Consider the following 54,546-nt stretch of genomic DNA (forward strand, 5'->3'; position numbering starts at 1 on the left):
CGCCATCTCGCTGTTGTATTTCATGTGCTTCTCGAACAGGTCGGCGACGACGTTGGCCTGCTTGGCCAGAACCGCACCGGCCAGGTCGCGGGCTTCGTCGTTGCGGTTGGCGGCTGAGGCGGCGATGACTTTCTCCATCTCGGCAAAATAGCTGCTCAGCGCCTGCTGCTCTGCCTCGAGCAGGCGGCGGTCCTCGTCGTCGCTGAGCAGTTTCTTGTAGTCGTCGAGGTGCTGCTGGATGTCGCGCCGGTATTCGGCGAGCTTTTCCTCGTGCTCGCGCATCTTGGCCGGGTCGGTGGTCAGGATGTGGTTGAGGACGCGGGTGCGCAGGCGCAGGAAGTTGCGGCTGGCTTCCTCGAGCGTGAGGATGCTGGGAATGGTGTTGTCGTTGACGGCGAGCAATTCTTCCTCGATCTTCTGCATCTGGCTGAAACCTGCTGCGGCGACGATCAGCAGCCCTGTGACGGCGATGGCGATGAGGATCATCAGGCGTTTGGCGATGGTCATTTTTCCCCCCGGATTTTGGCGTTGGCGAATCTGGCGTGCGGCTCGATTATTAGCCTTAGAATTAAAGCAGGCTGAATGCAATGGGTATTCTTGCATAAGCGGCAAAAACACCAAAAATATATTTGGAGTCACCGACATGTCGGATCACGCCCGGTTCGCCCACCGTCTTCACCACAACCGCCTGAGCCGCCGCGACGTGCTCTGGCTGTTCGGCGCCGCGGCGCTGTCCGGCTGCGCTCAGTCGCCGGTCGGCGGCCAGTCGATCCTGGTCGGCATGAGCGAGGCCGACGAAAAGGCCGTCGACCGGCAGGTCGCGCCGCAGCAGTTCTCGCAGGATCTCGGCCCGGTCCAGGATGCCTCGGTGAACGCCTACGTCAGCTCGGTCGGCGAGCGCCTCGACAAGCTGACGCACCGGCCGCAGATGCCGTATTCCTACCGCGTCCTCAACGCCAACTACGTCAACGCCTACACCTTCCCGGGCGGCGCCATGGGCGTCACCCGCGGCATCCTGGTCGATCTGCAGAACGAGGCCGAACTGGCGGCGCTGCTCGGCCACGAGATGGGCCACGTCAACGCCCGTCATGCGGCGCAGCGCCAGGGCCAGACGATGGTCGCGCAGATCGCCGCGGCCGGCGCCAGCATCGCCGCCTCGAGCAGCGAGTGGGGCGGGCTGGTGGCGATCGGCAGCCAGCTCGGCGCCAGCGCACTGCTCTCGAGCTACTCGCGCGACAACGAACGCGAGGCCGATGCGCTCGGCCAGGAATACATGGTCCGCGCCGGCTATCCGGCGAGCGGCATGACCGCGCTGCACCAGTTGCTGGTCGACCAGCAGAAGGAAACGCCGGGGCTGCTGCAGACGATGTTCTCCAGCCATCCGATGAACAGCGAGCGGCGCGATACCGCGCGCCGGCTGGCCGAGAGCAAGTACGCCGCCAGCCTGAAGCGCGATCCGGGCCGCGAGCGCTTCATGGACAGCACCGCCGCGCTGCGCCGGATCAAGCCGACGATCAGCGCCTGCCAGAAGGGCGAGGTGGCGATGGCCGGCAAGCAGTACGCCAGGGCCGAGGGCGAGTTCCGCAACGCGCTCCAGAAGACGTCGCGCGACTACGCCGCCAACCTGCTGATGGCGCAGTGCCTGCAGGCCCAGGACCGCGACCGCGAGGCGCTGGCCTACGCCGAGACGGCCAAGCAGATCTATCCGCAGGAAGCCCAGGCGCACAAGCTGGCCGGTGTCCTCGCGCTTGGCCTCAAGGACCCGGGCGCTGCCTACGCCGGGCTCGACCAGTACGACCGGCTGCTGCCCGGCGATGCCGGCGTCGGCTTCCTCAAGGGCGTCGCCCTCGAGGGCATGGGCCGGCGCCAGGAAGCGGCGCGCCAGTATTCGGCCTATCTCAATCGCAACCGCCAGGGCAAGGCTGCCGAATACGCCTACAGCCGGCTGCGCGGCTGGGGTTATGTGAAGTGATCCGGAATTTCACGGTCGACGGCCGTCGACCGTGAAATTTCAGTCGCCGAAACCGCGCAGGCCGTCGAGGTCGATGACGTGGATGCCGCCGTACTCGCTGCGCACCAGGCCGGCCTCCTCGAGCACCTTGAGCCCCTGGTTGGCGCGCTGCCGGGAAACCCCGGCGAGGTAGCCGAGCTCCTCCTGGGAAATCTGCAGCAGCCGGTTGGTCCCCGGGTAGAGCACCGGGTTGAACAGCGCCGCCAGGACACGGGCGATGCGCGTGTCGATGTCGAGCAGGCGCTCGTTCTCCATCATCCCGATGAACTGGCCGAGACGCTCGTTGAGCTGGGCGATCATGTAGCGGTTGAAGGGAATGCTGTGGTCGAGCAGCCACAGGAAGGTCGCCCGGTTCATGAAGGCGACGCGGGTGTCGCGGATCGCCATGACGTCGTAGCGCCGCGTCTCCTCCTTGAGCAGCGAGCCTTCACCGAACCAGCCGCCGCTGCTGATGCCGGTCAGCGAGGTGGTCTTGCCGGTGGTCCAGTGGCTGGCCATCTTGCCCAGGCCGTCGATGATGCCCATCCAGTGGGTCACCGGCTCCCCCTTCATGCAGATGAAGGCGCCCGCCGCAAAACTGCGCTCGACCGTGCCGGCCAGCGCCCGCTGCATCTCCTCCTCGCTCAGCGTCTGTCCCCATTGCGAGGTACGCAGCAGTTCCTCAGCGTTTTTCAATGCTTGTTTCCGTATGGTCTGCCGAGTCGCGATTATAGGCGGTGTGTATCGGAGGTGCCCGCAAAATTCTCATGTCGCTGGTTGCGGCGAGTGTGCATATTTGCAGAGTGTCGCTTGACTTCCTTGTGCGACCCGAATAGCATTTGTATGCAAATGTATGCGTTTTGTTATTGTTGTAATCGGAGGTGTGCGTGGCACAGATGCAAACCTTGTCAATCCGTATCCCGGATGAGGACTTTCAGTGGCTGCTGATGCAGTCTGACGGCAATGTGCGGACCCCGAGCGAGAAATTGCGCAGTTTGTTGCAGCAGGCTCGCGAGCAGCAGCAGGGGTTGAACGATCCTGAGCGCTGCGCAGCCAGAATGCGTCAACTGGTACAGCCCTTCATCGACGAGATGGGGGTTGTCGAGCGCGAACGGCAGATGCATTCCGATTTGCTGGCGGCCGTTGCCGAACAGTTGCCGGGGATCATGGCATTGCTCGTTGCCGGCCGTCCTGCGCAAGAGGGGGCGGCAGGTGCCACTGAGGCATTGGTCGCCCAGCGCTGCTTCCGGTTGTTTGCTTCGCTGCTCAAAGGGGCAATCGTCTCAAATCCTGCGGTTTATGCTTCTGGTGTATATGATCGGCATTTGCCGGATATCATCGAGCTTGCAGAGATCATTTCAAGTAGAAAAGGGAAGGAAACGAACCATGGCTGAAACAGTTGCATCGCGCGTTTCGCGCATCATCGTCGGTGGTACGCATGCCCTGCTCGACAAGGCCGAAAACCTGGCCCCGGAGGCCGTCATGAATCAGGCGATCCGCGAAATTGAGCAAGTCGCAGGTGAGGTCAGGACGGATCTCGGCAAGTGCGAAGCTGCCAAACATCTGGTGCTGGGGCGGATTGCAAGACTCAATGCAGAGCACGAGTCACTGGCTGAACAGGTCGATCTGGCGCTCAATTCAAACCGGGACGATCTTGCCAGTGCTGCGATTGCCCGTCAGGCGGACATTGAAGATCTACTGCCAGTGTTGAAAAAATCGCTGGATGAACAAAGCGAGCAAGGGCGTGAATACGAAAGCTATCTGGTTGCATTGCAAGCCAAGAAGCGTGAACTCGAGCAGACGCTCGAAGATTTCCGGCGCAGCCAGGAAAACCTCGACGCAGCGCCGGGCGCAATGCCAGGCAGCAGCAGGCAGAGTCGGGTAGAGGAAGCAGAAGCAAGCTTTGGCAAGATCGTTTCCCGCCATACGGGAGCTGCGGGGCTGATTGGCGGAAGCGCCGGAGATACGGCCAAGCTGCGTGAACTCGCTGAAATGCAACGCAACAACCGGGTTGCCGAGCGTTTGGCCGCGCTCAAGGCCGGGCGCAACGGAAAGATCGACTGAAGGGACTGTCGTGGAACTGCTGCTTGCTCAAGAATCGTGGCCATTCGCTGTTGCAGTTTTGCTCTTGCTGGCTATTGGCGTTATCGAAGGAGCCGGTCTGCTAGCCGGGGTCAGTCTATCTGCGTGGATGGAGCAGCAGTTGCCGGATACGCTGGACGCTGTTTCGGAAAGCTGGCTCGGCTGGCTGCACGTCGGCAAAGTGCCTTTACTGGTGCTGCTGGTCCTTTTCCTGACAGTGTTTTCCATCATTGGCCTAGCCTGTGAAGCTGTCGCGCATGGTTTGCTCGGGTTTTATCCATCGCCGTTGTTGAGTGTGCCGGTTGCCTTCCTTGGTGCTCTACCGGTGGTGCGTGCGACCGCTGCGACTGTCGCACGGTTTGTGCCGACAGATGAGACCAGTGCTGTTCCTCTGTCCAGTCTGGTCGGGCGCATCGCAATCGTTGTCAATGGCACCGCGAGTCTTGGCTATCCGGCTCAGGCACGGACGCGCAACGAGTCGGGGCAGACTTTTTACATACATGTTGAACCGGATAGCGAAGGGCTGAAATTCGTTAGCGGTGACGCTGTTCTGTTGATCAGCCAGATATCGGGCACGCGTTTTCACGCCATTCCGAACCCGCGTCCGGATCTGCTCTAACAATCAATCAGGGAGAATAAAACCACCATGGAACAACTGCTCGATATCGGACTTTTTGCGGGCATCCTGCTCGTTGGGCTGCTCGTTATTGGTCTTGTTTTTTCGCGTCTCTACAGGCGTTCGTCAAAAGAGCTTTCCTTCGTGCGCACCGGCCTCGGCGGCCAGAAAGTGGTGATGGACGGCGGCGCCATCGTGCTGCCGGTCTTCCACGAGTGCGTGAATATCAACATGAACACGCTCAAGCTGGAGGTGTCGCGCGCCGGCGCCGACAGCCTGATCACCCTCGACCGCCTGCGCGTCGATGCCGTCGCCGCCTTCTTCGTGCGTGTCATCCCCAGCGTCGAGGGCGTCGCCAACGCGGCGCAGACCCTCGGCCAGCGCACCATGCACCCGGATTCGCTGAAGGAACTGGTCGAAGACAAGTTCGTCGATGCCCTGCGTGCGGCGGCGGTGTCGATGAGCATGCACCAGTTGCTCGACAAGCGCGCCGACTTCATCCAGGCAGTGCAGAACGCCGTCTCGGAAGACCTGCTGAAGAACGGCCTGGAGCTTGAATCGGTCAGCCTGACCCGCCTCGACCAGACGCCGATCAGCTTCTTCAACGCCCAGAACGCCTTCGACGCCGAAGGTCTGACCAAGCTGACGCAGCAGACGCAACAGCGCGCCAGGGAGCGTAACGAAATCGAGCAGGACACGGCCGTGGCCATCGCCCAGAAGAATTTCGAGGCGACCCAGCTCAAGCTGACCATCGAGAAGGACCAGACCTTCGCCACCCTGCAGCAGCAACAGGAAGTTGCCACCCGCCAGGCACAGCAGACCGCCGAGGTGGCGAGCATCACCGCCCAGCGCGAACGCGAGGCGCAGCAGGCCAAGATCGACGCCGAACGGCAGGTGCAGGAAGCCGAGGTCGAAAAGAACCGCGCCATCCGCCAGCGCCAGATTGAAGCCGACCGCGAGGTGCAGGTGGCCAAGATCGACCAGGAAAAGCGCACCACCCTGGCCGACCAGGACAAGCTGATCTCCATTGCCGAGAAATCCAAGGCGCAGTCCGAGGCCGAGAAACAGGCCAATGAGGCTCGTGCTCTTGCCGCCCGTGCCGAGGAGCAGGTGAAGACCGCGCGCGAAGTGGCGATTGCCGAGCGTGAGAAGCAGATTGCCCTGGTTGAAGCTGAGCGAGAAGCGCAGCAGCAGGCGATCGGAATTCGTGTTTCGGCGGAAGCCGAGAAGGATGCTGCCGAGAATCTGGCAGAGGCTACCAAGATCAAGGCCGAGGCTCAGCAGGTTCAGTATCAGGTGGACGCCAACGGGATCGAGTTGCGTAATGCCGCCTTGAACACGCTGGCGACCGACCAGATCGCGATGCAAATCAAGATGAAGCTGCTCGAGGTCCTGCCGGGAATCATTGAAGCCTCGGTCAAGCCGATCGAGAAGATTGACGGCATCAAGATTGTCCAGGTCGACGGATTAAACCGAGGCAATGGAACCGGCACTGGTGCCCCGGCCGTTGGCGGCAACCTGGCCGAGCAAGCAGTGGCGGCGGCCCTGACTTATCGGGCTCAGCAGCCGATACTTGATGCCGTGCTTGGCGAGATTGGCATGAAGGGTGGCGATCTCAATGGCCTGGTTGATGTTGTTCGCCAGGAGATCGGCGCTAATCCAGCGGCCTGAGTTATCCGGCGGGGCCTCGCGGTTCCGCTGCTCCGCCGGCAGAAATATTTATCGAAGTTTTCTCCGACATTGTCTGCAGGATGACATTCCCTTTTGTTCAGGGAACATAGACTGCATCGCACCATCGGTCGTATCCCCGCTGCAAGCTTGGTGTAAGGCGGCAGGCGCCAAATGGTTCGAACGACATTCAGACCGCGAACAATGAGTCGCGGCGGAGGAGACAATTTATGCCCACGCAGGCGAAGTACGCCGCGCCGGATGGTTTGCATACCTTCCCGCGCCTGTTGATGCATCACGCCGCGATCCGCCCGGATGCGCCGGCGATGCGTGAGAAGTACCTCGGCATCTGGCAGACCTGGAGCTGGGCCGATGTCGCCGAGCGCGTCCGCGCGCTGGCTTGCGGTCTCGCTGCGCTCGGCTTCAAGCGCGGCGACAACCTGGCGATCATCGGCGACAACCGGCCGCACCTGTACATGATGATGACCGCCGCCCAGTGTCTCGGCGGCGTGCCGGTGCCGCTCTACCAGGACGCGGTGGCGGCCGAGATGCTGTTCGTGCTCCAGGATGCCGGCGTCCGCTTCGTCGTCGTCGAGGACCAGGAACAGGTTGACAAGATGCTCGAGGTGCGCGACCAGGTGAGCACCCTCGAGCACATCGTCTATGACGACCCGCGCGGCATGCGCCACTACAACCAGCCCTTCCTCCACGACATCCACGAGTTGATGGAAATGGGCCGCATCCACGACCGCAACCACCCGGATTTCCTCGACGCCGAGATCGCCCAGGGGCATTTCGACGACACCTCGGTGATGCTCTACACCTCGGGCACCACCGGCAAGCCCAAGGGCGTCTGCCAGACGCACGCCGCCTTCATCGCCGCCGCCCGCGGCGGCATCGAGGTGGATCGGATGAGCGCCGACGGCGACATCCTCTCCTACCTGCCGATGGCCTGGGTCGGCGATCACCTGTTTTCCTTCGCCCAGGCGATGGTCGCCGGCTTCACCATCAACTGCCCGGAATCCGGCGACACGGTGATGACCGACCTGCGCGAGATCGGGCCGACCTATTACTTCGCGCCGCCGCGCGTCTTCGAGAGCCTGCTGACTTCGGTGATGATCCGCATGGAAGACGCCGGCAAGCTCAAGCAGAAGATGTTCCACCACTTCATGGCGGTGGCCAAGCGTTGCGGCGCCGACATTCTGGACAAAAAACCGGTGTCGACCGTGGACCGCCTGCAGTACGCGCTCGGCAACCTGCTGGTCTACGGGCCGCTGCGCAACGTCCTCGGCCTCAGCCGGGTGCGCGTCGCCTACACCGCCGGCGCGGCGATCGGTCCCGAGCTGTTCAAGTTCTACCGCTCGATCGGCATCAACCTGAAGCAGTTCTACGGCCAGACCGAAACCTGCGCCTACGTCTGCCTGCAGCCCGACGGCGCGATCAAGTTCGACTCGGTCGGCCAGCCGGCGCCCGGCGTCGAGATCAAGATCGCCGACAACGGCGAAGTGCTGGTCAAGGGACCGATGCTGCTCAAGGAATACTACAAGCGCCCGGATGCCACCGCCGAGACGATCAACGCCGACGGCTGGTTCATGACCGGCGACGCCGGCTTCCTCGACGAGGACGGGCACCTGAAGATCATCGACCGGGCCAAGGATGTCGGCAAGCTGTCCAGCGGGGCGATGTTCGCGCCCAACTACATCGAGAACAAGCTGAAGTTCTTCCAGTACGTCAAGGAGGCCGTCTGCTTCGGCGCCAACCGCGACATGGTCACCGCCTTCATCAACATCGATGTCGGCGCCGTCGGCAACTGGGCCGAGCGCCGCGGCATCGCCTATTCCGGCTACACCGACCTGGCCGGCAAGGCCGAGGTCTATGAACTGATCAAGACCTGCCTGGAAGAGGTCAACGCGACGCTGGCCAGCGACACGATGATGGCCGATTCGCAGGTGCACCGCTTCCTGATCCTGCACAAGGAACTCGATCCCGACGACGACGAGCTGACGCGCACGCGCAAGGTCCGCCGCAACTTCGTCTCCGAGAAGTACAAGCTGCTGATCGACGCGCTCTACGGCGGCCTGTCGTCGCAATTCATCGAAACCGAGGTCAAGTTCGAGGACGGTCGTCGCGGCAAGGTGTCCGCCGACCTGCGCATCGTCGACTGCAAGACCTTCCCCATCGTCAGAAAGGCCGCCTGAACATGAGCAAGAAAATCGGCGACGTCATTCTCGACCTGCAGAACATCTCCCTGCGCTTCGGTGGCGTCAAGGCGCTCACCGACATCTCCTTCGACGTCCGCGAACACGAGATCCGCGCCATCATCGGCCCGAACGGCGCCGGCAAGAGCTCGATGCTCAACGTCATCAACGGCGTCTACCACCCGCAGGAAGGCAAGGTCTTCTGGCGCGGCAGCGAGCGCAAGAAGATGGAGCCGCACATGGCGGCCCAGCAGAACATCGCCCGCACCTTCCAGAACATCGCGCTGTTCAAGGGCATGAGCGTGCTCGACAACATCATGACCGGGCGCATCACCAAGATGAAATCGACCTTCCTCGAGCACGCGCTGTGGTTCGGCCGGGCCAAGAACGAGGAGCTGGAACACCGCAAGAAGGTCGAGGAGGTGATCGATTTCCTGGAAATTCAGCACATCCGCAAGACGCCGGTCGGCCGCCTGCCCTACGGCCTGCAGAAGCGCGTCGAACTCGGCCGGGCGCTCGCCGCCGAGCCGTCGATGCTGCTCCTCGACGAGCCGATGGCCGGCATGAACGTCGAGGAAAAGCAGGACATGTGCCGCTTCATCCTCGATGTGAACGATCAGTTCGGCACCACCATCGTCCTCATCGAGCACGACATGGGCGTCGTCATGGACATCTCCGACCGCGTCGTCGTCCTCGACTACGGCAAGAAGATCGGCGACGGCGTCCCCGACGAGGTCAAGAACAACGAAGACGTGATCAAGGCCTATCTCGGCGCCGGTCACTGAGGAGACACGCATGGAATTCGTATTCGCCGCGACATTGCTGTCGATCCTGCTCTGGGTCGCTGCCCGCTCGCACGCCGGCCGCCGCCGTCACACCGCCACGTTCCGGGGGTAAGCCATGGAATTTTTCTTCGAAGTCCTGATCGGCGGGTTGCTCTCGGGCGTCATGTACGCGCTGGTGGCGCTCGGCTTCGTGCTCATCTACAAGGCCTCGGGCGTCTTCAACTTCGCCCAGGGGGCGATGGTCTATCTCGCCGCACTGTCGGTGGTCGGCATCATGGAGTGGGGGGCGCCGCTGTGGCTGGCGGTGATCCTCGCCTTCGCGATCATGACCGCCTTCGGCATCGGCACCGAGAAGTTCGTGCTGCGCAAGCTGGTCAACCAGCCGCCAATCGCGCTGTTCATGGCCACCATCGGTCTGACCTTCTTCATCGAGGGCCTGGCGCCGATGATCTTCGGCTCCGACCCGCGCGCCCTCGACATCGGCATCGTCGACGAGCCGATTCCTTACATCCTCGACAACTGGAACATGGTCATCTCCAAGTTCGACCTGATCGCCGCCGGTGTCGCCGCCGTGCTGGTCACCGTGCTCGCGCTGTTCTTCCAGTACACCCGCATCGGCCGCGCCCTGCGCGCGGTTGCCGATGACCACCAGGCGGCGCTGTCGATCGGCATCCCGCTGCAGCACATCTGGGCCATTGTCTGGGGCGTCGCCGGTTTCGTCGCGCTGGTTGCCGGCATGATGTGGGGCGCCCGCAACGGCGTGCAGTTTGCGCTCACTTTCACGGCGCTCAAGGCACTGCCGGTGCTGATCCTCGGTGGCTTCACCTCGGTGCCGGGCGCCATCGTCGGCGGCCTGATCATCGGCGCCTCGGAAAAGCTTGCCGAAATCTACATCCCGCCGGTGATGCAGGACCTCTTCGGCGGCAACTTCGGCGGCATCGAAGGCTGGTTCCCCTATGTGCTCGCGCTGCTCTTCCTCCTCGTCAGGCCCGAGGGTCTGTTCGGCGAAAAGCATATTGACCGGGTTTGACGGTCGACCGATAAAAAAGAGGAAAAACCATGCTCTATCGTGAAGCCGGTCAGTTCAAGACCACCTACGCCGCCGACCAGCAGCTGTTCCCGATCCGCCAGGACCGCATCGGCCTGATCGCGCTGCTCGCCGTCGCCTTCCTCGGGGTGCCGATGTTCGCCAGCGAATACTGGTTCTCGGCGATCCTGATTCCCTTCCTGATCTTCTCGCTGGCTGCGCTCGGGCTCAACATCCTGACCGGCTACGCCGGCCAGCTGTCGCTCGGCACCGCCGCCTTTATGGCGGTCGGCGCCTACGCCGCCTACAACTTCCAGCTGCGCGTCGAAGGCATCCCGATCCTGGTTTCCTTCATCTGTGCCGGCCTCACCGCGGCCGGCGTCGGCATCCTGTTCGGCCTGCCCAGCCTGCGCATCAAGGGCTTCTACCTGGCGGTGGCGACGCTGGCGGCGCAGTTCTTCATCGTCTGGTGCCTGACCAAGTTCCCCTGGCTGTCGAACAACTCGTCGTCCGGGGTGATCTCGGCGCACAACATCGAGATCCTCGGCTACGCCTTCAACACGCCGCGCGACAAGTACCTGCTGGTCCTGGCGATCGTCGTCCTGCTTGCGCTGGCGGCCAAGAACATGGTCCGCTCGACCACCGGCCGGGCCTGGATGGCGGTGCGCGACATGGACGTCGCCGCCTCGGTGATCGGCATCCGCCTGATGCGCACCAAGCTGCTCGCCTTCGCCGTCAGCTCCTTCTACTGCGGCGTCGCCGGCGCGCTCTACGCCTACTGCTACCTCGGCTCGGTCGAACCGGACGGCTTCTCGCTCGACATGTCCTTCCGCATCCTGTTCATGGTCATCATCGGCGGTGTCGGCTCGATCCTCGGTTCCTTCCTCGGCGCCGCCTTCATCCTGCTGCTGCCGATCTTCCTCGACATCCTGCTGCCTTTCTTCGCCGGCCTGTTCGGCCTGCCCTTTTCCAGCGCCACCGTCTCGCACATCCAGATCATGGTGTTCGGTGCGCTGATCATGTTCTTCCTGATCGTCGAGCCGCACGGGTTGGCCCGTCTGTGGCAGATCGCCAAGGAGAAGCTGCGCCTGTGGCCGTTCCCGCACTGAGAACCGGCCGTTTTTCGTAACACTGGAGGAGACATACACATGAAAAAGGTTTTCAAGCCCGCTGTTGCCGCTGCCGCGGTTTCCCTGGCCCTGATCGCCCCGCAGACCTTCGCGGCCGACCAGTTCTTCCCGATCCCGAGCTACCGCGTCGGTGCCTACGGCGCCAACGGCCAGGCCTTCTACGGCGGCTTCATCGACTACCTGAACTACGTCAATCTGAAGGAGAAGGGCGTAAACGGCGTCAACCTGACCTGGGAAGAGTGCGAGACCGAGTACAACAATGCCAAGGGCGTCGAGTGCTACGAGCGCCTCAAGGGCAAGGCCAAGGAATCGGCCGGCCCGATCCACACGATGTCCACCGGCATTTCCTACGCGCTGATCGACAAGTCGGCGCAGGACAAGCTGCCGCTGGCGATGATGGGCTACGGCCGCACCGACGCGGTTGACGGCTCGGTCTTCCCCTACGCCTTCCCGCTGGTCACCACCTACCAGATGCAGGCCTCGGCCATCGTCAAGTTCATCAAGGACAAGAACGGCGGCAACCTGGCCGGCAAGAAGATCGTCTATCTCTACCATGACTCGGCCTACGGCAAGGAAGCGATCATCGCGATGGAAGCCGAGGCCTCGCTGAACAAGTTCACGCTGGTGCAGATCCCGGTCGCCCACCCGGGCAACGAGCAGAATGCCCAGTGGCTGAAGATCCGCCAGGAGAAGCCGGACTACGTCGTGTTCTGGGGCTGGGGCGTGATGAACCAGACGGCGCTGAAGGCGGCGCAGAAGGTCGGCTTCCCGCGCGACAAGATGATTGGCTCGTGGTGGACCGGTTCCGAGGAAGACGTGATCCCGGCCGGTGATGCCGCCAAGGGCTACATGGCCGCGACCTGGAACGTCGCCGGCAAGCAGGTGCCGGTGATCGCCGACATCGAGAAGGTGGTCTACGGCGCCGGCAAGGGCAACCTCCAGGACAAGGGCAAGATCGGCACGGTACTCTACAACCGCGGCGTTTCCGCCGCCGTGCTCTCGGTCGAGGCGATCCGCAAGGGCCAGGAGAAGTACGGCAAGGGCAAGCCGCTCAACGGCGAGCAGATGCGCTGGGCGCTGGAAAACCTGAACATCACCGAAGCCCGCCTGAAGCAGGTCGGCGCCACCGACCTGCTGCCGGAAATCAAGACCTCCTGCGACAACCACGAAGGTTCCGGCAAGGTGAAGATCCAGCAGTGGGACGGCGCCAAGTGGGTGCCGGTGTCCGGCTGGATCGAGGGCAACAAGGCGCTGATCCACCCGCTGTTCCAGGCGTCGGCCAAGCAGTACGCCAAGGAAAAGGGCATCACGCCGCGTGATTGCAGCAAGGAAAAATAAGGCGGGAGAGAGTGGCCGGGCGAGGGGGTTTCCCCCTTGCCCCGGGCCGCTCCGCCGGTGACGGGATACGACATGAATACACAAGCTGCGACCCTGGAAACAAACGCCGGCCCCGGCGTCGACCACTACCTGAGCATCAACAACATCGAGGTCATCTACGACCACGTGATCCTGGTCCTCAAGGGCGTGTCGCTGGCCGTCCCCAAGGGCAAGATCGTTGCCCTGCTGGGGGCCAACGGCGCCGGCAAGTCGACGACGCTGAAAGCCATCTCCAACCTGCTGCGTGCCGAGCGCGGCGACGTCACCAAGGGCTCGGTCGAGTACAAGGGCGAGCGCATCGACCAGCTCAGCCCGAACGAACTGGTCAAGCGTGGCGTCATCCAGGTCATGGAGGGGCGTCACTGCTTCGCCCACCTGAGCATCGAGGAAAACCTGCTGACCGGCGCCTACACGCGCAACATCTCGCGCGCCGAGTTGCGCGACAGCCTCGACAAGGTTTACCACTATTTCCCGCGCCTGAAGACCCGGCGCACCTCGCAGGCCGGCTACACCTCCGGCGGCGAGCAGCAGATGTGCGCGATCGGCCGGGCGCTGATGGCCAAGCCGGAGATGATCCTGCTCGACGAGCCGTCGATGGGCCTGGCACCGCAGATCGTCGAGGAAATCTTCGAGATCGTGAAGGACCTCAACGCTCGCGAACAGGTCAGCTTCCTGCTCGCCGAGCAGAACACCATGGTCGCGCTGCGCTACGCCGACTTCGGCTACATCCTCGAGAACGGCCGCGTGGTCATGGAAGGCGATGCCGAGGGCCTGCGCACCAACGAGGACGTCAAGGAGTTCTACCTCGGCCTCTCCTCGGCCGGGCGCAAGTCGTTCAAGGACGTCAAGCACTACCGCCGCCGCAAGCGCTGGCTGTCGTAACGGCAGTGCGTCGCACAGGGCGGCGCTGTCGTTCCGACATCCTTCCTCGATCGAACCCGATGTTGACGGTCGACCGCGAAAACCGGAGAAAAATGAAATGAGCTACTACGATCCGCTCGAGACCCGCGACCCGGCGGCGCGCGAGGCCGACCTGATGGACAAGCTGCGCAGCCAGCTGGCGCATGCCAAGCGGGCGAGCGCTTACTACGCGCAGGCGCTGGCCGACATCGATCCGGCCGCCTGCGGCTCGCGCCAGGCGCTGGCGGCGCTGCCGCTGACGCGCAAGCGCGACCTGATCGACCTGCAGAAGGCGACGCCGCCGTTCGGCGGCCTCAACGCGCTGGCCAAGGGCGAGGCCCGCCGGGTCTTCGCGTCGCCCGGGCCGATCTACGAACTGCAGGGCGGCGAGGCCGACCACTGGCGCATGGCGCGGGTTCTCTACGCTGCCGGCTTCCGCCGCGGCGAGCTGATCCACAACTGCTTCTCCTACCATTTCACGCCCGGCGCCTTCCTCATGGAAGGCGGCGCCCGCAAGCTCGGTTGCTCGGTCTTTCCCGGCGGCGTCGGGCAGACCGAGCAGCAGGTCCAGGCGATGGTCGACCTGCGGCCGGACGGCTACGTCGGCACCCCGTCCTTCCTCAAGATCATCGTCGACAAGGCCGAGGAAAGCGGCGCCGACATCTCCTCGCTGAAGAAGGCGCTGGTCTCCGGCGAGGCGTTGCCCGGCGTCACCCGCGCCTGGCTCGGCGAGCGCGGCATCGCCGTGCGCCAGTGTTACGCCACCGCCGACATCGGCGCCATCGCCTACGAAACCGAGGTCGATGCCGGCATGGTCGTCGAGGAAGACCTGCTGCTCGAGATCGTCCGCCCCGGCACCGGCGACCCGGTGCCGCCGGGCGAAGTCGGCGAGGTCGTCGTCACCACCTTCAACGGCGACTATCCGCTGATCCGCTTCGCCACCGGCGACCTCTCGGCGCTGTTGCCGGGGATCTCGCCCTGCGGCCGGACCAACGCGCGCTTGCGCGGCTGGCTCGGGCGCGCCGACCAGACCACCAAGATCAAGGGCATGTTCGTCCATCCCGAGCAGATCGCCGAGATCGCCCGCCGCCACCCCGAGGTCGCGCGCATGCGCCTGGTCGTCGACAACCCAGATGCCCAGGACCGGATGACCCTGCATTGCGAACTTGCCGGCGTTCCCGACGGGCTGCAGGCGCGGCTTGTGGACAGCCTGCGCGAAGGCACCAAATTGCGCGGCGAGGTGCAATTTGTTGCCCCGGGGGGCTTGCCGAATGATGGAAAGGTGATCGAAGATAAGCGGGTCTATTGATCCGGAATTTCTCGATGCGCGCTTTTGCTCTTGTCCTCGGCCTGCTGGTCCTGCCGGCGGTCGCCGATGAAGCCGTGCTGCGGCCGTCGGCCGGCCTGCTGTTCAAGTATCCGGAGCTGCTCAACCGCGGCACCTGTGTCGTCTACCGCGAGGGCGGCGCCGGCTGGATCATGGTCGAGCCGCTTTACTACCTGAAGGGCGAGGTCGTTGCCGCCGACATCAACCTGCGTCGCCTCAAGCAATGCCCGGCGGTGCCGGGCAAGACGATCGAGCAGTACAGCCGCGCCGAGTACGTCGAGTACGTGCGGGCAACGCCCTGCCTGGCGCCGGGCGAGGCGCCCCGCGACGAACAGGTCGGCAGCGTCCGCGTCCGCGTCGATGCCTGGGAAACGCCGCACCAGCGCAAGGCCGAGAATGCCGGCCGGCTCTATCGCGGCATGTTCCTCGACCAGCCGCTGCGGCGTGGTCTCGAGATCGAGCTCGAGGCCGACCTGCTCGGCCCATGCACGCCCTGAGCCGGCCTCAGCCGGCCGCCAGCGTCACCGCGCCGAGTCCGGCCAGGCGGTCGATTTCCTGATCCGACAAGCCGAGCGCGGCCAGTCGCTCGCGGCTGTGTTCGCCGAGCAGCGGCGGCGCTGATCCGATCGTCGCCGGGGTCCGCGACAGGCGCGGCGCCGGGGCCGGCTGGCGGACGCCGGCGACTTCGACGAAGGCCTGGCGGGCGACATTGTGCGGATGCGCCGGCGCTTCGCCGAGGCCGAGTACCGGCCAGACGCAGTCGTCGCTGTCGGCGAACAGGTTTTCCCAGTAAATCCGAGGTTGACCGTGAAAGAGTGTCGTCAGCCGCTGCTTCATCGCCGGCCAGCGGCGGCTGTCGTACTGGGCGCCGCTGAAGTCGGGGTCGGCGGCGAGGCCGAGGCGCTCGAGGAAGCTCGCGTAGAACTGCGGCTCGAGCGGGCAGACGCTGAGCCAGAGGCCGTCGGCGCACTGATAGACGTCGTAGAACGGGGCGCTCGAGTCGATCGCGCAACGTCCCTCCCATTCGCCCAGCGCCTGCAGGTTGAACAGGCCGTGGCCGAGCAGGGCGGCGCCTTCGCACATGGCCGCGTCGATCACCTGGCCGCGGCCGCTGCGCTGTGCCTCGAACAGCGCGCAGGCGATGCCCCAGGCGAGCAGCAGGCCGCCGCCGCCCATGTCGCCGAGCAGCGTCGGCGGCGCCCACGGTGCACCGCCGTGACGGCGACCGGCATTGAGCACGCCGGCGAGCGCGGCGTAGTTGGCATCGTGACCCGCGCGCGGCGCCAGCGGGCCGTCCTGGCCCCAGCCGGTCATGCGCCCGTAGATCAGGCGGGGATTCGCCGCCAGGCAGGCGTCCGGGCCGAAGCCCAGGCGTTCCATGACGCCGGGCCGGAAACCCTCGATCAGCACGTCGGATTCGGCGATCAACTGCATGACCAGCGGACCTGCGGCGGGGTTCTTCAGATCGATGCACAGGGATTTCTTGCCGCGGTTGGCCACCGCCTTGCGGCCGCCGCCGAACAGTTGCGAGGCGAAGGTGCCGCCGGCGCGCTCGAGCAGCGTCACCTCGGCGCCCATGTCGGCGAGCAGCATGCCGCAGAAGGGGCCGGGGCCGATGCCGGCAAACTCGACGACCTTGATGCCGGCGAGCGGGCCGCTGCGGCCGGCGGATGCGTTTGTCTCCATGGTTTTCTTCTTGAAATTGCGGTCGACCGCAGTATCGCATGCGTTTGCCCGGCGCATCGCGCTTCGGGCATGATCGCGGATTGACCGGAGGACACCGATGAAAAGCAGGATCGACGAGCTGCTCGAGCGCATTGCCGCCTTGCAGGAAGAACTCGACGGCGAATACCGCCAGGCGCGCGAGGACTGGGCGCGCAAGAAGGCCGAGCTGGCCGACGAATTCGCCCGCCAGCAGCGGCGCTACAAGACCGGCCTGTTCCGTTTCCTGATCCGCTCGCGGCTGCTGGTGATCCTCACCGCGCCGGTGATCTACGCCGGCTGGATTCCCTTCCTGCTGATGGACCTGTTCGTCACCGTCTACCAGCACATCTGTTTCCGCGTCTATCGCATTCCGCGGGTGCGCCGCGCCGACTACATCGTCTTCGACCGCGCCGACCTGCCCTACCTGAACCTGGTCGAGAAGTTCAACTGCTTCTATTGTTCCTACGGCAACGGCGTCGCCGCCTACACCCGCGAGATCGCCGCGCGGACCGAGCAGTACTGGTGTCCGATCAAGCATGCGCGGCGGATCCGGGCGGCGCACGACCGCTATCCGAAGTTCTTCGACTACGGCGATGCCGAGGCCTTCCAGCAGGGGCTGAACCGGCTGCGCCGCCAGTACGACGACGCCGAGGAAACGCGGGCGCCCGGGCGCCCCGCCGACGACTAGGCCTTGCGCCCGAACAGGCCGCGCACGGCTTCCTGGAGGTCGGCCGGCAGGATCACCAGCTTGGCGTTGTCCTTCTCGCCAAGGCGTTCCATCGCCGCGATGTATTTCTCGCCGAGCAGGTAGGCGGTCGGTCCGGTCTGCTCGCCGATCGCCGAACTGACCCGGCGGATCGCCTCGGCCGAGGCCTCGGCCAGCATCACCTGGGCGTTGGCGTCGCGCTTGGCCGATTCGAGGCGGGCTTCCGCTTCCAGGATCGCCGACTGCTTGGCGCCTTCCGACTTGGTCACCACCGCCTTGCGCTCGCGCTCGGCGGCGGCCTGCATTTCCATCGCCTTCTGCATCGATTGCGACGGCTTGATGTCCTGGATCTCGACCGACTTCACCGTCAGCCCCCAGTCGATCGCCTCGTCGGCGATGCTCTCGCGCAGCCGGGCCTTGATCTTGTCGCGCGACGACAGCGCCTCGTCGAGTTCCATCTCGCCGACGATCGAGCGCAGCGTGGTCATGATCAGGTTGCGGATCGCCTCGGAGAAGTCGGTGACGCCATAGACCGCCTTGACCGGGTCGGTGACCTTGACGAAGGCGATGGCGTTGGTCAGGATCACCGCGTTGTCGCGGGTGATCACTTCCTGCTCCTGGACGTCGAGGATGATGTCCTTGGTGATCAGCTGGTAGGCGATGCGGTCGATGTAGGGGATGACCACGTTGAGGCCCGGCTTGAGCGTGCCGTGGTACTTGCCCAGGCGCTCGACGATCCACTCCTCGCCCTGCGGCACGATGCGCACGCCCTTGGCGATGGTGACGACGACGAAGGCAAGCAGCGCGAGGGCGACGACGAATCCGGCTTCCATGGAAAACTCCCTTCAGTTTTTGACGACTTTCAGATAACTGCCCTCGACGGCGACGACGCGCACCCGCTCGCCGGCGGCAATCGCGCTGTCGGCCAGGCAGACCCACTCGTCGGCGCCGAGCAGCGGCCGCTGGAAACGCACGCGGCCTTTCTGGAATGGTTCGATGGCGCCGACCAGCAGGCCGATCTCGCCGATCGCCTCGCCGTCGGCGGTGCCGCTCCGGGTCGCCTGCTGCGCCTTGCGGAAGACGCGGAACCAGAGCACGGTCATCGCCAGCGAGGCGGCGATCCAGCACAGCAGCTGGGCGGTCACCGGCAGGCCGGGGGCGAGCAGCAGGAGCAGCCCGACGAGCAGCGCGCCGAGGCCGAACCAGATGACGTAGAAGGCCGGAACGGCCAATTCGGCGAGGACCAGGGCGAGACCGCCGACGATCCAGTGCCACCATTGAGGTTGCATGACGATGTCCATGCCGTCGAGTATTTCGGGTTTGTCGGCCGCGGTCAAGGCGGCCTTTGGTTTTTACGGATCAACGGCGGTCGACCGTCGGATTAGAATCGGCCGATGCATACCGTCCTCCTGCTCCTTCCCGATTTCGCGCTGATCCTGCTCGGCGCTGCCATCCGCCGCTGGATGCACCTCGGCGACCATTTCTGGAGCGGGGTCGAGAAGCTGGTCTATTTCATCCTCTTCCCGGCGCTGCTGGTCAACGCCATCATGCGCACCCGGCTCGACCTCGGCGCCGCCGTGCCGCTGCTCGTCACCGCCTTCGCCGCGATGGCCGCCGGCATGCTCCTCGGGCTCTTGCCCAGGCTGTGGCTGCGCATGCCCGAGCTGCGCTTCGCCTCGATGTTCCAGTGCGCCTACCGCTTCAATTCCTACATCGCGCTGGCGGTTGCCGGGATGCTCTTCGGCAGTCCGGGCATCGCCACCATGGGGCTGATCGTCGGTGCCGCGGTGCCTTTCGCCAACCTGGTCTCGGTGTGGATGCTGGCGCGCCACGGCGAGGTCGGCCTGTGGCGCGAAGTGGCGCGCAATCCGCTGATCTGGGCGACCGCCGGCGGTTTCCTGCTCAACCTCGCCGGCTTCCTGCCGCCGGCGCCGCTGCAGGCTTTCCTCGGGCGGCTGGCCGATGCCTCGATCGCCCTCGGCCTGATCGCCGTCGGCGCCGCCCTGCGTCTCGACGGCACCGCCGGCGCCCGCTTCTTCTCCGGCTGGCTGCTCGCCGTCAAGCTGCTGGCCTTGCCGCTGATCGCCGTCGTCGTCGGCCGCGCGGTCGGCCTGTCGGGGCTCAACTTTCAGGTTGTCGTGCTGTTCGCCGCGCTACCGACGGCGTCGTCGGCCTACATCCTGGCGATGCGCATGGGCGGCGACGGGCGCAGCGTCGCCTGGCTGATCTCGGCGAGCACGCTGGCGGCGATGCTCAGCCTGCCGCTGTGGGCGGCCTGGCTGATCGGCTGAAAAAACCTATTTTTTCGCGGTCGACCGTCGACCTTTCGGTTTTTCCGCGGCCGCCGCCGCCGCGGCTTCGGCGGCCTTGGCCTGCTGTGCCTGGACCGCGGCCTCGGCATTCTGCTGCAACTGCTCGCGCATCTGCTGCATCATCTGCCACGGCCACAGCGCCGCTTCCGAGAGCGCGCCGGGGGCGGCTTCGGCTGCCGGCGGTGCGGCCTCGGCCGGTGCTTCGTTGATCTTGCGGGCGGCGTCGGAAGCCATCTGGCCCATCGCCTGCACGGTGCTCACCGTGGTCCGCTGCATCTCGAGTCCCTGGATGGTCATCTGCAGCATCGACAGGTTCATCCGCAGCCAGCCTTCCACCGCCTTCAGGTCCTTGATACGCTTGTCGAGTTCTTCCAGGTCGAAGGTCGGTGCGACCATGCCGGGGAGCGAGAAACCCATGTTGCCCCACATGCTGCGCATGAAGTTGAGCGGATCGTGTGCTTGTTCGTCGGCCATCTCTCTCTCCCAAGGGTTGGATGCGATGATCTTAAACCACTTGGGCGACGCAAAATGATAAATTAGCGCCTGTTATGAAAAGGGGATAAAAATGCTCAAGCTGTTGGTGGTGGAAGATCACGCCCTGGTCCGCGAAGGCCTGGTCGGCTTGCTGGCGCAGATCGAGGAGGGCGCCCAGGTGTTCGACAGTGCCGATTTCGAGAGCGCCCTGGCGGTGCTCGACAACGAGGGCGATTTCGACCTGGTTCTGCTCGATCTGGCGCTGCCCGGCATCGACGGTTTCGCCGGGCTCGACATCCTGCGTCGCCGCTACCCGGCGATGCCGGTGGCGGTGGTCTCGGCCTTCGACGACCAGCCGACGGTGACGCGGGTGATCAACCTCGGCGCCTCCGGTTTCATCCCCAAGGCGCTCAATGGCGAATGCCTGCTCCGCGCGGTGCGCGAAGTGCTCGCCGGCAACATCTTCCGGCCCAGCGGCCAGACCGCCGCCCGCCTCGACGACGCGATCCCGGTGCCGCCGTCGAGCGTCAATGTCCGGCCCGAGGAAATCGGCCTCACCGACCGTCAGGCGCAGGTGCTCTGCCTGATGGTCCGGGGCCTGTCGAATCGCGATATCGCCGAGCAGCTGGAACTCTCCGAAGGCACCGTCAAGATCCACGCGACCGCGGTATTCAAGGCGCTCGGGGTGAACAGCCGGACCCAGGCGCTGGTCACCGCGGCCCGCTACGGCATCGATTTCAGCGACGTTTTCTAGGCCCCGCCGACCGGGCCGCGCACCGCGCTGGCGCGCAGCAGAGCGCGCAGGCGGGCCGGACGCAGCGGCAGCGTCAGGTGGTGGGCGCCGGCGGGTAGTGCAGCGGCTTCGCCACCGAGGACGATCAGCGCCATGTCCGGATCGAGGTCGGGAATCGCCTCGGCGGTGCAGATGACGATGCAGTCGCTGCGCAGGCGTTCGACCGACTGGCGGTCGCCGGCGCTGGTTTCGTAGGACCACGAATCGACCAGTTTGCGGCAGCCGGCAAGAACCTCCGGATCGCCGACGAAATGGACCTGGCCGGCACTGCGTCGGGTCGCCTGCGGCGTGCTGCTGCTCGCCGCGGCGCGTTCGACGCGCAGGCCGAAGGTGGTGCCGCTGCCGATCTGCGAAGCCAGCGTCACCTCGATGCCGAGCCCCTTGGCCAGGCGTTCGACGATCGACAGGCCGAGGCCGAGACCGCCGTCCTGCTCGCGGGCGACGTTGGCGACCTGGAAGAACTCGGCGAAGATCGCCGCCCGGTATTCGCGGGCAATGCCGATACCGCTGTCGCGAACTTCGATGCGCACGTCGCCGCCGGCGATGCGGGCGCCGAGCAGGACGCTGCCGCCGCTCGGCGTGTAGCGCAGCGCGTTGGAAAGCAGGTTGCCGATCATCCGTTCAAGCAGGCGCGGGTCGCTGCGCACGTACAGCCGGGTCGGCCGGACGCGCAGGCGCAGCCCGTGCGCCTCGGCCTGGCGGCGGAAGGCATCGTGCAGGTGACGGAAGACGGTGTCGAGCGGGAAGCTCTGGATGTCGGCGCGGACGCCGTCGATGTCGAGCCGGGAAATGTCGAGCAGGGCGTTGAGCATGTCGCCGAGCGTCTGCGTCGAGGCGGAAATCTGCTCGGCGATGCGCGGCACCTCGCGCAAGCGCCCGGCGCTGGCCTGGCGCAACAGATCGGTGGTGAACAGCGAGAGGGCGTGCAGCGGCTGCCGCAGGTCATGGCTGGCGGCGGCGAGGAAGCGGCTCTTGGCGGCATTGGCGCGCTCGGCCGCATTCTTTTCGGCGGCCAGCGCCGACGTCGCGAGGTCGATGCGGCCTTCGAGCTGGTCGCGGCTTTCGGCCAGCGCCTCGGTCATCGCCCGCAGGTCGCGGACCTGGCGGCGGACGAGCAGGGCGCCGAAGAAGAGCAGGGTGGCGAGCAGGGTGCCGAGCGTGCCGATCTCGAACAGGCGGTTGCGCCAGTTGGCGAGCACCGCATCGGTCGGGATGATCGCCACCATCCGCAGATCTGAAAAACCGGGGACCGGCGATGCCGAGATCAGCAGCCCGTTGCCGCGGGCCAGGCCGGTTTCCGGCAGCAGGCCGGCCGGGCGGCCGTTGAACAGGATGTCGCCGGCGGCCCGGCCGAGGATGCCCGAGTTCGGGCTGAGGTCGGCCGGCCGGCAGGAGGCGATGACTTCGCCGCGCAGGTTGGTGAGGACCGCGTCGAAGTCGTCGGACAAGCGGTTGGCCCAGCAGAAATCCTGCATGTAGCCCGGTTCGATGGCGGCAAAGGCGGCGCCGGCGAAGCGCAGGTCGGGGCCGTTCAGGCGATGGGCGATGGCGTAGGTATAGCGGCCGGAATTGCGTCCGACGTAGGGGCCGTAGGTGGCCCATGGGGCACCTTCCTCGAGGGCGCGGAAATAGGGGCGGTCGCGGACGTTGATCGCCGGCGGCGGGAAATAGGTCGAGATGAAGCGCTGGTTGCCCAGATGGTCGAAGACGATCAGGTCGCGCAACTGCGGCATCGCCCGCGAGTGGCGCTGGGCGATGTACTCCCAGCCGCGCGCCGGGGTCCAGTCGGGCCAGTTGTTGCGGTTGTTCGAGAGATCGGTGGCGACTTCCTTGACCAGCACGTCGACGGCCTCGAACGAGCGGGCGGTGTGCTCGGCCATCATCACCGAGAATTGCTGCAGGCGCTTTTCGCCGCTGTCGATGTCGCGCTGGTAGGACAGCGTCAGGTCGATCAGGAAAACCAGCAGGACCGTCAGCGTGCCGGCCAGGGCGACGATCAGGGCGAGCTTTTCCGGCTTGCGGGTGAGCACCATCGGCGTCAGATCCGGTAGCAGTAGAGCGGTCGCGGCGGCGTGCAGGCGACGTCGATGACGAAATCCGGCGCGATCCCGGGGACCGGGAAGCTGTTGCTGACGAACAGGCTGCCCGGGCGCATCTCGGCGCGGGCCTTTTCCCACAGCTTGGGCATCGGTACCGGCGAGAGGAAGGCATAGACCAGGTCGTAGTCGGCCAGCGGCATCTGCCACAGGTCTTCCCAGCGCCAGTGCAGGTTGGGCCGGCCAACGCCGAGGACGAGGCCGGCCAGCCAGGTCAGCGGGGCGTTTTCGGCACCGGTGAAGTGCTTGTCCGGCCAGCGGTCGGCGAGCGGGATCATGGTGCTGCCGACGCCGGCGCCGAGGTCGACGATGCGCTCGCATTCTTCCTTGCCGATCAGCTCGTCGAGCGCGGCGACGGTTTCGCGGTTGGACAGGTAGAGCGGAACCTGGCCGGAGAGCGCGCCGCGATAGACGAGCAGGAGCAGGACGAAGCCGAGCAGGAACCAGCCGGGCGGGATGGCCAGCGTGTAGGTGGTCCAGACTGCCGGCATGAACAGCGCGTGGATCAGCCGCCACCACCACGGCTGGCGCGAGATCGTCGCCAGCGCCAGGGCGACGGCGCCGATCAGCAGGCTGGTCTGGCGCCAGGGCATGGCTTCCGCGGTCCAGCCGTAGTAGGGCCAGGCGAGCGAGAGGACGAGGATGACGGCGGCGCCCTGGAGGGCGAACTGGCGGGCGGGAGTCGATGACATGGCGTGATTTTAAGGGAAATATGCCGGGCAGTTGGCCGGCTTTGGCGGCGCGCCGGTTTTTGCCCGAATTTTGCGGTCGACCGTCAAATCGGGGTGTTTTTCAGGCGTCGCCGAGCAGCTCGCGCAGCAGTGCGATGAAGGCGGTGGTGCGTGCCGGCAGCAGGCGGCGGCCGGGCGTCACGCACCACAGGGTGACGCTGGGCAGCGACCACTCGGGGAGGACGCGGCGGAGCAGTCCATCGGCAACCAGGCGCTGGGCGAAGCGCTCGGTCAGGCCGGCGATGCCCAGGCCGTGCGCCGCCAGTTCGCGCTGCAGGGCCGGCGAATTGGCCGCCAGCGGACCGTCGGGGACCCGCTCCCAGGTCGCCTCGGCGCGGCTCAGGCGCCACGGCAGCGGCTCGCCGTTACCGCTGATCAGGCCGAGACAGACGTGCGCCGAGAGCGCGTCGGGACTGGCCGGTTCGCCGTAGCGGGCGAGGTAGGCCGGGCTGGCGTAGAGGCCGTTGCCGAGCGCGCAGATGCGCCGGGCGACCAGCGCGTTGTCGTCGGGCAGACGGGCGGCGGCGCGGATGGCCAGGTCGAAGCGCTCGCCGACGAGGTCGACGCGGCGCGGCGAGAGGTCGAGCTCGAGCCGGACTTCCGGGTAGGCGGCAGCGTACTGGAGCAGCAGCCGGGTCAGGTCGAGCTCGACGAAGTCGGGCGGCATCGACACGCGCAGCACGCCGCGCGGCGTCGCCTGGCGGTGCTGGGCGATCGCCGTCGCCGCCTCGGCCTCTTCGCGCAGGCGGCGGGCATGCTCGAGGATGCGTTCGCCGAATTCGGTCAGCGCCAGCCGGCGCGTGCTGCGTGTCAGCAAGCGTTCGCCGAGTCGTGCCTCGAGTGCCGACAGCCGGCGCGACACGGTCGACCGCGGCAGCCCGCTCAGCTCGCCGGCACGGGCGAAGCTGCCGCTGTCGGCGATCAGCGCGAACAGCATCAGGTCGTTGGCGTCGAGGTGCATGGACTTTGATTGTTGCATGAATGGAACAATGATACCCATATCGACGGCTTCTGGTGCGAAGGTGTTCCCAATAAGATGGCTTCCATGGTCGCGGCAACGCCGGGGCCGCCCTCAACCCCACGGAGAAAAACCATGAACATCCTGCAGATCAATGCCAGCGCCCGTTCCGCCGGCGCCAACTCGACCCGCCTCGCCGACGCCGTCACCGCCCGCCTGCGGGCACAGCATCCGGACGCCGTCGTCCAGTTGCGCGACCTTGCCGCCGCGCCGCATCCGGTACTCGACGAACCGGCCCTCGCCGCGCTGTTCACCCCGGCCGAGCAGCGCACGCCGGAACAGGCCGCCCGCATCGCCCTCGACGACGCGCTGATCGCCCAGGTCCAGGGCGTGGACGTCATCGTCCTCGGCGTGCCGATGTACAACTTCGGCGTGCCCGTGCAGCTGAAGACCTGGATCGACGCGATCGCCCGCGCCGGCGTCACCTTCCGCTACACCGCCAACGGTCCGGAAGGCCTGCTCAAGGGCAAGAAGGTCTATGTCGCGCTGGCCCGCGGCGGTCTTTACCGCGATACCCCGGCCGATTCGCAGGTGCCTTACCTGAAGAGCGTGCTCGCCTTCCTCGGCATGAGCGACGTCGAGTTCATCTACGCCGAAGGCCTGGCGATGGGCGCCGACGCCGCGGCCAGCGCCTTTGCCGAAGCCGACCGCCAACTCGATCAACTTTTCGCCTGAACCCCGGTCTGACCGGACAGGCAGAACCAGGAGAAAACACCATGAGCCACCAGCTTCGCAGCGTCGAACGCCTGGTCCAGGGACGCCCGACGTCGGACGGCGCCGGCGTCCGCCTGACCCGGGTACTGACCCAGAACCTGCAGCGTCGCCTCGATCCCTTCCTGATGCTCGACGCGTTCGCCAACGAGAATCCGGAGGATTACATCGGCGGTTTCCCCGATCATCCGCACCGCGGTTTCGAGACGATCACCTACATGCTCGCCGGCCGCATGCGCCACCGCGACAGCGCCGGCAACGAGGGCCTGCTCGGGCCGGGCGGCATGCAGTGGATGGTCGCCGGCAGCGGCCTGATCCATTCCGAACTGCCGGAGCAGGAGGCCGGGCTGATGGAAGGCTTCCAGCTGTGGCTGAACCTGCCGGCGGCGGCCAAGATGACCCCGCCCAATTACCGCGATGTGCCGGCGGCGGCGATTCCCGAGTACGTCACCGCCGACGGCGTCGGCGTGCGCGTCATCGCCGGGCGCAGCGGCGATGTCGCCGGCGCCGTCGAACGGCCGCTCACCGAGCCGCTCTACCTCGACCTGCACCTGCCTGCCGGCAGCCGTTTCACGGCGCCGGTGGCGGCCGGGCACAACGCATTCGCCTACGTCTATCGCGGCAGTGTCGACATCGCATCGACCACGGTCGACGCCCGTCACATGGCAATTCTCGCCAACGACGGCGATGCGGTCGAGTTCGTCGCCGCGGCCGAGGCCCGCCTGATCCTGGTCGCCGGCCGGCCGCTCGGCGAACCGATCGCCCAGTACGGTCCGTTCGTGATGAACACCGCCGAGCAGATCGAGCAGACGCTGCGCGACTACCGCGACGGCAAGTTCGAGGCGGCCGTGGTGCAGGCGCTGTAAGGCCGGCGGCGCACGGGGTGCCGCCGGGCATCCCGTTTGACTACAATGGCCCGGTTTTTCCTTCGGCCGGTCCATGAACCACGACATCCTGATCGTTTTCGCGCTGCTCGGCGCCAGCGTCTTCGCTTTCGTCATCAACCGGCCGCGGATGGATGCGGTGGCGCTGCTGGCGCTGCTCGGCCTGATCCTGTCCGGTATCCTCAGTGTTGACGAGGCACTGGCCGGTTTCAGCGAGCCGAGCGTGATCCTGATCGCTGCCTTCTTCGTCATCGGCGAGGCGCTGGTCCGCACCGGCGTCGCCTTCCGTGTCGGCGACTGGCTGGTCGGCCGGGCCGGCAACAGCGAGGTGCGCCTGCTGGTGCTGCTGATGCTGGCGGTCGCCGGGCTCGGCTCGGTGATGAGTTCGACCGGCGTGGTCGCCATCTTCATCCCGGTGGCGCTCGGCATCGCCGCGCGGATCGGCGTCGCGCCCGGCCGGCTGATGATGCCGCTGGCCTTCGCCGGGCTGATCAGCGGCATGCTGACGCTGGTCGGCACGCCGCCGAACATGGTCATCAACAGCGAGCTGGCGCGCGCCGGCCACGCCGGTTTCGCCTTCTTCGACTTCACCCCGATGGGGCTGGTCATCCTCGTTCTCGGGGTCGGCTACATGGTCGCGGTCCGTCGCCGGCTGGCGGCGACGGTTGCGCCCGACGGCCAGGCGCCGACGCGTCGCCGGCTGCTCGACCTGGCCGCCGACTACGCGCTGCTCGGGCGTGCCCGTCGCCTGCAGGTGATGCCCGGCTCGCCGCTGATCGGCCATACGCTGGGCAGCATGCAGCTGCGCAAGCGCTTCGGCGCCAACGTCATCGCCATCGAGCGTCAGCGCAAGTTCGGCAACGACATGCTGAGCACCTCGGCGAACCGGGAAATTGCCTGCGACGACGTGTTGACCGTGGACTTCGTCCATCCCGAGCTCGACCTGGTCCGCTTCTGCAGCGAAATGCACCTGCACCAGCTGGCTTTCCGCCAGGATTACTTCAGCGACACCTCGCGCGAGCTCGGGCTGGCCGAAGTGCTGGTGCCGCCGGGCTCGGGGCTGATCGGCAAGTCGATCCTCGAACTGCGCATGCGCTCGCAGCGCGGGATCAACGTCGTCGGCCTGCGCCGCCGCGGACGCCCGCTCGGCGACGGCCTGCTCGAGCAGAAGCTGCGCATCGGCGACACCCTGCTGATTGCCGGTACCTGGAAGGCGATCCGCCTGCTGACGACGCAGGCCCAGGATTTCCTCGTCCTGACGCTGCCGGCCGAGATCGCCGAAGCGGCCCCGGCGGCGCGGCGGGCGCCGTTCGCGCTGCTCAGCCTGGCGATCACGGTCGGCCTGATGATCGGCGGGGTCGTGCCCAACGTCGTCGCTGCGCTGATCGGCTGCATGCTGATGGGCGCCTTCCGCTGCATCGACATGGCCGGTGCCTACCGGGCGATCCACTGGCAGAGCCTGATCCTGATCGTCGGCATGCTGCCCTTCGCGCTCGCCCTGCAGAAAACCGGCGGCATCGCGCTGATCGTCGACGCGCTGCTCGGCGTCACCGGCACCGCCTCGCCGCGCCTGGTGCTGGCCAGCCTGTTCGCGCTGACCGCGCTGGTCGGGCTGTTCATCTCGAACACGGCGACGGCGGTGCTGATGGCGCCGATCGGCATCGGCCTGGCGGCGCAGCTCGGCGTCTCGCCGCTGCCCTTTGCCATGACCGTCGCCCTGGCCGCTTCGGCGGCTTTCATGACGCCGGTGTCGTCGCCGGTGAATACCCTGGTGATCGGACCAGGGCATTACCGGTTTGTCGACTTCGTCAGGATCGGCGTGCCCTTCACGCTGCTGGTGATGGCCGTCTGCGTGCTCCTGCTGCCCGTGCTTTTCCCCTGGTGAGGCTCAGCCCGGGCGGCGGCTGCGGGCCGTCGCCGCGGCCTGCGCGCGGACCGGCCCGAAGCCGCGCACTTCCGCCGGCCAGGCGGCCAGCGCCAGGCGTTGCGGACCGGGCGACAGCGTTGGCAGGCGGCTGAGGTCGGCTTCGTAGTCGGCCAGCAGCTGCCGGTCGAGTCGGGCTTCCTCGCCCTGGCGCCAGGGGTCGAGCCAGCTGCCGCGCAGGCCGCGGGCCTTGGCCAGCAGGCGCAGCGCCGGCAGCAGCCAGGGGCCGAAGCGCAGCTTGCGCGGCCGGCCGTCCGGGCCGGGGCGGGCCAGTCCCGGCGGCGCCAGGTGGAAGGCGAGCTTGCCGCCGCTGAAGGTATCGCCGAGGCGCTGCAGGAAATCGCCCTGCGTATACAGTCGGGCGACTTCCCAGGCGTCCTTGGGCGCGAGCAGGCGCGCGTACTGCTCGGCCACCGTGCGCGTCAGCGCCTCATCGCCGAGGGCGCGGATGGCGGCGACGCGCTGCCTGTAGCGTTCGGCCAGCGCCGCGTCCTGGTAGGCGGTGAGGTGGGCGGCGCGGTGGGCGATCAGTTCGTCGAGGCTCATTTCCCGGCGCGGCTGCTTTTGCGGCCCGGCGATTTTTTCGACTTTCTGCCGGTCGACCGCAAGACGCCGGCCCCAGAGGAAGGCCTGGCGGTTGGCAGCGATGGCCGTACCGTTGAGTTCGATGGCGCGGTCGAGCGAGGCCGCCGATACCGGCACCAGCCCCTTCTGCCAGGCGTAGCCGAGGAGCAGGGCGCCGGCGAACAGGGTGTCGCCGAGCAGGCGTTCGGCGAGGTGCTGGGCGTCGAGGAAATCGACGGCGTCGGCGCCGAGGGTGTCGGTCAGCTGCTTCTGCAGGCCGGCCTGCGGGAAGCGCCAGTCGCGGTTGCGGGTGAATTCGGCGGTCGGTGTGTCGGTGCTGCTGACCACGGCGCGCGTCTTGCCTTCGAGCATTTTCGCCAGGGCGTCGCTGCTGGCGCTGACCACCAGGTCGCCGCCGAGGATGGCGTGCGCTTCGCCGGTGGCGATGCGGGCGGCGTGGATGTCCTCGGGCCGGTCGGCGATGCGCAGGTGCGAGAAGACGGCGCCGTACTTCTGCGCCAGCCCGGTCATGTCCAGCGTCGACACGCCCTTGCCGTCGAGGTGGGCGGCCATGCCGATCAGTGCGCCGAGGGTGATCGTGCCCTGACCGCCGACGCCGGTGATGATCAGGTTCCAGGGGGTTTTGGTGGACGGTAGTGAAGGCGCCGGCAAAATCGGCCAGTTTTCATGGTCGACCGTGGGATTCTGTTTCTTCAGCGTGCCACCCTCGACGGTGACGAAACTCGGGCAGAAGCCCTTCAGGCAGGACAAATCCTGGTTGCAGGCGGACTGGTTGATGCGCCGCTTGCTGCCGAAATCGGTGTCGACCGGTTCGACCGACAGGCAGTTGGACTGCACCGAGCAGTCACCGCAGCCTTCGCAGACGGCCTCGTTGATGAAGGCACGCTGCGTCGCCGCCGGCATCTTGCCGCGCTTCCTGCGCCGGCGCGCTTCGGTAGCGCAGACCTGGTCGTAGATGAGGACCGAGACGCCGGGGTATTCGCGCAGCTCGCGCTGCACGGCGTCGAGCTCGTCGCGGTGGCGGACGGGGACGTTCGGGGCGAGATCGCTGATCTCGGCGTATTTCTCCGGCTCGGCGGCGACGATGACCATTTTGCCGACGCCTTCGGCCTCCAGTTGCCGCGTGATGCGGGCGACGCTGAGGACGCCGTCCACCGGCTGGCCGCCGGTCATGGCGACGGCGTCGTTGTAGAGGATCTTGTAGGTGATCGGCACTTTCGCCGCGATGGATTGCCGTATGGCGAGCAGGCCGCTGTGGAAATAAGTGCCGTCGCCGAGGTTGGCGAAGATGTGCTTTTCCTCGGTGAATGGCGCCTGGCCGACCCAGGGCACGCCTTCGCCACCCATGTGAGTGAAGGTCGAGGTTTGCCGATCCATCCAGGTCACCATGTAATGGCAGCCGATGCCGGCGACGGCGCGCGAGCCGTCCGGGACTTTGGTGGAGGTGTTGTGCGGGCAGCCGGAGCAGAAGTGCGGCTTGCGCTCGGCGAGCACGACCGGCATCTTCGCCACCTGTTGCTTGGCTTCCAGCATCTTCAGGCGGGCGGCGATGGCCGGCGAAGTGAAGAAGCGGTCGATGCGCTGGGCGATGACGCGGGCGATGCTCGCTACCGGCAGTTCGCCGGCGGCCGGCAGCAGCCAGTCGCTGTGCGCCAGGTAGCCGGCGTCGCCAGCGGTCCACTCGCCTTTTTCGTCGAATTTGCCGACGATGCGCGGGCGCACGTCGTCGCGCCAGTTGTACAGCTCTTCCTTGAGCTGATATTCGAGCAGCTGGCGCTTCTCTTCGACGACGAGGATTTCCTCCAGGCCTTCGGCGAAGTGGCGCACGCCTTCCGGCTCCAGCGGCCAGACCATGCCGACCTTGTACAGGCGGATGCCGATCTGCGCGGCCAGGGCGTCGTCGATGCCGAGTTCATCCAAAGCCTGGCGCACATCGAGATAGCTTTTCCCGGCGGTGAGAATGCCGAGGCGCGGGGCCGGCGAGTCGATGACCACGCGGTCCAATTTGTTCGCCCTGCAGTAGGCCAGCGCCGCGTAGAGCTTGTGGTTGAGCAGGCGCGCTTCCTGCACCAGCGGCGGGTCCGGCCAGCGGATGTTGAGGCCGTCGGGCGGCAGGGAAAAATCGCTCGGAATCCTGATATCTACCGCTGCGGCATCGATATTCACCGAGGCCGAGGTTTCGACCGTGTCGGCCAGCGCCTTGAACGCCACCCAGCAGCCTGAATAGCGGCTCATCGCCCAGCCGTGCAGGCCGAAGTCGAGGTATTCCTGCACGTTGGCCGGGTAGAGCACCGGCATCATCACCGCCTTGAAGACATGCTCGGTCTGGTGCGGCAGGGTCGACGACTTGGCCGCGTGGTCGTCGCCGGCGATGACCAGCACGCCGCCGAACTTGGCCGAACCGGCGGCATTGGCGTGGCGGAAGACGTCGCCGCAGCGATCGACGCCCGGCCCCTTGCCGTACCACATGGCGAAGACGCCGTCGTATTTGGCGCCGGGAAACAGGCCGACCTGCTGGCTGCCCCAGACGGCGGTGGCGGCGAGGTCTTCATTGACGCCGGGCTGGAAGGTGATCTGGTGCTCGGCGAGATGCTGCTTGGCTTGCCACAGGCCGAGATCGAGGTTGCCGAGCGGGCTGCCGCGATAGCCGGAAACGAAGCCGGCGGTATTGAGCCCGGCGGCGAGGTCGCGCTCGCGCTGCAGCATGGGCAGGCGGATCAGCGCCTGGGTGCCGGTCAGGAAGACGCGGCCGGTGTTGCGGGTGTACTTCTCGTCCAGCGTCGCGGATACCGACGCCGGCAAATCGGGCTTGCCCATTTTTGTCTCCGTTTTTTTCGGTCTTGTGGACCGGTTGCTGTGTTCCCGCGACACCGGGGTGGTGGTGTGCGGGAATTGGAGCTTGGAGTATCGGGGCGGGAGGATGGTTCGCGCAAGAGGGGCGGCGGAGCGCCCCGGCGCTAGGGCAGTATCTTGCCGGGGTTGAGCAGTTGCTGCGGGTCGAGTGCCTGTTTCAGGGCGCGCATCACGTCGACGGCGACGTCGCCGTGCTCCTTGGCCAGGTACTTGCGCTTGCCCAGCCCGATGCCGTGTTCGCCGGTGCAGGTGCCTTCCATGGCGATGGCGCGGTCCACGACGCGGCTGCTGATCCAGGCCGCCTCGTCCATTTCCTTCGGATTGTCGGGGTCGACCAGGACGACGAGGTGGAAATTGCCGTCGCCGACGTGGCCGAACAGCGCGATCGGGATCGAGACCCGGGCGATGTCTTCGTTGGTTGCGGCAATGCACTCGGCCAGCCGCGAGATCGGCACGCAGACGTCGGTCGGGAAGCAGCGGCAGCCGGGCTTGAGCTGCAGGCAGGCGAAATAGGCGTCGTGGCGGGCCTGCCACAGGCGGCTGCGGTCTTCCGGCCGGGTCGCCCATTCGAAGTTGGCGCCGCCCAGTTCGCCGGCGATGGCCTGCACGGTTTCCGCCTGTTCCTCGACGCCGGCCGGGCTGCCGTGGAATTCGAAAAACAGCGTCGGCGCCTCGGCCAGCGTGGTCTTGCTGAACTTGTTGATGGCCTGCAGCGAGAGCGTGTCGAGCAGTTCGATGCGCGCCACCGGCACGCCGAGCTGGATGGTCTGGATCACCGTCTGCACGGCCGACTCGATGTCGGGGAAGGTGCACACCGCGGCCGAGATGGCTTCGGGAATCGGGTAGAGCTTGACGGTCAGCTCGGCCATGATGCCGAGCGTGCCTTCCGAGCCGACCAGCAGGCGGGTCAGGTCGTAGCCGGCCGAGGACTTGCGGGCGCGGCCACCGGTCTGCATGACGCGGCCGTCGGCGAGTACCGTCGTGGTCGCCAGCACGTTGTCCTTCATCGTGCCGTAGCGTACGGCATTGGTGCCCGAGGCGCGCGTTGCCGCCATGCCGCCGATGGTCGCGTCGGCGCCCGGATCGATGGGGAAAAACAGCCCCGTGCCTTTCAGGGCGTTGTTGAGCTGCATGCGCGTGACGCCGGCCTGCACCGTGGCGTCGCCGTCCTCGGCGTGGATGGCCAGTACCTGGTTCATGCCCGAGAGGTCGAGCGAGATGCCGCCCTGCGGCGCCAGCACATGGCCTTCGACCGAGCTGCCGACGCCGTAGGGAATGATCGGCACGCCGTGCTCGGCGCAGAGTTTGACGGTTAACACGATTTCTTCGAGGTTTTCCGCATGCACCACGGCCTGCGGCGGTTGCGGCTGGTGTACGGATTCGTCGCGGCCGTGTTGCAGGCAGGTCGATTCGCCTTGCGAGAAGCGGTTGCCGAAACGCTCGGCAAGGGCCTGGCGGAGGGTGTCGGGAAGGGCTTGTTTCATGGTCTTGGCGGTGGTCGGCGGAGGCCGAACGCTATCACACTCCTGCCGGCCCGCGACAGCCGCGGCAATGGGGGAAAATTCGTCTTGACGATGGCTTACTTAAGTGAGCAGAATCGACACCTGCTGTTTTGCCCCTTCCCCCTCGAATACAGGAGAACCACCGATATGCAAGCGAAGCTTTCCGTAGTTGCTCTTTCCGTTGCTGCCGCCTTTGCCCTTTCCGCCTGCGGCGAGAAGGAAGCCCCGGCGCCCGTCGCTGCTCCCGCTGCCCCGGCCGAAAAACCGGTGGTCGTCGTCAAGCTCGGCCATGTCGCGCCGATGACCGGCCCGCAGGCTCACCTGGGCAAGGATAACGAAAGCGGTGCCGTGCTTGCAGTCGAGGAACTGAACGCGCAAGGCCTCGAAATCGGCGGCGCCAAGGTCAAGTTCGAACTGGTCTCGGAAGACGACCAGGCCGATCCGAAGCAGGGCACGATCGTCGCCCAGAAGCTGGTCGATGCCAAGGTCAACGGCGTCGTCGGCCACCTCAACTCGGGAACCACGATCCCGGCCTCCAAGCTTTACGCCGATGCCGGTCTGCCGCAGGTCTCGCCGTCGGCGACCAACCCGAAGTACACCCAGCAGGGCTTCGCCACCGCCTTCCGCGTGATGGCCAACGACGTCCAGCAGGGCAAGGTGCTCGGCGAGTTCGCCGTCAAGCAGGGCGTCAAGACGGTGGCCATCATCGATGACCGCACCGCCTACGGCCAGGGCCTCGCCGACGAATTCCGCAAGGCCGCCGAAGCGGCCGGCCTGAAGGTCGTCGCCAACGAGTACACCAACGACAAGGCGACCGACTTCAAGGCGATCCTGACCAAGATCAAGTCGACCAAGGCCGAGCTGGTCTTCTACGGCGGCATGGACGCCCAGGGTGGCCCGCTGGTCAAGCAGATGAAGGATCTCGGCATCAAGGCCAAGTTCCTCGGCGGCGACGGCGTGTGTACGCCGGAGTTCATGAAGCTCGGCGGCCCGGCTGCCGACGGCCAGTTCTGCTCGCTGCCGGGCATGCCGCTCGAACAGCTGGCCAAGGGTCCGGAGTTCAAGAGCAAGTTCACCACCAAGTTCGGCTATGAAATCCAGCTCTACGCGCCGAACGCCTACGACGCCGTGATGGTCCTCGCCGATTCGATGAAGCGTGCCGACTCGGTCGAGCCGGCCAAGTACCTGCCGAAGCTGCGTGAAACCAACCTCGAAGGCGTCACCGGCAAGATCGAGTTCGACGAATTCGGCGACCTCAAGGGCGGTGCGATTTCGGTCTACCAGTACCAGGGCGGCGCGCTGAACTACGTCGAAACCCTGGGCGGCGCCCCGGTTGCCGCCCCGGCAGCCCCGGCCGCAGCACCGGCGGAAGAGAAGAAGTAAGCAGCTCGTCTGCTCAGAGAAACGGCACCGCAAGGTGCCGTTTCCTTATCTTGCGGTCAACGGATTCAAAATGGATATTTTCCTTCAACAGATCATCAACGGCCTCGTCCAGGGCAGCATCTACGCGCTGGTCGCGCTGGGCTACACCATGGTCTACGGCATCATGGGGCTGATCAACTTCGCCCACGGTGAAGTGGTGATGATCGGCGCCCTGGTCAGCATCACCGTCACCGGCACGCTCGCCGCCGCCGGCATGCCGCTCGGCCTGGCCGGCCTGTGTGGCCTGGTTGCCGCCATCCTCTCGTGCATGGCGCTCGGCTGGAGCCTCGAGCGCATCGCCTATCGGCCGCTGCGCGGCTCGCCGCGGCTGACGCCGCTGATCACCGCGATCGGCATGTCGATCGTCCTGCAGAACCTGGCGATGATCGTCTGGGGACGCAACTACATGACCTTCCCGCCGCTGCTGCCGAAGATCAACTTCGAATTCGCCGGCACCCATTTCACCCTCGTCCAGGTCGTCATCGTCCTGCTGTCGGCGGCGATGATGGCCGGCCTCGTCTTCCTCGTCTATCGCACCAAGCTCGGCATGGCCATGCGCGCCACCGCGCAGAATCCGGCGGTGGCCAGCCTGATGGGGGTCAACACCAACCGCGTCATCGCCGCCGCCTTCGTCGTCGGTTCGGCGCTGGCCGCGGTCGCCGGCGTCATGGTCGGCAGCTACTACGAGATCGCGCATTACCAGATGGGCTTCATGCTTGGCCTGAAAGCCTTCACCGCCGCCGTGCTCGGCGGCATCGGCAACCTTGCCGGGGCGATGGCCGGGGGCGTGCTGCTCGGCATCATCGAGGCGCTCGGTGCCGGCTACATCGGCGATCTCACCGGCGGCTTCCTCGGCAGCCACTACCAGGACATCTTCGCCTTCGTGGTCCTGATCATCGTGCTGATGTTCAAGCCCTCCGGCCTGTTCGGCGAGAAGACGGGAGACCGCGCATGAAAAACTGGCTCAATCCCCGGTCGACCGTCGGCATCGCGCTGATCGCCGTTGCCCTGATCGCGCTCCCCTTCGTCGTCGGCGCCGCCGGCCAGGCGTGGGTGCGCATCCTCAACTTCGCCATCCTCTACGTCTTCCTGGCGCTCGGGCTGAACATCGTGGTCGGTTTCGCCGGCCTGCTCGACCTCGGCTACATCGCCTTCTATGCGGTCGGCGCCTATACCTGGGCATTGCTGGCGAGTCCGCACTTCGGCCTGCATTTCCCGGTCTGGGCGATCCTGCCGATCGGCGCCGTGCTCGCCTGCTTCTTCGGCGTGCTGCTCGGCTCGCCAACGTTGAAATTACGTGGTGACTACCTGGCGATCGTGACGCTCGGCTTCGGCGAGATCGTGCGCATCTTCATGAACAACCTGAACTCGCCGGTGAATATCACCAACGGGCCGCAGGGGATCACCCTGATCGACCCGGTCAGGTTCGGTGATTTCAGCTTCACCGGCACCTCGCAGATTCTCGGCCTGACCCTCGGTGGACCGCAAAAGTACTACTTCCTGCTGGTCGCGCTGGCGATCCTGGTGATCGTCATCAACGTCCGCCTCCAGCATTCGCGGATCGGCCGCGCCTGGCAGGCGATCCGCGAGGACGAGATCGCCGCCAAGGCGGTCGGTATCAACACCCGCAACGTCAAGCTGCTCGCCTTCGCGATGGGCGCCTCGTTCGGCGGCATCGCCGGCGGCATCTTCGCGGCGATGCAGGGCTTCGTCTCGCCGGAGAGCTTCTCGCTGATCGAGTCGATCATGGTCCTGGCGATGGTCGTGCTCGGTGGCATGGGTCACATCCCCGGCGTCATCCTCGGTGCCGTGCTACTGACCTTCCTGCCCGAAGCCCTGCGCTACGCGGTGACGCCGGTGCAGATGGCGCTTTTCGGCAAGATCCTGATCGATCCGGAGAGCTTGCGCATGCTGATCTTCGGCCTGGCGCTGGTGCTCGTGATGCGCTTCAAGCCGGCCGGCCTGTGGCCGTCGCCGGAACGCAGCCGGGAACTCGGCGACAAGGTGGCGGAGGGGGCCAAATGAGCGACATCCTGCTCGAAGCAAAAGCCGTCGCCAAGCACTTCGGCGGCGTCAAGGCGCTGCGCGACGTCTCGCTGACCATCCGCCGCGGCGAGGTCTATGGCCTGATCGGCCCGAACGGCGCCGGCAAGACGACTTTCTTCAACTGCATGACCGGACTCTACATCCCGGACGGCGGCGGTTTCGTCTTCGACGGCCTCGCCCTGCAGGCCGACGCCCCGCACCAGGCGGCCGAGCGCGGCATCGCCCGGACCTTCCAGAACATCCGGCTGTTCGGCAACATGACCGCAATCGAGAACGTCATGGTCGGTCGCCACGTGCGCACCAAGGCCGGCGTCTTCGGCGCGATGCTGATGAATCGCCGCACCCGCGACGAAGAGGCGGCGATCCGCCAGCGCGCGCTGGAACTGCTGCACTACGTCGATATCGCCGACCGCGCCGACGATCTGGCCAAGAACCTTTCCTACGGCGACCAGCGTCGGCTGGAGATCGCCCGGGCGCTGGCCACCGAGCCGAAGCTGCTGTGCCTGGACGAGCCGGCGGCCGGCATGAACGCCACCGAAACCGAGGAACTGCGCGTGCTCATCGAAGGCATTCGCAACGACGGCACGACCGTCCTCCTGATCGAGCATGACGTCAAGCTGGTGATGGGGCTGTGCGACCGCGTCGCGGTGCTCGACTACGGTTCGCTGGTCATCGAGGATGTACCGGCCGTGGTGCAGAAGGATCAACGTGTCATCGAGGCTTACCTGGGGGCGTGAATGCTTGAAGTAACCGGACTCCACGTCGCCTATGGCGGCATTCAGGCGGTGCGCAGCATCACCTTTCATGTGAACGAAGGCGAGACCGTGGCGCTGATCGGCGCCAACGGCGCCGGCAAGACGACGACGCTGAAGGCGATCTCGCGGATGGTCGGGGCGACTGGCGACGTGCATTTCTGCGGCGAGAAGATCCTCGGCATCTCGCCGCACGAGATCATCCGCAAGGGCATCGCGCTGGTCCCCGAGGGGCGCGGCGTGTTCCCCCGCCTGTCGGTGCTCGAGAACCTGCGCATGGGCGCCTTCATCCGCGACGACAAGGCCGAGATCGAGGCCGACATCGAGCGCATGTACGCTTATTTCCCGCGACTCAAGGAACGTGCCGACCAGCTTGCCGGTACCCTGTCGGGCGGCGAGCAGCAGATGCTGGCAATCGGCCGGGCGCTGATGAGCCGGCCGAAGATGCTGCTGCTCGACGAGCCGTCGATGGGCCTGGCGCCGATCATGGTGCAGAAGATCTTCGAGGTCGTCCGCAACGTCGCCGCTGCCGGCATGACCATCCTGCTGATCGAGCAGAATGCCAAGCTGGCGCTCGAATCGAGCCAGCGCGCCTACGTCATGGAAAGTGGCCAGATCACGCTCAACGGCGAGTCGGCCGATCTGCTCCACGACCCCAAGGTCAAGGCCGCCTACCTCGGCGAGTGACCCGGCGGGCCGCCCTCAGCGGCCCGTCAGCAGCTTGGCGCCGAAAGCGATCAGCGCGGCGCCGGCAAGCTTCTCGAGCACCCGTGCGGCGGTCGTGCCGCCTTGCAGGCGGGCGCCGAACCAGCGGGCAATGGCGATCGCAGTGAGGCAGTAGAGCAGGGTCAGGACGGCGATGCTGGCAGCCATGAAGGCGAAGGTGAGCAGGCCGAGGTGACGCGCCGGATCGACGAAAAGCGGGAAGAAGGCCATGTAGAAGACGATCGCCTTCGGGTTGAGCAGGGTGATCATCATCGCCTGGCGCAGGTAGTGGCGCGGCTTGATCTCGAGAATCGGCGCCGCGCCCGGTTTGGCCAGCAACATGCGGGTGCCGAGCCAGGCCAGGTAGACTGCGCCGCCCCACTGGATCGCCGTGAAGATCGCCGGGTGCGCGGCCAGGGCAGCAGCAACGCCGGCCACCGCGAGCCACATCAGCACCTGGTCGCCGAGGATGACGCCGAGCGTCGCCGCCAGCCCGCCGCGGACGCCGCCCTTGGCGGTCGAGGTCAGCAACGCCAGGTTGCCCGGGCCGGGGATCGCCAGGAAGACGAGCACGGCAGCGACGAAAGCGCCATAGTCGGCGACGCCGAACATCTTCAGCTCGCCGAGAAGGTGAAGGCGTCGGAGAAGAACTCTTCCGCCGGCAGCCCGCAGCGGGCGACCAGGTCCTGGCGGGCGACGTCGATCATCAGCGGCGAGCCGCAGGCGTAGACCTGGAAGCCGGAGAGGTCGGGAAAGTCCTCGATCACCGCCTGGTGTACGAAGCCGGTGCGTCCGTTCCAGGCGTCGCCGGCGGCCGGCGCGGAAAGGACCGGGACATAGCGGATGTTGGCGTGGGCAGCGGCCCAGGCCGCGGGCAGGGCGTCCTGGTAGAGATCGGCACGGGCCCGGGCGCCCCAGTAGATGTACAGCGGTTGCGCATGGCCATCGGCCAGCGCCTGCTCGACGATCGCCTTGATCGGCGCAAAGCCGGTGCCGCCGGCGAGCAGGATCACCGGCTTGGCGGCGTCGTTCTTCAGGAAGAAACCGCCGTGCGGGCCGCTGAAGCGCAGGATGTCGCGCACCTTGAGCGTGGTGAACACCTGTTCGGTGAAAAAGCCGCCGGGAACGTGACGGATGTGCAGTTCGAGCAGCTTGCCCTCGCCCGGGGCGTTGGCCAGCGAGAAGCTGCGCTTGCGACCGTCCTTGAGCAGGATGTCGATGTACTGGCCGGCGAGGAAGGCCAGTTGCTCGCTGGCCGGCAGGCGCAGCTTGAGCTCGATGACATCGGGCGCCAGTCGCTCGAGCGACTCGATGCGCGCCGGCAGCGTCTTGACCGGGATGTCGTGGGCGCTGCGCAACTGGCGGCATTCGATGACCAGGTCAGAGGTCGGGCGGGCGCAGCAGTAGAGCGCCTGGCCGGCCGCCTTGTCGGCGTCGGCAAGCTGGGCCTTGCCGTGGTCTACGCTGCCTTCGAGGATCTGCCCCTTGCAGGCACCGCAGGCGCCGTCCTTGCACCCGTAGGGCATGCTCAGGCCCTGGCGGAGGGCGGCATCGAGCAGCGATTCATCGGCTTCGGCCGCGAACTGGCGGCCGCTCGGCTGGACTGTCACTTGGTAGCGCATCGGTTCCCCTTGGTCGTCGGCTACAATGCCGGCGTGCAAAAAATCCTGATCGTCGGCAGCGGGGACGTCGCCCGCCGCATCCTTACCCAGCTCGCCCCGCAGTACCGCGTCTATGCGCTGATGCGCGATGCCGCTCGCGCCGCCGAGTGGCGCCTGGCCGGCGCCGTGCCGGTGTTCGGCGATCTCGACCGGCGGCGCAGCCTGGACCGCCTGGGCGGCCTGGCCGACGTCGTCCTGCACCTGGCGCCGCCGCCGGCCAGCGGCGAAAGCGATACGCGCACCCGGCACCTGCTGGCCGCGCTGGAGAAGGCCGAAAGTCTACCACGCCGCCTGGTTTACGTAAGCACGACAGGGGTTTACGGCGATTGCGGCGGCGCCCTGATCGACGAGACGCGACGCCTGGCGGCGGACAATCCGCGGGCCCGCCGTCGGGTCGATGCCGAGCGTCAGCTGCGCGCCTGGGGCCGCCGTCGCGGCGTCGCCGTCAGCATCCTGCGCGCGCCCGGCATCTATGCCGCCGACCGGCTGCCGCTCGAACGCCTGGAAAAAGGCCTGCCGGCGCTGGTCGACCGTGACGATGTGTTCACCAACCACATCCACGCCGACGATCTGGCCGCCGCCTGCCGGGCGGCGATCCGGCGCGGGGCGGCGAATCGCGCCTACAATGCGGTCGATGACTCGGACCTGAAGATGGCCGAATACTTCGATCGCGTCGCCGATGCCTTCGCCCTGCCGCGGCCGCCGCGCCTGCCGCGGGCGCAGCTGGCGACGGCGGTGTCGCCGCTGCAGTTGTCGTTCATGCGCGAATCGCGCCGGATCGGCAACCGCCGGTTGAAGCACGAATTAAAACTGAGCCTCGCCTATCCGACCGTCGATGTCGGGATCGCCGGGGCCGTCTCTGGGAGAAAAGCATGCTCGTCGTGAAGACCCTGCACATCTGGATGGTCGTTTCCTGGTTCGCCGGCCTGTTCTACCTGCCGCGCATCTATGTCAACCTGGCGATGGTGCCGGCCGACAGCGTCGCCGAGCGCGAACGCCTGCTGCTGATGGCCGGCAAGCTGTACAAGTTCATGACGCCGCTCGGCGTCCTGGCCGTCGCCACCGGCCTCTGGCTGTGGTTCGCCTATGCCTTCGCCGGCGGCTGGCTGCATGCCAAGACCTCGCTGGTCGTCGTCCTCGCCGCTTACCACGTGTATTGCGGTCAACTGCTGAAAAGCTTCAAAAACGGCCGCAACAGCAAGTCGCACGTCTGGTACCGTTTCTTCAACGAAGTGCCGGTGGTGATCCTGCTGGTCGTCCTTTTCCTCGTCGTCCTCAAGCCTTTCTGACATGAACAACTATTTCGCCATCTGCCCGCGCGGCCTTGAAGAACTGCTGCTCGAGGAACTGCGCGGCGTCGGTGCCGCCGACCTGCGGTCGACGCACGGCGGCGTGCATTTTGCCGGTGACTGGTCGGTCTGCTACCGCGCCAACCTCGAATCGCGGCTGGCCACGCGCATCCTCTGGCACATCGTCACCGGGCCCTATGCCAAGGAAGACGACATCTACCGGCTGGCCGTGCGCCAGTTGTGGCCCAACCATTTCGCCGTGTCGCGGACGATGCGCGTGGTGACGACGGCGATCAAGTGTCCGCTCAAGTCGCTCGACTTCGTCACGCTGCGCGTCAAGGATGCCGTCTGCGACCGCTTCCGCGAAGACCTCGGCGAGCGCCCGAACATCGAGACGCGCAATCCCGACGTCAGCATCCACGTCTTCCTGACCGAGAACACCTGTACGCTGTACCTCGACACTTCCGGCCAGCCGCTGTGGCAGCGCGGCTTCCGCAAGGCCAGCGTGGATGCGCCGCTGAAGGAGAATCTCGCCGCCGGCATCCTCAAGCTGAGCGGCTGGCAGCCGGGGATGCCGCTGATCGACCCGATGTGCGGCAGCGGCACCTTCCTGCTCGAGGCCGTGCAGATGGCGCTCGACCGCGCGCCCGGACTCGACCGCGGTTTCGCCTTCGAGCTGCTGAAGAAGTTCGAGGCGCTGACCTGGGCGGGCATCCGCGCCGCCGCCGAAGCCCGCGTCAAGCCGGCCGAGCGCATGGACATCCGCGGCTGGGACCTCGACGAACGCGCCGTGCGCGCGACCCGGCGCAACCTGCAGGAGGCCGGTTTCGGCAATGTCGTCACGGTCGACCAGGGCGACATCCTGGAAATCGCGCCGCTCAACGAAAGCGGCGTCCTCGTCACCAATCCGCCCTACGGCGAACGCATCGGCGAACAGGACGAACTGGCGGCCTTCTACCCGCAACTGGGGACGGCGCTGAAACGCAACTGGGCCGGCTGGAACTGTTTCTTCTTCACCGCCGACCTGCGCCTGCCCAAGCTGGTCGGTTTGAAGCCGAGCCGCAAGACGCCGCTGTTCAACGGTCCGCTCGAGTGCCGACTGTTCGAGATCCGCATGGTGGCAGGGAGTAACCGCAAGGGCTGATTGCTGCGCTGCGGCATGGATGGTGTTTGATTCTCCCGGGTTTTCCGCAGACAATGCGGAGCGACTTCGGTCGCAACCAATAACAAAACTCAGGAGATCAGCATGTCCGTTCAATCCCTCTATCAAGCCAAACGCATGTCCGCCGCCGACGCCATCCAGGTCGTCCGCGACGGTGACACCATCGTCGTTCCGACCGGTGTCGGCGAACCGCCCGCCCTGCTGACGGCGCTTTCCGAGGTGCGCCGCAATTACCGCGGGGTCAGGATTTCGCAAATCCTGCCGCTGCGCAAGTACGGCTACATCGATCCGGAAACCGTAGACCACATCCGCCACGACGCCTACTTCTTCGGCGGCGCGACCCGTCCGGGTGGCCAGGAGGGCTGGATCGACTACGTCCCGGCCTATTTCTCGGAACTGCCGATGCTGATCAAGCGCGGCCTGACCCCCGCCGATGTCGTCTTCTCGCTGGCCTCGCCGATGGATGAGCACGGCTATTTCTCGCTGTCGCTGGCTCCCGACTACACCATGGCTGCCGTCGAGAAGGCGCGGGCGATCGTCCTCGAGGTCAATCCCAACGTGCCCTTCGCCAATGGCGACTGCCACGTGCATGTCTCCCAGATCGCGGCGCTGACCGAAAGCAGCGATCCGCTGCTCGAAGTCGGCCTGCCCAAGATCGGCCCGGTCCAGGAAGCGATCGGCGGCTATGTCGCCGAGATGATTCCCGACGGCGCGACGCTGCAGATCGGCTACGGTGGCATTCCCGACGCCGTCGTCATGCAGCTGACCCACAAGCGCGACCTCGGCATCCACACCGAAATGATCGGCGACGGCATCATGAGCCTGGTCGAGGCCGGTGTCGTCACCAACCAGCGCAAGAACATCCACCGCGGCAAGATGCTGGCCACCTTCGCTCTCGGTTCGAAGAAGCTCTACGACTTCATGCACCGTAACAAGGCGCTCGAAATGCACCCGGTGGACTTCACCAACGATCCGCATCTGGCCGGCCAGAACGACAACCTGCACTGCATCAACGCGACCATGCAGATCGACTTCATGGGTCAGTGCGGTTCCGAAAGCCTCGGGCCGAAGCCGTATTCGGGCACCGGCGGCCAGGCCGACTTTGTCCGCGCGGCAAACCGCTCGAACGGCGGCAAGGCCTTTATCGTCCTGCCGTCCACGGCCAAGGACGACACCATCTCGCGCATCGTGCCGACCTTGACGCCGGGGACCCATGTGACGACCAGCAAGAACGACATCAACTACGTCGTCACCGAGCACGGCGTCGCCCAGCTGCGCGGCAAGACCGCCAAGCAGCGCTGCGCGGCGCTGATCGCGATCGCCCACCCGAACTTCCGCGAAGAACTGCGGGCGGCGGCAAAGAAGCTGAATCTGCTGTAAAGGGGCATGTGGATGGAACTGACGAAACGATTTTCCGATCGCGAACTGGAACAGATCGTCGAGGAAGCGACCATCTACATGTGCGCCTGCCCGGGCCAGGTCGCGGCGCAGCTGCGCAGTCTGCGCGAGCTGTTCCGCTACCAGCTGCAATGCGAGGTCGAGCCGGGTAACGATCTCGCCGTGCACCGGGCGATTGCCGACGCAACCGCCCGGGCGCATGTCGTCATGGAAGCATGCATGGAAGAAGTCCTGGCCATCGAGGGCTGGGACCGGAAAACGCTGCAGATGCCCGAGGGCCTGCGGCGCAAGCGCAGCGACCTGCTTGCCGCCGAAGACTGAGGCAGCTTACAAACTGTAGCAATTTTCGGCTGCCGGCCCGCCGGGGGCTGGGCTATGCTTGAACGACAAGCATGGGAGCGCCGATGAAATTCCTGAAACGCCTTTTGCTCAGCCTCTGCCTCGTGCTGATCGCCGGCCAGTCGGTCTGGGCCGATCCGCCGCACGGTCGTGTCGGCGTTTACCTCGGCCCGGTCTGGGGGCCGTTCTGGTACCCCGGGCCATGGCCGCATTATCCGCCGCCGATCATCGTCACGCCGCCACCGCCACCGCCGCCACCGGTCTATGTCGAACAGGGCGCCGAGGGCGGGCTGGAAGGCGAATACTGGTACTACTGCGCAACGGCCCGCGACTACTATCCTTCGGTCAACGAATGTCCGGAAGGCTGGGTCGCGGTTCTGCCGCAAGCGAAGAACTGAGAGGTCCCGCGATGCATCCGACAGTCCCCTGTTTCAAGATTGTTCCGCTCGTCCTGCTGCTCGGCGCGTGCACGGTGATCCCCACCGGTCCCAGCGTCATGGTGCTGCCCGGGACCGGCCAGAGCATCGAGCGCTTCCGTGCCGACGAGGCGTGGTGCAAGGACGACGCGATGCGCCAGATCGGCGGCAGGAGTGTCGCCCAGGCGCAACGCGAGTCGGCCGTGAGCAGCGCCGCGGTCGGTACTGCGGTTGGCGCGGTGGCCGGCGCGGCAATTGGCGGCGATGCGCACGGTGCGGCGGTTGGCGCTGGCGTCGGCCTGCTCGCCGGCAGTGCCGCGGGGGGCGAATCGGGACGGCGTTCCGGCATCGGCACGCAGCAGCAATACGATAACGCCTACATCCAGTGCATGTACGCCAAGGGACACCGGGTGCCGGTACCGGGCAACATGAGTTACGCCAGGCCGGTACGCGCCGGCGAGGCCGGTATTCCGGCACCGCCGGCGGGCAGGCCGCCGGCGCCGCCGCCCGGCGTGCGCTGAATCAGGCGACGCCGGCGCTGTGCGCCTGCTGGTCGGCCCAGTAGCTTGACCTGACCATCGGCGCGCAGGCGGCACCGGTGAAGCCCATCTTCCTGGCTTCTTCTTCGTACATCTTGAACACGTCGGGGTGAACGTAGCGCGTTACCGGCAGGTGGTGGCCGGACGGCGCCAGGTACTGGCCGATGGTCAGCATCTCGACGTCGTGGGCGCGCAGGTCGCGCATCACTTCGAGGATTTCCTCGTCGGTTTCGCCGAGACCGACCATCAGGCCGGACTTGGTCGACACGTTCGGGTAGCGCGCCTTGAACTGCTTGAGGAATTCCAGCGAGTGCTTGTAGTCGGCGCCGGGGCGGGCCTGCTTGTAGAGGCGCGGCACGGTTTCCATGTTGTGGTTGAGGACGTCGGGCAGGGCGCCACCGAGGACCTCGAGGGCGACGTCCATGCGGCCGCGGAAGTCGGGGACCAGGGTTTCGACGGTGGTCGTCGGCGACAGCTGGCGGACGTTGCTGATCACGTCGACGAAGTGCTGGGCGCCGCCATCGCGCAGGTCGTCACGGTCGACGCTGGTGATCACGACATAACGCAGCTTCAGCGCGGCGACCGATTCGGCCAGTTCGCGCGGCTCGTCCGGGTTGGGCGGCAAGGGCTGGCCGTGGCCGACGTCGCAGAACGGGCAGCGGCGCGTGCAGATGTCGCCGAGGATCATGAAGGTGGCGGTGCCGCGGCCGAAGCATTCGCCGATGTTGGGGCAGGTGGCTTCCTCGCAGACGGTGTGCAGCTTCTTCTCGCGCAGCATGGTCTTGATCTCGCCGAAGCGGCCGGCGCTGTTGCCGGCCTTGACGCGGATCCAATCGGGCTTTCTCAGTGGCTCGGCGACCGGGACGATCTTGATCGGGATGCGCGCTGTCTTCAGTTCGCCCTTTTGCTTGACGCCTTTTTGCTTGGTTTCAGCCATGGTGTTTGTCCAGTTGCTGCAGCAGTTGCTGCGAGAGTTGCTCGCCCGCCTCGCTGGCGGTGAGCGGAATGCCGAGGTCCCGGGTCTGGATGACCTGGAGGCCGGGATAGCCGCAGGGGTTGATCGCGGCGAACGGCGCCAGGTCCATGTCCACGTTCAGCGAGACGCCGTGGTAGGAGCAGCCGTTGCGGATGCGCAGGCCGAGCGCCGCCACTTTGGCCGGGCCGACATAGACGCCGGGGGCGCCGTCGCGCCGCTCGGCCGTGACGCCGTAGTTGCCGAGCAGGTCGATGACCGCCTGCTCGATGGCGCTGACCAGTTCGCGCACCTTGATCTTTCGCCGCGCCAGGTCGAGCAGCAGGTAGATCACCACCTGGCCGGGGCCGTGGTAGGTGACCTGGCCGCCGCGGTCGATCTGTACCAGCGGGATGCCGACGTCGCGCAGGATGTGTTCCGGCTTGCCGGCCTGGCCGAGCGTGTACACCGGCGGATGTTCGACGATCCACAACTCGTCCGGCGTCTCGGCCGTCCGCGTCGCGGTGAAATCCTGCATGGCCTGGAAGGTCGGCGCGTAGTCGACGCGGCCCAGGCGTTTGACGACGATGCTCACGTCAGAGCACGACCTTGACCAGCGGGTGCGACGTCAGCTCCATGTACAGCGCGTCGAGCTGCGGCTTCGAGGTGGCGACCACGGTGCAGGTCAGGCTCAGGTAGTTGCCGCCGGAACTGGCGCGCATTTCCATCGTTGCGCCGTCGAAATCGGGGGCGTGCTTGGTGACGATGGTGAGCACCGCCTGGGCGAGTTCGTCGTGCGCCTTGCCCATGATCTTCAGGGGAAAGTCGCAGGGAAATTCGAGGAGGGTGTCCTTGTACGAAGCCATCTCAGCCTTTGCGCATTACCGTGTTCTTGAAATCCTGATACCACTGCCACATCCGTTCGCCGAGCGGGCCGGGTTTCCCGTTGCCAACCGGGGCGCCGTCGAGCGTGGTGATCGCCAGCACTTCCTTGGTCGACGAGGTCATCCAGACCTCGTCGGCGGCGCGAAGTTCCGTTTCGGCAATTTCGCGGATTTCCAGCGGTTGACCGTGAACCTGCGCCAGATCGACGATCACGTCGTAGGTGATGCCGGGCAGCATCAGCTGCGTCTTCGGCGGCGCCAGCAGGCGCCCGTCCTTGACCACGAAGATGTTCGAGGCGGCGCCTTCCTTCATGAAGCCGTCGCGGATCAGCAGCGCTTCGGCGCAGCCCTGTTCGACCGCCTGCTGGCGGGCGAGGACGTTGGCCAGCAGCGAGATCACCTTGAGGTCGCAGCGTGCCCAGCGCTGGTCGGCAACGGTGATCGCGGCGACGCCGGCGGCGCGGACGGCGGCCGACGGCGTGACCAGCGGCCCGGCGAAGGCGAAGGCAGTCGGCGTCACCGAGGCCGGCGGGAAGGCGTGGTCGCGCTTGTCGTCGGCGCCGCGGGTGACCTGCAGGTAGATCGACTGGTCGTCCCAGGGGGCGTCGGCGATCAGCCTGAAAATCACCGATTTCCAGGCGTCGACCGTCAGCGGGTTGGCCAGCCGGATTCCCGCCAGCGTCGCCTGCAGGCGGGCCAGGTGCTCGTCGATGCGGAACGGCTGCCGGGAATAGACCGGGATCACTTCGTAGACGCCGTCGCCGTAGAGGAAGCCGCGGTCGAGCGGCGAGACGCCGGCGGCGGCGAGCGGCAGGAACTGGCCGTTGAGGTAGACGGGTTCGGCGACGTAGGCGGTCATGGCATCAGTTGAACCAGAGTTTGACGGTGTCGATGGCACGGCCGAAGATGCCGGCGACCGGCACGGTTTCCAGGGCCGGTACCGGGAAATCGCCGTAGGGCTTGCCGTCCAGGCTGACCTTCATGGTCGCCACCGTCTGGCCGCCCTTGACCGGCGCCATCAGCGGTTGCTCCGAGACCAGCTGGGCCTGCAGCTTGCCGGCCATGCCCTTGGGCACGGCGAGGATGAAGTCGCTGGCGTAGCCGGCCTTGACCCGGTTCTGTTCGCCCTTCCAGACGCGCAGCGACGAAATCGCCTGGTCCTTGCGGTAGAGGACGACGGCGTCGTAGGCCAGGTAGCCCCAGTTGAGCAGCTTCAGCGATTCGCTGGCGCGGGCGGCGTCGGAGCCGGTGCCGAGGACGACGGCGAGGAGCCGGCGCTGGTCGCGGATCGCCGAGGAGATCAGGCAGTAGCCGGCGGCGTCGGTGTGGCCGGTCTTGACGCCATCGACGCTCGGATCGGTCCACAGCAGGCGGTTGCGGTTCGGCTGGGTGATGCCGCCGTAGCGGAATTCCTTCATCGAGTAGTACTTCCGGTACTCCTCGGGAAATTCGCGGATCAGCGCGCCGGCCAGCTTGGCGAGGTCGCGCGCGGTGGTGTAATGCTGCGGGTCGGGCATGCCGGTGGCGTTGCGGAAGCTGGTCCCGGTCATGCCCAGGCGGCGCGCCTCGCGGTTCATCATCTGGGCGAAGTTCTCCTCGCTGCCGGCGATGCCTTCGGCCAGCACGATGCAGGCATCGTTGCCGGACTGGACGATCATGCCCTGGATCAGTTCCTCGACGGTGACGCGGGTGTCGACCTTGACGAACATCTTCGAGCCGCCCATCCGCCAGGCCTTTTCGGAGACCGGCAGCGGCTGGTCGAGGCTCAGGCTCTTCTGGCGGATCGCCGAGAAGGTCAGGTAGGCGGTCATCAGCTTGGTCAGCGAGGCCGGTTCGAGGCGCTGGTCAGCCTTTTCTTCGGCCAGGGTCTGGCCGGACCCCATTTCGACGAGCAGCCAGGATTTGGCGGCCAGCACCGGCGGCACCGGACGGTTCTGGGCGAAGGCGGCGAGGGAAAAACAGAACGACAGGATCAACAGCAGGGACTTGCGCAACGACATCGGGAGGGAACTCAGGGTGAAGGGGGAGGCGCCATTATAGCCCGCCCGGATTGCCCACCTGCGGCGCGGCGCTGCACAGCACCTCGATCGCCGGGTGGCGGATGCGCCGCTCGGTCGAGATCGCGTAGATGTGTTCGCTGACGCCGTCGAGTTCGCCGAGCGTCTGGGCGCCGTATTCCTCGGCCAGCTGTCCGGCCAGCGCCAGCGGTGCCGGGAAGATGCCGAGGCCGCCGCGGCCGAAGGTGGTGAGCAGGGCGCTGTCCTCGAATTCGCCGACGATGCGCGGGTGCAGGCGCTGCTCCTCGAGCCAGCGGTCGATCCGGCCGCGCAGCGCGTTGTGCCGGGTTGGCAGCAGCAGGGGTGCCTGGTTGAGGCTTTCCGGAAAGTCCTTGCCGTGGCGTTCGGCCAGTTCGCGGCTGGCGAACAGGCCGCTGGGAAATTCGCCGAGGCGGCTGCTGAAGACCTTCAGGTTGCTGCCGACCGGTGCCGGGCGGTCGGTCAGGACCACGTCGAGCCGATGCAGGGCGAGGTCGGCAAGGAGGTTTTCGAATTCGCCCTCGTCGCAGATCAGGCGCACGTCGCCGGGCATCGCCGTGACCTGGCTGAGCAGCCGGTAGGCGAGCAGCTTCGGGATGCCGTCGGAAATGCCGACGCGCAGGCGCAGCGTATGGCTGTTGTCGTCCTGTTTCAGCGCGTCCTCGAGCTGCTCGCCGAGCTGGAAGATCTGGTCGGCGTAGCCGAGTGCCTTGCGGCCGGCGTCGCTGAGCACCAGGCCGCGTCCCTGGCTGTTGAACAGGGCCTTGCCGAGCTGCTGTTCGAGTAGGCCGAGCTGGCCGCTGATCGTCTGCACGGCAACGCCGAGGCGGTCGGCGGCGCGGGTGATGCTGCCTTCCTTGGCGACGACCCAGAAATAATGGAGGTGTTTGTAGTTGAGCATGGGTTTCGAAAAAAATTGATCTTCGTTCAATTTTGCTCCGTTTTTTCCAGGATTCCAATTGGTGTACCATCGCGCTGTTTCAATCACCTACGGAGTCCAACATGAAACGCATCGCGCTTTTCCTGATCACCAACCTGGCGGTCATGCTCGTGCTCAGCGTGGTGACCAGTCTGCTTGGCGTCAATCGCTTCCTCACCCAGAACGGCCTCGATCTCGGCATGCTGCTGGCGTTCGCCGCGGTCATCGGTTTCGGCGGTTCCTTCATTTCCCTGCTGATGTCGAAGCCGATGGCCAAGTGGAGCACCGGCGCCCGCGTCATCGAGCAGCCGTCGTCGTCCACCGAAGTCTGGCTGGTCGATACCGTCGCCCGCCTGGCCAAACGTGCCAACCTGCCGATGCCGGAAGTCGCCATCTATGATGGCGAACCGAATGCCTTCGCCACCGGCGCCAGCAAGAGCAGTTCGCTGGTCGCGGTGTCCACCGGCCTGCTCCAGAGCATGACCCGCGAGGAAGTCGAGGCGGTGCTGGCGCACGAAGTCGCGCACATCGCCAATGGCGACATGGTGACGCTGACGCTGATCCAGGGCGTGGTCAATACCTTCGTCATCTTCATCTCGCGGGTGATCGGCTACCTGGTCGATTCCTTCCTGCGTCGCAACGATTCGGAAAGCAGCGGCCCGGGCATCGGCTACATGGTCACCAGCATCGTCTGCGAGATCGTCTTCGGCATCCTGGCCAGCGTCGTCGTCGCCTGGTTCTCCCGTCAGCGCGAGTTCCGTGCCGATGCCGGGGCGGCTGGCCTGATGGGATCGGCGGTGCCGATGCAGAATGCGCTGCGCCGTCTGGGCAACCTGCATACCGAACCGCTGCCGCAGAACATGGCGGCCTCCGGCATCGCCGGCGGCAAGGGCGGCCTGATGGCGCTGTTCGCCACCCATCCGCCGCTGGAGGAACGGATCGCCGCACTGTCCGGTCGCTGAGCGCCGGCACCATGAAAAAGGGAGACCGCGGTCTCCCTTTTTTGTTTTGAAAATTGCCTTGTTTCAGTAGTCGACCGTGCGCAGTGCGTCCTCGATCAGTGCCAGCTGGCGGGCAATGTCCTGTGCGGCCTGGTCCTGTACCGCCTCGCTGGCGTCGCTCAACTGCAGCGCATAGTTCTGCACCTGGCGGGCCAGATGATAGATGCCCCACATCTCGATCTGCTCGGCGTGCTGGATCAGCTCGCTGATTTCCAGTTCGAGCGCATAGACGTCGATGGGCAGCACTTCCAGCGCCTCGTGCATGCGCGCCAGACGCTCGTCGGCGTCCTGGACGAATAGCCGGTCGAGGGTGTCGGAGCGCTCGCCGGGCTTGCTTGACGGACGCAGCGCGGCTTCCAGGCGGCCGGTGAAATGGCGCAGGCGTTCGCCGAAGTGCGGATTTTCCAGGCCGCCCTCGTCGAGCAAGGCCTCGGTGGTCGCGCTCAGGGCCGCGCTCAGGCGGTTGCCCGGCGCCTTGTGTTCGAGATGGTCGGCAACGCTGGCCAGGGTTTCGCCGAAGCGCAGGCAGTCGGCTTCGCCGGTTTCGATGGCCACCGCCAGCAGGGCAAAGACCAGCGGCCGGATCGTCGCCGGATCGCTGCGCCCATGCTGCGACCAGCCGTCGGCCAGGGTCTGGCAGGCGGCCTGCCAGCGCTTGTTGAGTTCAGGCGGATAGCGCACCGGCTGGGTCTTGCCGACCCAGGGCAGGATCGACGCCATCGCGTCGAGCGTCGGGGCGAGGGCGGTGCGGGTTTTCTCGAGATCGTCGTCGGGAATGTCGGCCATCGTCCTCACCTCCGGAAAGTGGTTTACCCCGCCAGTTTAGCGAAAGCCTCGACCACTTCGACAGGGGCTTGCACCAGTTCGACGAGCACGCCTTCGCCGCCGATCGGGAATTCCTCGTTACCCTTGGGGTGCAGGAAGCAGATGTCGAAGCCGGCTGCGCCCTTGCGGATGCCGCCGGGGGCGAAGCGCACGCCGTTGGCCGACAGCCATTCGACGGCCTTGGGCAGGTCATCGATCCACAGGCCGACGTGATTGAGCGGCGTCGTGTGCACGGCCGGTTTCTTTTCCGGATCGAGCGGCTGCATCAGGTCGACCTCGACCTTGAACGGGCCCTTGCCCATCGCGCAGATGTCCTCGTCGACGTTCTCGCGTTCCGACATGAAGGTGCCGGTCACTTCGAGGCCGAGCATGTCGACCCACAGAGTCTTGAGTTTTTCCTTGGACGGGCCGCCGATGGCGATTTGCTGGATGCCGAGAACCTTGAACGGACGAGTCATGCGTTATCTCCCTGTCGGGCAGTGGTTTGAGTAATCCATAATTATAGGGATTTCCGGCGGTAGGCATAGACCAGCAAGGCGACCCCGGCCAGGACCATCGGCAGCGACAGCCACTGTCCCATGCTGACCGTGTACGACTGGCCGAAGATACCGTGGTCCGGTTCGCGGAAGAACTCGGTGATGAAGCGGAAGGCGCCGTAGCCGATCAGGAAGACGCCGGACGTGGCACCGGTTGGCCGGGGTTTTGCGGTCCACAGCCAGAGCAGGGCAAAAAGCGCCAGCCCTTCGAGGCCGACGTGGTAGAGCTGTGACGGGTGGCGCGGTTCCAGGCTGCCCGATTGCGGAAAGACCATCGCCCAGGGCAGCGAAGGATCGGCCAGCCGGCCCCACAGTTCGCCGTTGATGAAGTTGCCGACGCGACCCGCGGCCAGGCCGAGCGGAACCAGCGGCGCAATGAAGTCGGTCACGGTCAACCAGCGTAAACCGGCTTTTTTCGCCCACAGCATCATCGCCAGCAGCACGCCGAGGAAGCCGCCGTGGAAGCTCATGCCGCCCTTCCAGACGGCGAGGATCTCGAGCGGATTGGCCAGGTAGTAGCCGGGCTCGTAGAAGAGCACCTGGCCGAGGCGGCCGCCGAGCACGACGCCGAGGACGCCATAGAAGAGCAGGTCGTCGAGTTGTTCGGCGCTGACCGGCGCCAGCTTCTGGCGGATGCGTAAACGGCCGAGCGCGATGAACTGGAGGAAGGCGAGCAGGTACATCAGCCCGTACCAGCGGATGGCGACCGGGCCAAGGTAAATGGCGACAGGATCGAACTGAGGATGGAGCAGCATGGTCGAATCGATTCGGCTAGAATTGGCCGATTATAGATCGCGACCGTGACAGCTTCGTGCCGGCGCCAGATACAAACGGAGAGTGAGCATGCCCCAGTACCGTTCCCGCACTTCCACCCATGGCCGCAACATGGCCGGCGCGCGCGCCCTGTGGCGCGCGACCGGCATGAAGGACGGCGACTTCGGCAAGCCGATCATCGCCGTCGTCAACAGCTTCACCCAGTTCGTTCCCGGCCACGTCCATCTCAAGGACATGGGCCAACTGGTCGCCCGCGAAATCGAGGCAGCCGGCGGCGTCGCCAAGGAATTCAACACCATCGCCATCGACGACGGCATCGCCATGGGCCATGGCGGCATGCTCTACTCGCTGCCGTCGCGCGACCTGATCGCCGATTCGGTCGAGTACATGGTCAATGCCCATTGCGCCGATGCGATGGTCTGCATCTCGAACTGCGACAAGATCACTCCGGGCATGCTGATGGCGGCGATGCGCCTGAACATCCCGGTCGTCTTCGTTTCCGGCGGCCCGATGGAAGCCGGCAAGGTCAACTGGAAGGACCAGACGATCAAGGTCGATCTCATCGACGCGATGATCAAGGCCGGCGACAAGACCGTCTCCGATGCCGAAGTCGAGAGCTTCGAACGTTCCGCCTGCCCGACTTGCGGTTCGTGCTCGGGGATGTTCACCGCCAACTCGATGAACTGCCTGACCGAAGCGCTGGGCCTCAGCCTGCCCGGCAACGGCACCGTCGTCGCGACGCACGCCGACCGCAAGCAACTGTTCCTGCGCGCCGGTCGCCTCGCCGTCGAACTCTGCCGCCGTTACTACGAGCAGGAAGACGCTTCGGTCCTGCCGCGCGCGATCGCCACCAAGGCGGCTTTCGAAAATGCGATCACGCTCGACGTCGCCATGGGCGGCTCGACCAATACCGTGCTGCATCTGCTGGCCACCGCCCGCGAGGCGGAAGTCGATTTCACGATGGCCGACATCGACCGCATCTCGCGCAAGACGCCGTGTCTGGCCAAGGTGGCGCCGGCAACGCAGAAGTACCACATCGAGGACGTGCATCGCGCCGGGGGGATCATGGGCATCCTCGCCGAACTGGCGCGCGCCGGGTTGATTCACACCAATGTGTCGACCGTGCATATGAAGACGCTGGGCGAGGCGATCCATACTTATGATGTCACCCACAGCGCGGCGCCCGACGTGCTCGAATTCTTCAAGGCTGCACCGGGCGGCGTTCCGACGCAGACTGCCTTCTCCCAGGATCGCCGTTATCCAGAGCTCGACCTCGATCGGACCAACGGCTGCATCCGCAACCAGGCCAACGCCTACTCGCAGGACGGCGGCCTGGCCGTGCTCTACGGCAACATCGCGGTCGACGGCTGCATCGTCAAGACCGCTGGTGTCGATGAATCGATCTGGAAATTCAGCGGCCGGGCACGCGTCTTCGAAAGCCAGGATGCGGCGGTCGAGGCGATTCTCGGCGAAAAAATCGTCGCGGGCGACGTCGTG

55 protein-coding genes (2 of these 55 only partly in view) are annotated in these 54,546 nt (G+C 66.1%); 33 read left to right on the plus strand and 22 right to left on the minus strand.

All coding sequences use genetic code 11. The features are described 5' to 3' along the window. A protein-coding gene (locus tag DFR40_RS08325; protein WP_121458026.1) for a methyl-accepting chemotaxis protein crosses the window boundary here: on the minus strand, positions 1 to 507 show its start. Its footprint begins 1,107 nt before the window's first position; the window shows 507 of its 1,614 coding nt (coding positions 1–507); it begins with the start codon at positions 505 to 507; the stop codon falls past the left edge of the window. A 136-nt stretch (positions 508 to 643) separates the two neighbouring features. Between DFR40_RS08325 and DFR40_RS08330 the strand changes: the two genes are divergently transcribed. Continuing rightward, positions 644 to 1,972: a M48 family metalloprotease gene (locus DFR40_RS08330; protein ID WP_121458027.1), complete on the plus strand. Its 1,329-nt coding sequence runs from the start codon at positions 644 to 646 to the stop codon at positions 1,970 to 1,972. A gap of 39 nt (positions 1,973 to 2,011) precedes the next feature. On the opposite strand, the gene DFR40_RS08335 is transcribed toward DFR40_RS08330, so the two are convergent. After that, on the minus strand, positions 2,012 to 2,686 hold the full coding sequence (locus DFR40_RS08335; RefSeq protein ID WP_121458028.1) for a Crp/Fnr family transcriptional regulator: 675 nt from the start codon (positions 2,684 to 2,686) through the stop codon (positions 2,012 to 2,014). A gap of 191 nt (positions 2,687 to 2,877) precedes the next feature. Between DFR40_RS08335 and DFR40_RS16960 the strand changes: the two genes are divergently transcribed. From DFR40_RS16960 to DFR40_RS08395, 12 genes are all read left to right on the plus strand, one after another. Further along, a complete protein-coding gene (locus DFR40_RS16960) occupies positions 2,878 to 3,384 on the plus strand; it encodes a hypothetical protein (RefSeq protein WP_147431301.1) in 507 nt (168 codons plus the stop codon). Further along, on the plus strand, positions 3,377 to 4,054 hold the full coding sequence (locus DFR40_RS08345; RefSeq protein ID WP_170160183.1) for a PspA/IM30 family protein: 678 nt from the start codon (positions 3,377 to 3,379) through the stop codon (positions 4,052 to 4,054). The genes DFR40_RS16960 and DFR40_RS08345 overlap by 8 nt, the downstream gene beginning before the upstream one ends. 10 nt (positions 4,055 to 4,064) lie before the next feature. Continuing rightward, a complete protein-coding gene (locus tag DFR40_RS08350; protein ID WP_170160184.1) occupies positions 4,065 to 4,691 on the plus strand; it encodes an OB-fold-containig protein in 627 nt (208 codons plus the stop codon). Positions 4,692 to 4,718: 27 nt separating this feature from the next. Continuing rightward, positions 4,719 to 6,359, plus strand: coding sequence for a flotillin family protein (locus tag DFR40_RS08355; protein ID WP_121458032.1), 1,641 nt, complete (start codon positions 4,719 to 4,721; stop codon positions 6,357 to 6,359). A 227-nt stretch (positions 6,360 to 6,586) separates the two neighbouring features. Then, on the plus strand, positions 6,587 to 8,554 hold the full coding sequence (locus tag DFR40_RS08360; RefSeq protein WP_121458033.1) for an AMP-dependent synthetase/ligase: 1,968 nt from the start codon (positions 6,587 to 6,589) through the stop codon (positions 8,552 to 8,554). A gap of 2 nt (positions 8,555 to 8,556) precedes the next feature. Beyond that, a complete protein-coding gene (locus DFR40_RS08365) occupies positions 8,557 to 9,339 on the plus strand; it encodes an ABC transporter ATP-binding protein (protein ID WP_121458034.1) in 783 nt (260 codons plus the stop codon). Between the two features lie 115 nt (positions 9,340 to 9,454). Continuing rightward, positions 9,455 to 10,369, plus strand: coding sequence for a branched-chain amino acid ABC transporter permease (locus tag DFR40_RS08370; RefSeq protein WP_121458035.1), 915 nt, complete (start codon positions 9,455 to 9,457; stop codon positions 10,367 to 10,369). Positions 10,370 to 10,398: 29 nt separating this feature from the next. After that, positions 10,399 to 11,475: a branched-chain amino acid ABC transporter permease gene (locus DFR40_RS08375; protein WP_121458036.1), complete on the plus strand. Its 1,077-nt coding sequence runs from the start codon at positions 10,399 to 10,401 to the stop codon at positions 11,473 to 11,475. A gap of 39 nt (positions 11,476 to 11,514) precedes the next feature. After that, entirely contained in the window at positions 11,515 to 12,834 is a 1,320-nt protein-coding gene (locus DFR40_RS08380; protein WP_121458037.1) for an ABC transporter substrate-binding protein, read from the plus strand. A 72-nt stretch (positions 12,835 to 12,906) separates the two neighbouring features. Further along, a complete protein-coding gene (locus DFR40_RS08385; RefSeq protein WP_121458038.1) occupies positions 12,907 to 13,755 on the plus strand; it encodes an ABC transporter ATP-binding protein in 849 nt (282 codons plus the stop codon). 97 nt (positions 13,756 to 13,852) lie between these two features. Next, a complete protein-coding gene (locus DFR40_RS08390) occupies positions 13,853 to 15,082 on the plus strand; it encodes a phenylacetate--CoA ligase family protein (RefSeq protein ID WP_121458039.1) in 1,230 nt (409 codons plus the stop codon). 14 nt (positions 15,083 to 15,096) lie between these two features. Beyond that, positions 15,097 to 15,597, plus strand: coding sequence for a hypothetical protein (locus DFR40_RS08395; protein WP_121458040.1), 501 nt, complete (start codon positions 15,097 to 15,099; stop codon positions 15,595 to 15,597). 7 nt (positions 15,598 to 15,604) lie between these two features. Here DFR40_RS08395 and DFR40_RS08400 read toward each other — a convergent pair whose 3' ends face one another. Next, entirely contained in the window at positions 15,605 to 16,786 is a 1,182-nt protein-coding gene (locus DFR40_RS08400) for a CaiB/BaiF CoA transferase family protein (protein ID WP_121458250.1), read from the minus strand. Positions 16,787 to 16,883: 97 nt separating this feature from the next. On the opposite strand from DFR40_RS08400, the gene DFR40_RS08405 reads away from it, so the two are divergent. Beyond that, positions 16,884 to 17,492 carry a hypothetical protein gene (locus tag DFR40_RS08405; RefSeq protein WP_121458041.1) on the plus strand — a complete coding sequence of 203 codons (609 nt, stop codon included), beginning with the start codon at positions 16,884 to 16,886 and terminating at the stop codon, positions 17,490 to 17,492. Here DFR40_RS08405 and DFR40_RS08410 read toward each other — a convergent pair. Then, positions 17,489 to 18,343, minus strand: coding sequence for an SPFH domain-containing protein (locus DFR40_RS08410; RefSeq protein WP_121458042.1), 855 nt, complete (start codon positions 18,341 to 18,343; stop codon positions 17,489 to 17,491). The two genes, DFR40_RS08405 and DFR40_RS08410, sit on opposite strands and share 4 nt — an antisense overlap. Positions 18,344 to 18,355: 12 nt before the next feature. Further along, on the minus strand, positions 18,356 to 18,799 hold the full coding sequence (locus tag DFR40_RS08415; protein ID WP_211329770.1) for an NfeD family protein: 444 nt from the start codon (positions 18,797 to 18,799) through the stop codon (positions 18,356 to 18,358). A gap of 105 nt (positions 18,800 to 18,904) precedes the next feature. Between DFR40_RS08415 and DFR40_RS08420 the strand changes: the two genes are divergently transcribed. After that, a complete protein-coding gene (locus DFR40_RS08420; RefSeq protein WP_121458043.1) occupies positions 18,905 to 19,801 on the plus strand; it encodes an AEC family transporter in 897 nt (298 codons plus the stop codon). Positions 19,802 to 19,807: 6 nt separating this feature from the next. On the opposite strand, the gene DFR40_RS08425 is transcribed toward DFR40_RS08420, so the two are convergent. Then, complete coding sequence (locus tag DFR40_RS08425; protein WP_121458044.1) at positions 19,808 to 20,296, minus strand: PhaM family polyhydroxyalkanoate granule multifunctional regulatory protein; 489 nt, start codon at positions 20,294 to 20,296, stop codon at positions 19,808 to 19,810. Between the two features lie 91 nt (positions 20,297 to 20,387). On the opposite strand from DFR40_RS08425, the gene DFR40_RS08430 reads away from it, so the two are divergent. Beyond that, on the plus strand, positions 20,388 to 21,050 hold the full coding sequence (locus tag DFR40_RS08430; protein WP_121458045.1) for a response regulator transcription factor: 663 nt from the start codon (positions 20,388 to 20,390) through the stop codon (positions 21,048 to 21,050). On the opposite strand, the gene DFR40_RS08435 is transcribed toward DFR40_RS08430, so the two are convergent. From DFR40_RS08435 to DFR40_RS08445, 3 genes are all read right to left on the minus strand, one after another. Beyond that, positions 21,047 to 23,122, minus strand: a complete 2,076-nt coding sequence (locus tag DFR40_RS08435) for a sensor histidine kinase (RefSeq protein WP_121458046.1) — start codon at positions 23,120 to 23,122, stop codon at positions 21,047 to 21,049. The genes DFR40_RS08430 and DFR40_RS08435 overlap by 4 nt on opposite strands. Before the next feature lie 5 nt (positions 23,123 to 23,127). Beyond that, entirely contained in the window at positions 23,128 to 23,877 is a 750-nt protein-coding gene (locus DFR40_RS08440; RefSeq protein WP_121458047.1) for a class I SAM-dependent methyltransferase, read from the minus strand. A 100-nt stretch (positions 23,878 to 23,977) separates the two neighbouring features. Further along, on the minus strand, positions 23,978 to 24,895 hold the full coding sequence (locus DFR40_RS08445; RefSeq protein ID WP_245985644.1) for a LysR family transcriptional regulator: 918 nt from the start codon (positions 24,893 to 24,895) through the stop codon (positions 23,978 to 23,980). Positions 24,896 to 25,009: 114 nt separating this feature from the next. Here DFR40_RS08445 and DFR40_RS08450 point away from each other — a divergent pair, with 114 nt between their 5' ends. From DFR40_RS08450 to DFR40_RS08460, 3 genes are all read left to right on the plus strand, one after another. Then, complete coding sequence (locus DFR40_RS08450; protein ID WP_121458049.1) at positions 25,010 to 25,609, plus strand: FMN-dependent NADH-azoreductase; 600 nt, start codon at positions 25,010 to 25,012, stop codon at positions 25,607 to 25,609. A gap of 41 nt (positions 25,610 to 25,650) precedes the next feature. Further along, entirely contained in the window at positions 25,651 to 26,511 is an 861-nt protein-coding gene (locus tag DFR40_RS08455) for a pirin family protein (protein ID WP_121458050.1), read from the plus strand. A 73-nt stretch (positions 26,512 to 26,584) separates the two neighbouring features. Further along, complete coding sequence (locus DFR40_RS08460; protein ID WP_121458051.1) at positions 26,585 to 28,414, plus strand: SLC13 family permease; 1,830 nt, start codon at positions 26,585 to 26,587, stop codon at positions 28,412 to 28,414. A gap of 3 nt (positions 28,415 to 28,417) precedes the next feature. Here the strand turns inward: DFR40_RS08460 and DFR40_RS08465 are convergent, their stop codons facing one another. Both DFR40_RS08465 and DFR40_RS08470 read right to left on the minus strand, forming a co-directional pair. Further along, positions 28,418 to 31,855 (minus strand): indolepyruvate ferredoxin oxidoreductase family protein, encoded by a 3,438-nt coding sequence (locus tag DFR40_RS08465; RefSeq protein ID WP_121458052.1) that lies wholly within the window; start codon positions 31,853 to 31,855, stop codon positions 28,418 to 28,420. 140 nt (positions 31,856 to 31,995) lie between these two features. Further along, a complete protein-coding gene (locus DFR40_RS08470) occupies positions 31,996 to 33,375 on the minus strand; it encodes an FAD-binding oxidoreductase (RefSeq protein WP_121458053.1) in 1,380 nt (459 codons plus the stop codon). 165 nt (positions 33,376 to 33,540) lie between these two features. On the opposite strand from DFR40_RS08470, the gene DFR40_RS08475 reads away from it, so the two are divergent. The 5 genes from DFR40_RS08475 (at position 33,541) to DFR40_RS08495 (ending at position 38,300) form a co-directional block, all read left to right on the plus strand. Next, positions 33,541 to 34,776 carry a branched-chain amino acid ABC transporter substrate-binding protein gene (locus DFR40_RS08475; RefSeq protein ID WP_121458054.1) on the plus strand — a complete coding sequence of 412 codons (1,236 nt, stop codon included), beginning with the start codon at positions 33,541 to 33,543 and terminating at the stop codon, positions 34,774 to 34,776. A 70-nt stretch (positions 34,777 to 34,846) separates the two neighbouring features. Then, positions 34,847 to 35,770 carry a branched-chain amino acid ABC transporter permease gene (locus DFR40_RS08480; RefSeq protein WP_121458055.1) on the plus strand — a complete coding sequence of 308 codons (924 nt, stop codon included), beginning with the start codon at positions 34,847 to 34,849 and terminating at the stop codon, positions 35,768 to 35,770. Continuing rightward, a complete protein-coding gene (locus DFR40_RS08485; RefSeq protein ID WP_121458056.1) occupies positions 35,767 to 36,840 on the plus strand; it encodes an ABC transporter permease subunit in 1,074 nt (357 codons plus the stop codon). Before DFR40_RS08480 ends, DFR40_RS08485 begins: the two co-directional genes overlap by 4 nt. Then, a complete protein-coding gene (locus tag DFR40_RS08490; protein WP_121458057.1) occupies positions 36,837 to 37,598 on the plus strand; it encodes an ABC transporter ATP-binding protein in 762 nt (253 codons plus the stop codon). Before DFR40_RS08485 ends, DFR40_RS08490 begins: the two co-directional genes overlap by 4 nt. After that, a complete protein-coding gene (locus DFR40_RS08495; protein WP_121458058.1) occupies positions 37,599 to 38,300 on the plus strand; it encodes an ABC transporter ATP-binding protein in 702 nt (233 codons plus the stop codon). A 15-nt stretch (positions 38,301 to 38,315) separates the two neighbouring features. On the opposite strand, the gene DFR40_RS08500 is transcribed toward DFR40_RS08495, so the two are convergent. After that, positions 38,316 to 38,930 carry a LysE family transporter gene (locus DFR40_RS08500; RefSeq protein WP_121458059.1) on the minus strand — a complete coding sequence of 205 codons (615 nt, stop codon included), beginning with the start codon at positions 38,928 to 38,930 and terminating at the stop codon, positions 38,316 to 38,318. Between the two features lie 2 nt (positions 38,931 to 38,932). Next, entirely contained in the window at positions 38,933 to 39,940 is a 1,008-nt protein-coding gene (locus tag DFR40_RS08505; protein WP_121458060.1) for a CDP-6-deoxy-delta-3,4-glucoseen reductase, read from the minus strand. 33 nt (positions 39,941 to 39,973) lie between these two features. Here DFR40_RS08505 and DFR40_RS08510 point away from each other — a divergent pair, with 33 nt between their 5' ends. The 7 genes from DFR40_RS08510 (at position 39,974) to DFR40_RS08540 (ending at position 45,104) form a co-directional block, all read left to right on the plus strand. Beyond that, on the plus strand, positions 39,974 to 40,864 hold the full coding sequence (locus tag DFR40_RS08510) for an NAD-dependent epimerase/dehydratase family protein (protein ID WP_121458252.1): 891 nt from the start codon (positions 39,974 to 39,976) through the stop codon (positions 40,862 to 40,864). Beyond that, positions 40,852 to 41,268, plus strand: a complete 417-nt coding sequence (locus tag DFR40_RS08515) for a CopD family protein (RefSeq protein WP_121458061.1) — start codon at positions 40,852 to 40,854, stop codon at positions 41,266 to 41,268. The genes DFR40_RS08510 and DFR40_RS08515 overlap by 13 nt, the downstream gene beginning before the upstream one ends. A 1-nt stretch (position 41,269) precedes the next feature. Then, entirely contained in the window at positions 41,270 to 42,412 is a 1,143-nt protein-coding gene (locus tag DFR40_RS08520) for a THUMP domain-containing class I SAM-dependent RNA methyltransferase (RefSeq protein ID WP_121458062.1), read from the plus strand. Positions 42,413 to 42,514: 102 nt separating this feature from the next. Further along, on the plus strand, positions 42,515 to 43,810 hold the full coding sequence (locus tag DFR40_RS08525) for an acetyl-CoA hydrolase/transferase family protein (RefSeq protein WP_121458063.1): 1,296 nt from the start codon (positions 42,515 to 42,517) through the stop codon (positions 43,808 to 43,810). A gap of 12 nt (positions 43,811 to 43,822) precedes the next feature. Then, positions 43,823 to 44,149 carry a hypothetical protein gene (locus DFR40_RS08530; protein ID WP_121458253.1) on the plus strand — a complete coding sequence of 109 codons (327 nt, stop codon included), beginning with the start codon at positions 43,823 to 43,825 and terminating at the stop codon, positions 44,147 to 44,149. Between the two features lie 83 nt (positions 44,150 to 44,232). Beyond that, the gene (locus tag DFR40_RS08535) at positions 44,233 to 44,565 is read left to right on the plus strand and encodes a hypothetical protein (RefSeq protein WP_121458064.1); all 333 of its coding nucleotides are present in this window, start codon (positions 44,233 to 44,235) and stop codon (positions 44,563 to 44,565) included. Positions 44,566 to 44,576: 11 nt separating this feature from the next. Next, positions 44,577 to 45,104, plus strand: a complete 528-nt coding sequence (locus DFR40_RS08540) for a YMGG-like glycine zipper-containing protein (RefSeq protein WP_121458065.1) — start codon at positions 44,577 to 44,579, stop codon at positions 45,102 to 45,104. 1 nt (position 45,105) lies between these two features. Here the strand turns inward: DFR40_RS08540 and lipA are convergent, their stop codons facing one another. From lipA to nhaR, 6 genes are read right to left on the minus strand one after another with little or no spacing between them, the layout of a single operon-like run. After that, a complete protein-coding gene (gene lipA / locus DFR40_RS08545; RefSeq protein ID WP_121458066.1) occupies positions 45,106 to 46,059 on the minus strand; it encodes a lipoyl synthase in 954 nt (317 codons plus the stop codon). Next, complete coding sequence (gene lipB, locus DFR40_RS08550) at positions 46,052 to 46,669, minus strand: lipoyl(octanoyl) transferase LipB (RefSeq protein WP_121458067.1); 618 nt, start codon at positions 46,667 to 46,669, stop codon at positions 46,052 to 46,054. The genes lipA and lipB overlap by 8 nt, the downstream gene beginning before the upstream one ends. Position 46,670: 1 nt before the next feature. Further along, entirely contained in the window at positions 46,671 to 46,940 is a 270-nt protein-coding gene (locus tag DFR40_RS08555) for an HP0495 family protein (RefSeq protein ID WP_121458068.1), read from the minus strand. Position 46,941: 1 nt separating this feature from the next. After that, the gene (locus DFR40_RS08560; protein ID WP_121458069.1) at positions 46,942 to 47,817 is read right to left on the minus strand and encodes a D-amino acid aminotransferase; all 876 of its coding nucleotides are present in this window, start codon (positions 47,815 to 47,817) and stop codon (positions 46,942 to 46,944) included. 4 nt (positions 47,818 to 47,821) lie between these two features. Further along, entirely contained in the window at positions 47,822 to 48,958 is a 1,137-nt protein-coding gene (locus DFR40_RS08565; protein WP_121458070.1) for a D-alanyl-D-alanine carboxypeptidase family protein, read from the minus strand. A gap of 34 nt (positions 48,959 to 48,992) precedes the next feature. Then, a complete protein-coding gene (gene nhaR / locus DFR40_RS08570; protein ID WP_121458071.1) occupies positions 48,993 to 49,895 on the minus strand; it encodes a transcriptional activator NhaR in 903 nt (300 codons plus the stop codon). Positions 49,896 to 49,996: 101 nt separating this feature from the next. On the opposite strand from nhaR, the gene htpX reads away from it, so the two are divergent. Further along, entirely contained in the window at positions 49,997 to 50,875 is an 879-nt protein-coding gene (htpX, locus tag DFR40_RS08575; protein ID WP_121458072.1) for a protease HtpX, read from the plus strand. Positions 50,876 to 50,938: 63 nt separating this feature from the next. Here htpX and DFR40_RS08580 read toward each other — a convergent pair whose 3' ends face one another. Genes DFR40_RS08580 through lgt form a run of 3 tightly spaced genes read right to left on the minus strand, consistent with a single transcriptional unit; the run spans position 50,939 to position 53,030 of the window. After that, on the minus strand, positions 50,939 to 51,700 hold the full coding sequence (locus DFR40_RS08580; protein WP_121458073.1) for a hypothetical protein: 762 nt from the start codon (positions 51,698 to 51,700) through the stop codon (positions 50,939 to 50,941). Between the two features lie 23 nt (positions 51,701 to 51,723). Then, the gene (locus DFR40_RS08585) at positions 51,724 to 52,197 is read right to left on the minus strand and encodes a VOC family protein (RefSeq protein ID WP_121458074.1); all 474 of its coding nucleotides are present in this window, start codon (positions 52,195 to 52,197) and stop codon (positions 51,724 to 51,726) included. 41 nt (positions 52,198 to 52,238) lie between these two features. Next, positions 52,239 to 53,030, minus strand: a complete 792-nt coding sequence (gene lgt / locus DFR40_RS08590) for a prolipoprotein diacylglyceryl transferase (protein ID WP_121458075.1) — start codon at positions 53,028 to 53,030, stop codon at positions 52,239 to 52,241. Between the two features lie 88 nt (positions 53,031 to 53,118). Between lgt and ilvD the strand changes: the two genes are divergently transcribed. Then, positions 53,119 to 54,546: the 5' portion of a dihydroxy-acid dehydratase gene (gene ilvD / locus DFR40_RS08595; protein ID WP_121458076.1), read on the plus strand. It continues 429 nt past the right edge of the window; the window shows 1,428 of its 1,857 coding nt (coding positions 1–1,428); it begins with the start codon at positions 53,119 to 53,121; its stop codon lies off the right edge, out of view.

It is taken from the genome of Azonexus fungiphilus, from assembly GCF_003634965.1.
Classification (GTDB): domain Bacteria; phylum Pseudomonadota; class Gammaproteobacteria; order Burkholderiales; family Rhodocyclaceae; genus Azonexus; species Azonexus fungiphilus.

Coding starts and splice junctions, on each gene's coding strand:
- DFR40_RS08330 (WP_121458027.1), top strand. CDS start 644: ATGTCGGATCACGCCCGGTTCGCCCACCGTCTTCACCACAACCGCCTG.
- DFR40_RS08345 (WP_170160183.1), top strand. CDS start 3,377: ATGGCTGAAACAGTTGCATCGCGCGTTTCGCGCATCATCGTCGGTGGT.
- DFR40_RS08355 (WP_121458032.1), top strand. CDS start 4,719: ATGGAACAACTGCTCGATATCGGACTTTTTGCGGGCATCCTGCTCGTT.
- DFR40_RS08360 (WP_121458033.1), top strand. CDS start 6,587: ATGCCCACGCAGGCGAAGTACGCCGCGCCGGATGGTTTGCATACCTTC.
- DFR40_RS08365 (WP_121458034.1), top strand. CDS start 8,557: ATGAGCAAGAAAATCGGCGACGTCATTCTCGACCTGCAGAACATCTCC.
- DFR40_RS08370 (WP_121458035.1), top strand. CDS start 9,455: ATGGAATTTTTCTTCGAAGTCCTGATCGGCGGGTTGCTCTCGGGCGTC.
- DFR40_RS08375 (WP_121458036.1), top strand. CDS start 10,399: ATGCTCTATCGTGAAGCCGGTCAGTTCAAGACCACCTACGCCGCCGAC.
- DFR40_RS08380 (WP_121458037.1), top strand. CDS start 11,515: ATGAAAAAGGTTTTCAAGCCCGCTGTTGCCGCTGCCGCGGTTTCCCTG.
- DFR40_RS08385 (WP_121458038.1), top strand. CDS start 12,907: ATGAATACACAAGCTGCGACCCTGGAAACAAACGCCGGCCCCGGCGTC.
- DFR40_RS08390 (WP_121458039.1), top strand. CDS start 13,853: ATGAGCTACTACGATCCGCTCGAGACCCGCGACCCGGCGGCGCGCGAG.
- DFR40_RS08395 (WP_121458040.1), top strand. CDS start 15,097: ATGCGCGCTTTTGCTCTTGTCCTCGGCCTGCTGGTCCTGCCGGCGGTC.
- DFR40_RS08400 (WP_121458250.1), bottom strand. CDS start 16,786: ATGGAGACAAACGCATCCGCCGGCCGCAGCGGCCCGCTCGCCGGCATC.
- DFR40_RS08405 (WP_121458041.1), top strand. CDS start 16,884: ATGAAAAGCAGGATCGACGAGCTGCTCGAGCGCATTGCCGCCTTGCAG.
- DFR40_RS08410 (WP_121458042.1), bottom strand. CDS start 18,343: ATGGAAGCCGGATTCGTCGTCGCCCTCGCGCTGCTTGCCTTCGTCGTC.
- DFR40_RS08415 (WP_211329770.1), bottom strand. CDS start 18,799: ATGCAACCTCAATGGTGGCACTGGATCGTCGGCGGTCTCGCCCTGGTC.
- DFR40_RS08420 (WP_121458043.1), top strand. CDS start 18,905: ATGCATACCGTCCTCCTGCTCCTTCCCGATTTCGCGCTGATCCTGCTC.
- DFR40_RS08425 (WP_121458044.1), bottom strand. CDS start 20,296: ATGGCCGACGAACAAGCACACGATCCGCTCAACTTCATGCGCAGCATG.
- DFR40_RS08430 (WP_121458045.1), top strand. CDS start 20,388: ATGCTCAAGCTGTTGGTGGTGGAAGATCACGCCCTGGTCCGCGAAGGC.
- DFR40_RS08435 (WP_121458046.1), bottom strand. CDS start 23,122: ATGGTGCTCACCCGCAAGCCGGAAAAGCTCGCCCTGATCGTCGCCCTG.
- DFR40_RS08440 (WP_121458047.1), bottom strand. CDS start 23,877: ATGTCATCGACTCCCGCCCGCCAGTTCGCCCTCCAGGGCGCCGCCGTC.
- DFR40_RS08445 (WP_245985644.1), bottom strand. CDS start 24,895: ATGCAACAATCAAAGTCCATGCACCTCGACGCCAACGACCTGATGCTG.
- DFR40_RS08450 (WP_121458049.1), top strand. CDS start 25,010: ATGAACATCCTGCAGATCAATGCCAGCGCCCGTTCCGCCGGCGCCAAC.
- DFR40_RS08455 (WP_121458050.1), top strand. CDS start 25,651: ATGAGCCACCAGCTTCGCAGCGTCGAACGCCTGGTCCAGGGACGCCCG.
- DFR40_RS08460 (WP_121458051.1), top strand. CDS start 26,585: ATGAACCACGACATCCTGATCGTTTTCGCGCTGCTCGGCGCCAGCGTC.
- DFR40_RS08465 (WP_121458052.1), bottom strand. CDS start 31,855: ATGGGCAAGCCCGATTTGCCGGCGTCGGTATCCGCGACGCTGGACGAG.
- DFR40_RS08470 (WP_121458053.1), bottom strand. CDS start 33,375: ATGAAACAAGCCCTTCCCGACACCCTCCGCCAGGCCCTTGCCGAGCGT.
- DFR40_RS08475 (WP_121458054.1), top strand. CDS start 33,541: ATGCAAGCGAAGCTTTCCGTAGTTGCTCTTTCCGTTGCTGCCGCCTTT.
- DFR40_RS08480 (WP_121458055.1), top strand. CDS start 34,847: ATGGATATTTTCCTTCAACAGATCATCAACGGCCTCGTCCAGGGCAGC.
- DFR40_RS08485 (WP_121458056.1), top strand. CDS start 35,767: ATGAAAAACTGGCTCAATCCCCGGTCGACCGTCGGCATCGCGCTGATC.
- DFR40_RS08490 (WP_121458057.1), top strand. CDS start 36,837: ATGAGCGACATCCTGCTCGAAGCAAAAGCCGTCGCCAAGCACTTCGGC.
- DFR40_RS08495 (WP_121458058.1), top strand. CDS start 37,599: ATGCTTGAAGTAACCGGACTCCACGTCGCCTATGGCGGCATTCAGGCG.
- DFR40_RS08500 (WP_121458059.1), bottom strand. CDS start 38,930: ATGTTCGGCGTCGCCGACTATGGCGCTTTCGTCGCTGCCGTGCTCGTC.
- DFR40_RS08505 (WP_121458060.1), bottom strand. CDS start 39,940: ATGCGCTACCAAGTGACAGTCCAGCCGAGCGGCCGCCAGTTCGCGGCC.
- DFR40_RS08515 (WP_121458061.1), top strand. CDS start 40,852: ATGCTCGTCGTGAAGACCCTGCACATCTGGATGGTCGTTTCCTGGTTC.
- DFR40_RS08520 (WP_121458062.1), top strand. CDS start 41,270: ATGAACAACTATTTCGCCATCTGCCCGCGCGGCCTTGAAGAACTGCTG.
- DFR40_RS08525 (WP_121458063.1), top strand. CDS start 42,515: ATGTCCGTTCAATCCCTCTATCAAGCCAAACGCATGTCCGCCGCCGAC.
- DFR40_RS08530 (WP_121458253.1), top strand. CDS start 43,823: ATGGAACTGACGAAACGATTTTCCGATCGCGAACTGGAACAGATCGTC.
- DFR40_RS08535 (WP_121458064.1), top strand. CDS start 44,233: ATGAAATTCCTGAAACGCCTTTTGCTCAGCCTCTGCCTCGTGCTGATC.
- DFR40_RS08540 (WP_121458065.1), top strand. CDS start 44,577: ATGCATCCGACAGTCCCCTGTTTCAAGATTGTTCCGCTCGTCCTGCTG.
- lipA (WP_121458066.1), bottom strand. CDS start 46,059: ATGGCTGAAACCAAGCAAAAAGGCGTCAAGCAAAAGGGCGAACTGAAG.
- DFR40_RS08555 (WP_121458068.1), bottom strand. CDS start 46,940: ATGGCTTCGTACAAGGACACCCTCCTCGAATTTCCCTGCGACTTTCCC.
- DFR40_RS08560 (WP_121458069.1), bottom strand. CDS start 47,817: ATGACCGCCTACGTCGCCGAACCCGTCTACCTCAACGGCCAGTTCCTG.
- DFR40_RS08565 (WP_121458070.1), bottom strand. CDS start 48,958: ATGTCGTTGCGCAAGTCCCTGCTGTTGATCCTGTCGTTCTGTTTTTCC.
- nhaR (WP_121458071.1), bottom strand. CDS start 49,895: ATGCTCAACTACAAACACCTCCATTATTTCTGGGTCGTCGCCAAGGAA.
- htpX (WP_121458072.1), top strand. CDS start 49,997: ATGAAACGCATCGCGCTTTTCCTGATCACCAACCTGGCGGTCATGCTC.
- DFR40_RS08580 (WP_121458073.1), bottom strand. CDS start 51,700: ATGGCCGACATTCCCGACGACGATCTCGAGAAAACCCGCACCGCCCTC.
- DFR40_RS08585 (WP_121458074.1), bottom strand. CDS start 52,197: ATGACTCGTCCGTTCAAGGTTCTCGGCATCCAGCAAATCGCCATCGGC.
- lgt (WP_121458075.1), bottom strand. CDS start 53,030: ATGCTGCTCCATCCTCAGTTCGATCCTGTCGCCATTTACCTTGGCCCG.